Source organism: Pseudomonas sp. J452 (genome assembly GCF_024666525.1).
Lineage (GTDB): Bacteria > Pseudomonadota > Gammaproteobacteria > Pseudomonadales > Pseudomonadaceae > Aquipseudomonas.
Map to the genome: position 1 here is coordinate 227,723 of NZ_CP088294.1, position 56,829 is coordinate 284,551.

The 56,829-nt window shown below is 61.2% G+C and carries 52 protein-coding genes and 1 pseudogene (2 of these 53 only partly in view); 13 read left to right on the plus strand and 40 right to left on the minus strand.

Annotated elements, in window-relative coordinates; genetic code table 11:
• A protein-coding gene (locus tag LRS11_RS01035; RefSeq protein ID WP_260495156.1) for a DUF1302 domain-containing protein crosses the window boundary here: on the minus strand, positions 1–447 show its start. 1,431 nt of this gene lie to the left of the window's left edge; only the first 447 of its 1,878 coding nucleotides appear in the window; it begins with the start codon at positions 445–447; the stop codon falls past the left edge of the window.
• Positions 448–1,295: 848 nt separating this feature from the next.
• Between LRS11_RS01035 and LRS11_RS01040 the strand changes: the two genes are divergently transcribed.
• Together LRS11_RS01040 and LRS11_RS01045 are read left to right on the plus strand one after the other, a co-directional pair.
• The gene (locus LRS11_RS01040; RefSeq protein WP_260495157.1) at positions 1,296–1,967 is read left to right on the plus strand and encodes a TetR/AcrR family transcriptional regulator; all 672 of its coding nucleotides are present in this window, start codon (positions 1,296–1,298) and stop codon (positions 1,965–1,967) included.
• Between the two features lie 395 nt (positions 1,968–2,362).
• Positions 2,363–3,253: a LysR family transcriptional regulator gene (locus LRS11_RS01045; RefSeq protein WP_260495158.1), complete on the plus strand. Its 891-nt coding sequence runs from the start codon at positions 2,363–2,365 to the stop codon at positions 3,251–3,253.
• Between the two features lie 193 nt (positions 3,254–3,446).
• Here the strand turns inward: LRS11_RS01045 and LRS11_RS01050 are convergent, their stop codons facing one another.
• The 3 genes from LRS11_RS01050 to LRS11_RS01060 all read right to left on the minus strand — a co-directional run bounded on the left by LRS11_RS01050 (position 3,447) and on the right by LRS11_RS01060 (position 6,702).
• Positions 3,447–4,196 carry an SDR family oxidoreductase gene (locus LRS11_RS01050; RefSeq protein ID WP_260495159.1) on the minus strand — a complete coding sequence of 250 codons (750 nt, stop codon included), beginning with the start codon at positions 4,194–4,196 and terminating at the stop codon, positions 3,447–3,449.
• 59 nt (positions 4,197–4,255) lie between these two features.
• The gene (locus LRS11_RS01055; RefSeq protein ID WP_260495160.1) at positions 4,256–5,374 is read right to left on the minus strand and encodes a phosphotransferase family protein; all 1,119 of its coding nucleotides are present in this window, start codon (positions 5,372–5,374) and stop codon (positions 4,256–4,258) included.
• A gap of 74 nt (positions 5,375–5,448) precedes the next feature.
• Entirely contained in the window at positions 5,449–6,702 is a 1,254-nt protein-coding gene (locus LRS11_RS01060; RefSeq protein WP_260495161.1) for an acyl-CoA dehydrogenase family protein, read from the minus strand.
• A 78-nt stretch (positions 6,703–6,780) separates the two neighbouring features.
• Here LRS11_RS01060 and LRS11_RS01065 point away from each other — a divergent pair, with 78 nt between their 5' ends.
• Positions 6,781–7,689 (plus strand): LysR family transcriptional regulator, encoded by a 909-nt coding sequence (locus tag LRS11_RS01065; RefSeq protein ID WP_260495162.1) that lies wholly within the window; start codon positions 6,781–6,783, stop codon positions 7,687–7,689.
• A gap of 159 nt (positions 7,690–7,848) precedes the next feature.
• On the opposite strand, the gene LRS11_RS01070 is transcribed toward LRS11_RS01065, so the two are convergent.
• From LRS11_RS01070 to LRS11_RS01110, 9 genes are all read right to left on the minus strand, one after another.
• Positions 7,849–9,828: a relaxase/mobilization nuclease and DUF3363 domain-containing protein gene (locus LRS11_RS01070; protein ID WP_260495163.1), complete on the minus strand. Its 1,980-nt coding sequence runs from the start codon at positions 9,826–9,828 to the stop codon at positions 7,849–7,851.
• Between the two features lie 435 nt (positions 9,829–10,263).
• Entirely contained in the window at positions 10,264–10,812 is a 549-nt protein-coding gene (locus LRS11_RS01075; protein ID WP_260495164.1) for a S26 family signal peptidase, read from the minus strand.
• Positions 10,809–11,312, minus strand: coding sequence for a DUF2840 domain-containing protein (locus LRS11_RS01080; protein ID WP_260496986.1), 504 nt, complete (start codon positions 11,310–11,312; stop codon positions 10,809–10,811). Before LRS11_RS01080 ends, LRS11_RS01075 begins: the two co-directional genes overlap by 4 nt.
• A 26-nt stretch (positions 11,313–11,338) precedes the next feature.
• Positions 11,339–11,590: a chromosome partitioning protein ParB gene (locus tag LRS11_RS01085; RefSeq protein WP_260495165.1), complete on the minus strand. Its 252-nt coding sequence runs from the start codon at positions 11,588–11,590 to the stop codon at positions 11,339–11,341.
• On the minus strand, positions 11,587–12,225 hold the full coding sequence (gene parA, locus LRS11_RS01090) for a ParA family partition ATPase (protein WP_260495166.1): 639 nt from the start codon (positions 12,223–12,225) through the stop codon (positions 11,587–11,589). Before parA ends, LRS11_RS01085 begins: the two co-directional genes overlap by 4 nt.
• A gap of 241 nt (positions 12,226–12,466) precedes the next feature.
• Positions 12,467–13,300, minus strand: coding sequence for a replication initiator protein A (locus LRS11_RS01095; RefSeq protein ID WP_260495167.1), 834 nt, complete (start codon positions 13,298–13,300; stop codon positions 12,467–12,469).
• A gap of 26 nt (positions 13,301–13,326) precedes the next feature.
• A complete protein-coding gene (locus LRS11_RS01100) occupies positions 13,327–13,623 on the minus strand; it encodes a helix-turn-helix domain-containing protein (protein WP_260495168.1) in 297 nt (98 codons plus the stop codon).
• An 84-nt stretch (positions 13,624–13,707) separates the two neighbouring features.
• On the minus strand, positions 13,708–14,505 hold the full coding sequence (locus tag LRS11_RS01105) for a DUF2285 domain-containing protein (protein WP_260495169.1): 798 nt from the start codon (positions 14,503–14,505) through the stop codon (positions 13,708–13,710).
• A gap of 321 nt (positions 14,506–14,826) precedes the next feature.
• On the minus strand, positions 14,827–15,171 hold the full coding sequence (locus LRS11_RS01110; protein ID WP_260495170.1) for a DUF2958 domain-containing protein: 345 nt from the start codon (positions 15,169–15,171) through the stop codon (positions 14,827–14,829).
• Between the two features lie 296 nt (positions 15,172–15,467).
• On the opposite strand from LRS11_RS01110, the gene LRS11_RS01115 reads away from it, so the two are divergent.
• The gene (locus LRS11_RS01115) at positions 15,468–15,764 is read left to right on the plus strand and encodes a helix-turn-helix domain-containing protein (RefSeq protein ID WP_260495171.1); all 297 of its coding nucleotides are present in this window, start codon (positions 15,468–15,470) and stop codon (positions 15,762–15,764) included.
• A 29-nt stretch (positions 15,765–15,793) separates the two neighbouring features.
• Here the strand turns inward: LRS11_RS01115 and LRS11_RS01120 are convergent, their stop codons facing one another.
• Together LRS11_RS01120 and LRS11_RS01130 are read right to left on the minus strand one after the other, a co-directional pair.
• Positions 15,794–17,098: a hypothetical protein gene (locus tag LRS11_RS01120; protein WP_260495172.1), complete on the minus strand. Its 1,305-nt coding sequence runs from the start codon at positions 17,096–17,098 to the stop codon at positions 15,794–15,796.
• A 652-nt stretch (positions 17,099–17,750) separates the two neighbouring features.
• Positions 17,751–18,188 (minus strand): annotated as a pseudogene (locus LRS11_RS01130) (DUF932 domain-containing protein); the annotation flags it as partial.
• 273 nt (positions 18,189–18,461) lie between these two features.
• On the opposite strand from LRS11_RS01130, the gene LRS11_RS01135 reads away from it, so the two are divergent.
• A complete protein-coding gene (locus LRS11_RS01135) occupies positions 18,462–19,271 on the plus strand; it encodes a hypothetical protein (protein WP_260495174.1) in 810 nt (269 codons plus the stop codon).
• A 56-nt stretch (positions 19,272–19,327) separates the two neighbouring features.
• On the opposite strand, the gene radC is transcribed toward LRS11_RS01135, so the two are convergent.
• Positions 19,328–19,837, minus strand: a complete 510-nt coding sequence (gene radC, locus LRS11_RS01140; RefSeq protein WP_260495175.1) for a RadC family protein — start codon at positions 19,835–19,837, stop codon at positions 19,328–19,330.
• A gap of 618 nt (positions 19,838–20,455) precedes the next feature.
• Here radC and LRS11_RS01145 point away from each other — a divergent pair.
• Positions 20,456–21,052 (plus strand): hypothetical protein, encoded by a 597-nt coding sequence (locus LRS11_RS01145; RefSeq protein ID WP_260495176.1) that lies wholly within the window; start codon positions 20,456–20,458, stop codon positions 21,050–21,052.
• 85 nt (positions 21,053–21,137) lie between these two features.
• Here LRS11_RS01145 and LRS11_RS01150 read toward each other — a convergent pair whose 3' ends face one another.
• From LRS11_RS01150 to LRS11_RS01180, 7 genes are all read right to left on the minus strand, one after another.
• Positions 21,138–21,989: a hypothetical protein gene (locus tag LRS11_RS01150; RefSeq protein WP_260495177.1), complete on the minus strand. Its 852-nt coding sequence runs from the start codon at positions 21,987–21,989 to the stop codon at positions 21,138–21,140.
• A gap of 53 nt (positions 21,990–22,042) precedes the next feature.
• A complete protein-coding gene (locus LRS11_RS01155; protein WP_260495178.1) occupies positions 22,043–24,967 on the minus strand; it encodes a hypothetical protein in 2,925 nt (974 codons plus the stop codon).
• A 2-nt stretch (positions 24,968–24,969) separates the two neighbouring features.
• Positions 24,970–25,719 carry a chromosome partition protein MukE gene (locus LRS11_RS01160; protein WP_260495179.1) on the minus strand — a complete coding sequence of 250 codons (750 nt, stop codon included), beginning with the start codon at positions 25,717–25,719 and terminating at the stop codon, positions 24,970–24,972.
• Entirely contained in the window at positions 25,712–27,037 is a 1,326-nt protein-coding gene (locus LRS11_RS01165; protein ID WP_260495180.1) for a hypothetical protein, read from the minus strand. The genes LRS11_RS01160 and LRS11_RS01165 overlap by 8 nt, the downstream gene beginning before the upstream one ends.
• Before the next feature lie 85 nt (positions 27,038–27,122).
• A complete protein-coding gene (locus LRS11_RS01170; protein WP_260495181.1) occupies positions 27,123–28,193 on the minus strand; it encodes a ComEC/Rec2 family competence protein in 1,071 nt (356 codons plus the stop codon).
• 45 nt (positions 28,194–28,238) lie between these two features.
• Positions 28,239–30,494, minus strand: coding sequence for a Mov34/MPN/PAD-1 family protein (locus LRS11_RS01175; protein ID WP_260495182.1), 2,256 nt, complete (start codon positions 30,492–30,494; stop codon positions 28,239–28,241).
• Positions 30,491–31,684: a metallohydrolase gene (locus LRS11_RS01180; RefSeq protein WP_260495183.1), complete on the minus strand. Its 1,194-nt coding sequence runs from the start codon at positions 31,682–31,684 to the stop codon at positions 30,491–30,493. The genes LRS11_RS01175 and LRS11_RS01180 overlap by 4 nt, the downstream gene beginning before the upstream one ends.
• Before the next feature lie 90 nt (positions 31,685–31,774).
• On the opposite strand from LRS11_RS01180, the gene LRS11_RS01185 reads away from it, so the two are divergent.
• The 3 genes from LRS11_RS01185 (at position 31,775) to LRS11_RS01195 (ending at position 34,081) form a co-directional block, all read left to right on the plus strand.
• A complete protein-coding gene (locus tag LRS11_RS01185; RefSeq protein ID WP_260495184.1) occupies positions 31,775–32,677 on the plus strand; it encodes a WYL domain-containing protein in 903 nt (300 codons plus the stop codon).
• A 6-nt stretch (positions 32,678–32,683) separates the two neighbouring features.
• The gene (locus tag LRS11_RS01190; protein WP_236269782.1) at positions 32,684–33,475 is read left to right on the plus strand and encodes a hypothetical protein; all 792 of its coding nucleotides are present in this window, start codon (positions 32,684–32,686) and stop codon (positions 33,473–33,475) included.
• 423 nt (positions 33,476–33,898) lie between these two features.
• Complete coding sequence (locus tag LRS11_RS01195; protein ID WP_260495185.1) at positions 33,899–34,081, plus strand: helix-turn-helix transcriptional regulator; 183 nt, start codon at positions 33,899–33,901, stop codon at positions 34,079–34,081.
• A 14-nt stretch (positions 34,082–34,095) separates the two neighbouring features.
• Here LRS11_RS01195 and LRS11_RS01200 read toward each other — a convergent pair whose 3' ends face one another.
• The 6 genes from LRS11_RS01200 to LRS11_RS01225 all read right to left on the minus strand — a co-directional run bounded on the left by LRS11_RS01200 (position 34,096) and on the right by LRS11_RS01225 (position 40,309).
• On the minus strand, positions 34,096–34,620 hold the full coding sequence (locus tag LRS11_RS01200) for a helix-turn-helix transcriptional regulator (protein ID WP_236269784.1): 525 nt from the start codon (positions 34,618–34,620) through the stop codon (positions 34,096–34,098).
• 4 nt (positions 34,621–34,624) lie between these two features.
• The gene (locus tag LRS11_RS01205; protein ID WP_260495186.1) at positions 34,625–34,900 is read right to left on the minus strand and encodes a hypothetical protein; all 276 of its coding nucleotides are present in this window, start codon (positions 34,898–34,900) and stop codon (positions 34,625–34,627) included.
• A 60-nt stretch (positions 34,901–34,960) separates the two neighbouring features.
• Positions 34,961–36,217, minus strand: coding sequence for an integrase arm-type DNA-binding domain-containing protein (locus tag LRS11_RS01210; RefSeq protein ID WP_260495187.1), 1,257 nt, complete (start codon positions 36,215–36,217; stop codon positions 34,961–34,963).
• A gap of 300 nt (positions 36,218–36,517) precedes the next feature.
• Positions 36,518–38,098 (minus strand): glutamine-hydrolyzing GMP synthase, encoded by a 1,581-nt coding sequence (gene guaA, locus LRS11_RS01215; protein ID WP_260495188.1) that lies wholly within the window; start codon positions 38,096–38,098, stop codon positions 36,518–36,520.
• 82 nt (positions 38,099–38,180) lie between these two features.
• On the minus strand, positions 38,181–39,650 hold the full coding sequence (gene guaB / locus LRS11_RS01220; protein WP_260495189.1) for an IMP dehydrogenase: 1,470 nt from the start codon (positions 39,648–39,650) through the stop codon (positions 38,181–38,183).
• Between the two features lie 107 nt (positions 39,651–39,757).
• On the minus strand, positions 39,758–40,309 hold the full coding sequence (locus tag LRS11_RS01225; RefSeq protein ID WP_260495190.1) for a sugar ABC transporter ATPase: 552 nt from the start codon (positions 40,307–40,309) through the stop codon (positions 39,758–39,760).
• Positions 40,310–40,415: 106 nt separating this feature from the next.
• Between LRS11_RS01225 and xseA the strand changes: the two genes are divergently transcribed.
• The 4 genes from xseA (at position 40,416) to LRS11_RS01245 (ending at position 45,480) form a co-directional block, all read left to right on the plus strand.
• The gene (xseA, locus tag LRS11_RS01230; RefSeq protein ID WP_260496987.1) at positions 40,416–41,795 is read left to right on the plus strand and encodes an exodeoxyribonuclease VII large subunit; all 1,380 of its coding nucleotides are present in this window, start codon (positions 40,416–40,418) and stop codon (positions 41,793–41,795) included.
• A 51-nt stretch (positions 41,796–41,846) separates the two neighbouring features.
• Complete coding sequence (locus tag LRS11_RS01235) at positions 41,847–42,665, plus strand: peptidoglycan DD-metalloendopeptidase family protein (RefSeq protein WP_260495191.1); 819 nt, start codon at positions 41,847–41,849, stop codon at positions 42,663–42,665.
• Between the two features lie 281 nt (positions 42,666–42,946).
• Complete coding sequence (gene leuA / locus LRS11_RS01240; protein ID WP_260495192.1) at positions 42,947–44,617, plus strand: 2-isopropylmalate synthase; 1,671 nt, start codon at positions 42,947–42,949, stop codon at positions 44,615–44,617.
• 107 nt (positions 44,618–44,724) lie between these two features.
• The gene (locus tag LRS11_RS01245) at positions 44,725–45,480 is read left to right on the plus strand and encodes an ABC transporter substrate-binding protein (RefSeq protein ID WP_260495193.1); all 756 of its coding nucleotides are present in this window, start codon (positions 44,725–44,727) and stop codon (positions 45,478–45,480) included.
• Between the two features lie 25 nt (positions 45,481–45,505).
• Here LRS11_RS01245 and LRS11_RS01250 read toward each other — a convergent pair whose 3' ends face one another.
• The 11 genes from LRS11_RS01250 to ndk form a co-directional block, all read right to left on the minus strand.
• Positions 45,506–46,294 (minus strand): amidohydrolase, encoded by a 789-nt coding sequence (locus LRS11_RS01250; RefSeq protein WP_260495194.1) that lies wholly within the window; start codon positions 46,292–46,294, stop codon positions 45,506–45,508.
• Between the two features lie 107 nt (positions 46,295–46,401).
• Positions 46,402–47,550 carry a pyridoxal phosphate-dependent aminotransferase gene (locus LRS11_RS01255; RefSeq protein WP_260495195.1) on the minus strand — a complete coding sequence of 383 codons (1,149 nt, stop codon included), beginning with the start codon at positions 47,548–47,550 and terminating at the stop codon, positions 46,402–46,404.
• A gap of 135 nt (positions 47,551–47,685) precedes the next feature.
• Positions 47,686–49,149 carry a ribosome biogenesis GTPase Der gene (gene der, locus LRS11_RS01260; protein ID WP_260495196.1) on the minus strand — a complete coding sequence of 488 codons (1,464 nt, stop codon included), beginning with the start codon at positions 49,147–49,149 and terminating at the stop codon, positions 47,686–47,688.
• A gap of 79 nt (positions 49,150–49,228) precedes the next feature.
• A complete protein-coding gene (bamB, locus tag LRS11_RS01265; RefSeq protein ID WP_260495197.1) occupies positions 49,229–50,380 on the minus strand; it encodes an outer membrane protein assembly factor BamB in 1,152 nt (383 codons plus the stop codon).
• Entirely contained in the window at positions 50,373–51,014 is a 642-nt protein-coding gene (locus tag LRS11_RS01270; RefSeq protein WP_260495198.1) for a tetratricopeptide repeat protein, read from the minus strand. Before LRS11_RS01270 ends, bamB begins: the two co-directional genes overlap by 8 nt.
• A gap of 29 nt (positions 51,015–51,043) precedes the next feature.
• A complete protein-coding gene (gene hisS, locus LRS11_RS01275) occupies positions 51,044–52,333 on the minus strand; it encodes a histidine--tRNA ligase (RefSeq protein WP_260495199.1) in 1,290 nt (429 codons plus the stop codon).
• Between the two features lie 18 nt (positions 52,334–52,351).
• Positions 52,352–53,464, minus strand: coding sequence for a flavodoxin-dependent (E)-4-hydroxy-3-methylbut-2-enyl-diphosphate synthase (gene ispG, locus LRS11_RS01280; RefSeq protein ID WP_260495200.1), 1,113 nt, complete (start codon positions 53,462–53,464; stop codon positions 52,352–52,354).
• Between the two features lie 2 nt (positions 53,465–53,466).
• Positions 53,467–54,525: a helix-turn-helix domain-containing protein gene (locus LRS11_RS01285; RefSeq protein ID WP_260495201.1), complete on the minus strand. Its 1,059-nt coding sequence runs from the start codon at positions 54,523–54,525 to the stop codon at positions 53,467–53,469.
• The gene (gene pilW / locus LRS11_RS01290) at positions 54,525–55,286 is read right to left on the minus strand and encodes a type IV pilus biogenesis/stability protein PilW (RefSeq protein ID WP_260495202.1); all 762 of its coding nucleotides are present in this window, start codon (positions 55,284–55,286) and stop codon (positions 54,525–54,527) included. Before pilW ends, LRS11_RS01285 begins: the two co-directional genes overlap by 1 nt.
• Before the next feature lie 11 nt (positions 55,287–55,297).
• Positions 55,298–56,446, minus strand: a complete 1,149-nt coding sequence (gene rlmN, locus LRS11_RS01295) for a 23S rRNA (adenine(2503)-C(2))-methyltransferase RlmN (protein ID WP_260495203.1) — start codon at positions 56,444–56,446, stop codon at positions 55,298–55,300.
• 24 nt (positions 56,447–56,470) lie between these two features.
• Positions 56,471–56,829: the 3' portion of a nucleoside-diphosphate kinase gene (ndk, locus tag LRS11_RS01300; protein WP_173209171.1), read on the minus strand. It continues 73 nt past the right edge of the window; only the last 359 of its 432 coding nucleotides appear in the window; its start codon lies beyond the right edge, outside the window — the gene reads right to left on this strand; it ends in the stop codon at positions 56,471–56,473.

The following is a 56,829-nucleotide window of genomic DNA, read 5'->3' on the forward strand; positions in this document are numbered from 1 at the left end:
ATTACTGCCGTGAGGCACACCGCGGCTTTCCAGTGTGTAGTCGTACCACCCCTTGCCTCGGACAAAGAAACCGAAGTTGTCCTTGCTGACGTCGATATCGCCGATGATGTTCAAGGCCGTAGAGTAGGCCTGGTTTCGGTGGAAGTTGAGGTCACCGTTGTCGTTACCGCCGCTGGCGGTGCCGCCATTGCCCACTGAGATCAAGTCCGAGTCGGCATTTCGGGCACGCCAGCTGCTGCCCAGAGATGCTCCCAGGGACCATCGGACGTCGGTACCGCCGTCAGTGGTAAAACTGCCCGCGCACGCGGCATCCATCAGCAACCAGGCAACACCGAACACCGCAATGCCTGCACGACTCTTGCGAGATCCTTTGTCACCGCCAGTTCCATCAACTGCTCTTGTATTTGTTTTCATATTCTCGAACCGCCGTTTGTTATTGTTGGTCAACAGATCGTTTGCCCTGCCAAGTCGAAAACCGTCTCCGGATACCCTCCTATACAAACGTGCCTGATCCTGGATCCCTGCCTGCGACAAACGACCGCCTTGGTCGTCTTCAGAGCTGGACGCCGCCGATAGCGGCCATCTCCTCCGCTACATAGGGACGAGCCCCTCACTGGCCGGGGAAATGACCAGATCGACGCCCTCTGGGAGTTGAGCGATGTAGGCCGCAAGCGCCGAGCTGGCGCCCTCATACCGATCTCTTCGGGTGGCAGAACGATGAGAGAGAGGTCGGTTATTCAAGGAATGCCTCAACTGACCTGGATTCGCACCCAGCGCGTTCCATAGCCATGCATCACCCGACTGATTGCCCCTTACGACCGACATGAATTGCTGGCGATCAGGGAGATGGACGAATGCATTTGCAAGTCGCCGACTTCGCGTCACCTTATCGCCGATACCAGAACTAAGCCTGGCGACCATCGCCAACTCGCCAGCCAACATCTCGCCCATCGAACTGACTCCTGTACTTACCCTTCGGTCGACTTCGCTGTGCCCAGGAACAACAGGCACCATCTAGACAGCCACACAAATACCTTACAGTATCCAAATTCCGATTGGAATCCCAAAATTAACACCATTGGTCGTATTGCTGAATTGCTGCTTGAAGTGGGGAGGGAAAGGCCTATTGGAATGCACAAAGGGAAACAGGCTCATCGATCCAGACCGGGAACGTGGACGCCTCAAGATTCCTCGCGTAATCTAAATACCGATTAGTTTTGAAATACGAGGGGTATCCATTGAGCCGAGTCCGATTGACCCGAGCGCAGCAACAGGCCCAGACCAGAGAGCGGCTGTTGGCGGCCGCCGAGGTGGTTTTTTCCCGACTGGGTTATGGGGGAGCGTCAATCGAGTTGATCGCCAGCGAGGCGGGTTACTCGAAGGGGGCTGTCTATTCCAATTTCCCCAGCAAGGACGCGCTGTTCCTCGAACTCCTACGCGCCCATATGGAGCGTGATTTCCAGGAGCAGGAGCAGATCGTCGGCATGAGCTCTGAGGAAGTGATTCGGGAGTCTTCGCGGTGGCTGAAGTCCATGCACTCCAGAATCAACCTACCGGCCCTTACTATGGAGCTGCAGCTCCACGCACGACGAAGCCCAGAGTTTGCGAAGGATTTCTACGCACTTCAGGAACAGAAGTTCACGATAATCGCCCAGATCCTGACCAAGTACTTCGCAGCCTGCTCTGCCAAGCTGCCAGCGAACGCAATGGATCTTGCCCGCACCATTGATGCCCTATCGCATGGATTGAGCCTGCAACGCCCCCTCCGCGAACCGGGAACCATCAACGAAGCCGGCCGCATGATCGCCGACCTGTTGGAAATCCTCGTTGCCTCTGGCAGAGGTCAGTTCACCGAAGAGCACAAGGAGGCTTCGCACCCACCTCCCTCCACTCATCAGACCAAAGAGGCAAAAAACCTGCTCGAAAAAGCTCGAAGAAAGCTACCTCGGGCACAGCCGGCTAACTGACCACGTATCAATTCCAGATGCCGCAATACCGCCGCCCTCATCGAGGCCGGCGGTATTGCGGCCCAGGCCGGCCCTTCCTCCCAGAGGCAGCGGCCTTCGATAGCGGCAGTAGAGCACGGTGGTGCGGTGTCCCGGGAACTCGGCCAGCAGAGAAACATGTCTGGCAGAAGCACATGGGCTTCCACTCCCAATGCGCCCTCATTGAACTATCCCTCCAGCAGAGGGTCATCACTCGAAACATGCCAGGCCACGACCTAGCAGAAATTAGCCGGCATCGGCTTTGCGCTCACATCGTTAGGTTATTACATCACTCATTCAGACAGCGCGGCTGTCCGGATTGTTGGGGGCGCGCCCCTTCACGCGGCCATTTCGGCTGGCTGTAGAGGAAGGATCACATGGAGTTTCGCCATCTCCGGTACTTCGTTGCTGTGGCCGAAGAGCTGCACTTTGCGAGGGCTGCCGAGCGACTGCATATCGAGCAGTCCCCTCTTTCGCGAGCAATCAAGGAGCTTGAGTCCAGCCTGGGCGTCCAACTGCTTGAGCGGACCACGAGAACCACGCGCCTGACCTGGGCCGGCCAGGTGTTCCTGGATGATGTACGGCACCTGCTCTTGGTTCTGGAACAGGCCAAGGCCAACGTCCACGCCGCCGCATCGGGGTACCGCGGCACACTTCGGGTAGTTCTTTCCGACGGTATCATCCCCCATCGACTAACCACCCTTCTTGCTCGTTGCCGTGAAGAGGAACCGGATGTCGATATCCGGCTTTCAGAGGTACCACTCACCCAACAGCTGAAAGGACTAAGGAACAGTTTGTACGACGTGGGCTTTGCCCGCTCATCGATGGTCGGCGAAGGAGTCCTGGCCAAGCCACTCTGGGAAGATCCGCTGATGATCGCCCTTCCTTCACGCCACCCCTTACTGATCCGAAAGCACCTCCAGTTGGACGAAGTCCTGAAGTACCCGCTGGTGCTTTGCCACCCGGAAATCTGCGAGGGCTTCTATAGCCAGATCACACGTATCCTACGTACCGCAAGCGCGCAGCCGATAGTAGCCGAACACGTTGCCTCTCATGATCTGATGCTGGCGCTGGTCGCCGCAGGGTATGGGCTCGGCTTCGTTTGCAAGGCACAGATCACTGCCTGCCAACTCCCCGGTATCGCCGCCCGCCCCCTGGCCAGGCAAATTCCCAGACTCGCCACCTATCTGCTGCGCCCAGCCGGCAAGGCATCCCCAGAGCTAGAGAGGTTCATGGAGCGAGCGAACCTCGTCCAGGATCCAGACTAATCCCCCAAGGGCTCATGCCATGAAGAAAGCCCTCCTGTTGTTGCTTCCCCTCCCTGAGGTGCCATCGCCAGTTCCAGCGGCATGTCAGTATAGCGAGCTCGGCAGTCAGCCTAGGTCACCACCTACGGCTCTACACGCTGGACCGATGTATGGGATACCGGCCCCAAGTTGCCCGCTGTCACACGAAACGTCCTCAACTGAGCCTGGCAACCCAACGAAGGGGTAGCAGCCGCATCAGTATCGCCATTGGCGACATCGGCCAACTCGGCACGCACGCTGTACCGGGTTCACGCTCTATGGTGTGAACCAGAGCCCTGCAACCAGTTTTCTCAGTGACTTCGAAGGGTAGTTTCTTTGCCCCGGCATTGAGCTCAGTACGGATATAACCTGGAAACAAGGTCGTGACGCGGATGGGAGTGTTCAACAACTCGGCGCGAATACCCTCCCCAAGGTGAGCAATAGCCGCCTTGCTAGCTGCATAGGTGGTGAGGTGCCTAGGCAAACCGCGCTTAGCGCTCATCGAAGACATGATCACCAGATGTCCGACGTTCTGCCGGCGGAAGATTTCTACTGCAGCCTCACATTGCGCCAGACCCGCGATGAAGTTGGTCTCGGCGGTGCGCCGGTTGGTTTCAAAGTGGCCGGTGCCGATACGCCGCCCTTCCCCGATTCCCGCATTGACGATGACCCGCTCCAACGCTCCAAACGTCATCGCGAAGTCGTTAAATACAGAGAACACCTGGGAGTGATCGTTGACGTCCAGCGCCCGAACCTCCACACGGATACCATGGCTGAACTCCAGCTCGGCTTTCAGCGACTCCAGCTGCTCAGTACGCCTGGCGCAGAGAGCCAGGTTATATCCACGCGCAGCAAACTCACGGGCCATGCCCGCTCCAAGGCCGGAACTGGCACCGGTGATCAGGATTGTCTTTCGTTCTTGCATGGTGATTGTCTCTCTGTACCAGACGGGTTCAGTGCACGGCGCGAGCGCCTCGGCTGCGGTTACTCGGATTGAGGTAGATCGGATGCCGCTGGCTGCACACGATTCCGACCGTCTTCGCGAGCGCTTTTTCGAATGAGCTGCAGGCAACGCCAATGCAATGCATGGACGAACAGCCAGATGCGCCGGAATGCCGGGTTATCGGTCTGTCCGTGGTGGTAGCGGAAATAGATCTGTTGCGCGATGCCGGCCAGGCGGAACAGACCGAATACCTCGTAGAAAGTCCAATTCTCAACCCGAATGTCGGTTTTGCTCAGGTAATAAGCCACCACCTGCTGGCGGTCGAGCATGCCCGGTAAATGACTCGGTTGGCGACGGGCCGCGCGCAGCAGGAAGTTGTCGTTCGGCTGTACCCAGTAGGCAAGCATGCTGCCCAGATCCATCAGCGGATCACCCAAGGTTGCCATTTCCCAATCCAGCACCCCGATCACGCGGGTGGGCTCCCGCGCCGACAACACCACATTGTCGAAGCGCCAATCGTTATGGATGATGCAGGTCCGGCTATCGGACGGCGTATGAGCCATCAACCAGACCATCACCTTGCGGAAGCTGGGCACGTTCCAGGTGCGGGACTTCCGGTAGCGCTCGATCCAGCCGTTGACCTGACGCTTGCAGTACCCCTCACCCTTGCCCAGTGACTCAAGGCCTGCAGCGCGGTAGTCCACCTGGTGCAAGGCGATCAACTGGTCGAGAACATTGAGGCACAGTTCCCGGGTCTGTCTGGATGTGAGCTGCAGTTCCCGCGGCAGATTGGCCCGCGGAATGATGCCCGACAGGTGTTCCATGACATAGAAGTCGCAGCCAAGCACACCTGCGTCCTCGCAAAGAGCCACCATCTCAGGCACTGCTGGATAAACGCTCTTGAGCATCTTCTGGATGTTGTGCTCGCGAACCATGTCGTGTGCGCCAGCAGCCTTGGTACCGACGGGTGGACGTCGCAGGATAAGGTCGCGATTGACGTACTGCAGGCGGTAGGTCCAGTTGGACGCGCCACCGGAATATTGAGTGACCTTCGGCGTGCCGACCAGGTCGCTTAGCTGCTGCTTGAGCCAGCGATCCACCGCCACGACGTCCAACTCCTCGCCCTGGCGAACCAAACCGCTCTGGTCCAATACACTCATACCCATACTCCAGCCTTGGAGGGACTTCATTAGGGAATCGGCGTGCGCATGGCACGCCAACGATGACAAAATTTCTACTCGGCCTTGGCGAGAGATCGTTCCGAATAACCCCGCCTGGCCAGCTCGACCTTGGCGATCACCCCTTTGTGTACCTCGTCCGGACCATCGGCGATGCGCAGACTGCGCGCCTGGGCGAAAAAAGCGGTCAGCGGCACGTCTCGGCTCACGCCCGCCCCGCCGTGGATCTGAATCGCCATGTCGGCCACCTGCTGCAGTACGTTGGGCGCCACCACCTTAATCGCGGAAATCTCGGTCATGGAGGCCAGGGCACCGACGTTATCGATCTTCCAGGCGGCGTACAGGGTCAGGAGTCGAGCCTGGTCGATGGCAATGCGTGCCTCGGCTACCCGCTCACGATTTCCGCCCAGACTGAGCAATGGTTTGCCAAAGGCGGAGCGCTGCATGCCTCGGTCGATGGTCAGCTCCAGCGCCTTCTCCGCCGCACCGATACAACGCATGCAATGATGGATGCGTCCCGGACCAAGGCGTCCTTGAGCAATCTCGAAGCCACGCCCTGGCCCGCCAATGAAATGGTCGAGCGGCACACGCACATTGTTAAAGCTCACCTCTCCATGCCCGTGTGGCGCATCGTATTCGCCGAACACCGGCACCATGCGCTCGATGATCACGCCAGGAGCGTCGATCGGCACCAGCACCATGGAATGCTGTTCATGACGCCCCTTACTCGCATCCGGTGTGTGGGCCATGAACACAATCACCTTGGCATGTGGATCGCCCAAGCCACTGGACCACCACTTGCGGCCGCTCAAGACAATCTCGTCACCCTCGACCACGGCGGTGGCCTGCATATTGGTTGCATCCGAGGATGCAACCTCCGGCTCGGTCATGCAGAACACCGAACGAATCTCGCCAGCCAGCAAGGGCATCAGCCAGCGCTCCTTCTGCATCTCGCTGCCATAGCGCCAGAGCACTTCCATGTTGCCCGAGTCGGGAGCGTTACAATTGAACACGCTGGGGGCCAGCAAGCTGCGCCCAGTCGCCTCCGCTATTGGCGCGTACTCCTGAACGGACAACCCGGCACCCAGGGCCTCGTCGGGCAGGAACAGGTTCCACAACCCCTCGGCGCGCGCTTTCGCCTTAAGCTCCTGAAGCACTGCAGGAACCTGCCACTGGCGCCAATCGCCAGCAGGGCAGGTACGGGCCACTTCGGCCCAGAACTGTTCTTCGACAGGCTCGATCTGATTCTGGATGAAGGCATTGACGCGGTTGAGGTAATCACGCCCACGAGGGCTCATATCGAAGTTCATAGCAGTGATCTCCAGTAGGAGTGCCCATGCTATGAAAAGCAGTATAATGAATGAAGCTCTAATTATTCATTGGAAGACATGAACAGATCTAATCACTCATCCAACCTGAACCGACTGGACCTCAACCTGTTCCGGGTGTTTGCCGTGATCTTTCGCGAGCGCAACCTGACCCGTGCGGCGGAGCAACTGTGCATCAGCCAATCAGCAGTCAGCCACGCCTTGGCGCGCATGCGCCAGCAGTTGAACGACCCACTGTTCATCCGCGAAGCCCAGGGTGTAGTACCCACACCAGCGGCCCTGCGCATCTGGCCAGATGTGCAGGCTGGCCTGGAACTCTTTCAGCGGGTGGCCAACAATGGAGAGAGCTTCGAGCCGGCGCGAGATGTCACCAGGATCACTGTGGCGATAATCGACGAAGCCGAGCCCGCATTGCTTCCGACCCTGTCCGCCGCACTGCGCAGCCAAGTACCCGGCGTCCAACTTGCCAGTGTCCGCATCGACCGTTCCACCCTGAAATCCGACCTAGCAACCGGACGCGTCGACTGTGCCATCGACGTTGCCCAGGCCGCCGACGATGAGCTACTGCATTTACCCCTGACCCGGGATGACTTTGTCGTAGTCAGCCGTACAGCCACAACCATAGACGCCACCACCTACATGGCCGCCCAGCACATCACCGTTTCCTCTCGGCGTGCAGGCCGCAGTTTCGAGGATTGGGAGTTGTCTCGCCTCGGCATCACTCGTCAGGTGGCCGCACGCTGCCAGCACTACGAAACGGCCTACCGCCTGGTCGCAAACAGCGACCTGCTCCTGAGCATGCCACGCAGCCTAGCGGTCACCCTAAATGCTCATTCGGACAATCACATCCATCTTCTCCCCGTGCCCGTGCCAGCAGTGGAGTTACACCTTTTCTGGCATCGCGAGCGGGAAAAGGACGTTGCCAATATCTGGCTGCGAGAACTGCTGCTAGGCGTCATTCAGAGTTGAGCAGAACTTGAGCACTGGATTACCCCCGTTTCGGTAGACGTCCCCGGCCCATGACTTCTGCCTATGCGGACCTGGACATGCCTGAACGGGTACTGAGCAACCTGCTGGACATTACGCTTCGTCACACTCCATAGGGCGGACGCTAGGTGAACGTAACAGTCAGATACCAAGCCTCCGCTGTTGCCCTACCTCCCATGACATCCCGTTGCCACGCACAGTCGCAGCGATCTGTTGTCCGAGGCGCTTTTCGATGATGGGCATCCACGGCACTAGACTGAACCCCTTACCGTCATCCAGCACGGCGTAACGTCCGCTAGCGAGCATGACGCTGCGCCGGTAAATGCCGGCTACGCGCTGCCCGTCCTCCACGGACCGATGCGCCAACCCGGTGTCGGCGGCGATGTCCTTAGCGGCCTGGACCAACTCCCGGTTGAGCAACGTCACCAACAGGTTGCGCGCCAGGATCACACGCTGGCCTTGCTTCTCGGCCAGCCCTTGCTCGACCAGGAAATCGGCCCGCTGTTGCATAGCCTGCCCCACCTCACCACCAAACCCGAAGTTACCTGGCCCTCGCCCACCGCAAATCAGTTGCTGGTCGAGCCATGTGGCGCCGATCACACGAGTCTGTCGTTCAATCGGCAGGTGCGATTTCAGCTCCACCGCCACGCCGCCCAGGCGCTGCGCGTCGTACTGGCGGCCACGCTCGGGCAAGTCATCGGGCACTTTCCATAGCCCTTCGGCCACCCGCTCCACGATGCCGGCCCGGCGCAAGGCTTCCAGCCGGCGGACGTGGGCCGCGACAACGTCCCGCGGGTCGCGGCCGTCCTTGGCCTGCCCTTGGGCAATCACCAGGTGATGATCGGTGCGGTACAGGCCGTCGCTCGCCAGCGCGCCGATGGTACGGTCGGCCGCGCGTATCTCGGTCGAGCCGCGCACCTCCACCACTGATCCTGTCGGGTAATTCGCCAGCTCATCGCGGGCATTGAGAGCAACGTAATGGGCCTTGCCATCGGTGCCGTCGATGACCAGATAGCCCCGGTCGCGCAGCTCATCGGCCAGCCCCTTGGCAGCCACCCGGCCGATAACCGCACGCCCCTCCTCGCCAGACTCGAACACCGCCAGCTCACGCGGCTGGCCGCTCATGGCGCGTTGCAGGGTGCGGATGATGTCCCCACGCTCGCCCAGGGTGCGCAAGGTCTTTTCAGCGTCGGCATGGAGGGTCCAGGTGCCTGGCCGAGCTTCGTCGGCCAGGCCCATGCGCTGCAAGCGTTGCAGGCGACCAATCAGTAGCAGACGCTGGCGTTGCAGGCGGGGCTCGTGGAGGCGTTCGACATGCAATAGACCATCGTCACCAGCCTCGCGTCGCAGTGTGCGATCCAAGCTCGTCCACCGCTCCTGCTCCACTTCGCGCTGCAAGGTCCGCTGGATCTCCAGCTCGGTGCGTGGCCCCAACCATTCGGTAGCCAGTTCGGCGGCCCGGTGGCGGAAGCCGTGGGCGATGTAGTCGCCGGCGATGATGAGGTCCTTGCCGGTGTCGTCGCGCCCACGCACGACGATATGGGTGTGCGGGTTATCGGTGTTCCAGTGATCCACCGCCACCCAGTCCAGCCGCGTGCCCAGATCGGCCTCTATGCGCCACATCAGATTCCGGGTGTAGGTGCGCAGGTCGTCCAGCTCTGCGCCGTCCTCTGGCGCGACGATGAAGCGGAAATGGTGGCGATCACCAGCGCAGCGCTCTCTGAAGGCACCGAGGTCGGCATCGTCCGCCGGCGGCCCATAGGCCCGCCCCGGTTCGCCATCGCGGCCGGCGCCGTCGCGCTCGATGTAGCGCAGGTGCTTGGCCAGCGACTTCGGGCTGGCCTGGCGCTGGTTGACCAACAGGGTCTTGATGGCCACCCGGCGCGATAATGACGTGAGCGAGGCACCCGCGAAACGCGCTGCCGTGTGCCCTCGCCCCAGCCGCGAGCCGGGCCGCTGGCCAGCGTGTTGTCCCTTGCCGCCGGCCAGTGCTGGGCTCCGCACAGCCGACTTTCCACCGGCCTTGCCAACCTGCTTGAGCACCTTGGGAACGAAGCCCTTGTCGCGGTTCTTCGACGCACTGGGCCGGATGCGGAAATCGTCGTCGCGGCGGTCGGTCATGGCTGTTACCTCGGCAAACCAGGGCGCGCCCTGGCGTGTGAAGCACGCGGGCATGCCAGCATCGGCGCGCGTTGCGCGCCGTATACGGCACGGCGGTGAAGCCGCGCCGTGCCGCTCCTCCCACACGTGCAGACTGGTGTTGCGGGCGGCCAGGTGCCGCCTCCTTTTGTCTTGCCTTCCGCTATTGCCTGTCGCATGCGCTCCAAGCCCCGACGGCCCGTCGGCGCTGCGCGGCTCGCAGCCAGCCCGCCGGCAAACGCGGTGACGGCCCCAGTCGTGCGCGCTCGAGGCAGGACGCCTGCACGCTGGATGGCTGCTCCGAAGGTTGCGAGAAGCGCAGTGCGAATGCATCCGCGCTGCATGCGCAACGACATGGCGACAGCCAACAGGACGACGCGCCGGATAGCTCGACGCAGTGCAGCGAGTCGACCCCCATCATCGGCCTGTCTCCAACCGGAGCGGATGCGCCACGCCGAGCACGGCGGAGGCACCAACTGACCCGAAATAGCGGCTGTCGAACGACGTCGGATTGGTCGTGCTCAGCAGGAACAGCTCGCCGGACTGAAGTCGGCGGCAGCCCAGCCAGGCCTGCAATGGTCGGCCCAGCCGGTCGGCACGCAGTACGGCGGCCGCAGGCACGCCGTCGATGCGCACGTTCCCGTCAGTGACGCACACCTCCTGCGGCGACACCGCGCCCACGCGCTTGAGCAGTGGGATGCCTATCGGCAGGTAGCCGCGCTGCGCGGCAAACGTGGCAGCGGTATCCGGCAGCCGGATCAGCACGATGCTGCCAACCGGCAGCGAGTCGATCCGCTGCCCCGCTGGATCGACGCGATACCAGCCGACCGGCACGCTGTCCGAAGCGTTGTAGATGACCCGAACATCGGGCTGCACGAAGGACGCCCAGGCGAGCGCAGCAAGGCCACAGGCGGAAAGCGTTGCCAACACGAAGCGCACACGCTGGCGCGAACGAGGGGCCCTCATGGAGACGCCCTCCCCGCCAGCCAGGCGGCATGCCGCTCGGTGGTGTACGCCGACAGCGGCAGGCGCGCGGCGAGCCGGTTGCAAAGCGTGCGCCAGTACGCGGGCGATACGGCAGCCGGAGAGATGCCGAGCGCGTCGATGGCATCGATCTGCGCCAGCACAGCTCGCACGACCAGCTCACCTTCGGCGTGCAGCAACAACAGCGCTCCGGGCAGCACACCGGGGATGCGCTGCACCGCGTCCAGGGGTGTGCAGGCCTGCATCACCATAAGCTGCCAGGAGATCGTGCCGTAGTCGTTGGCTTGCCAGCGAATGCGGCAGAACACAGCACCCGGCAGGAACACCGCGACACGTCGCCAGTGGTCCAGGCGGGTGATACGCGCCGGCTCGCCGAAACGCAGGTAGAGCTTGATGCGCTGCTCCACATAGGTGAGCGACACGCGGGTCAGCTGCGCGGCGTCGGTCTGCCCGACGAGCACCGCGAGCGATGGCGGCGGCATCGGCGTGGCCACCGAGAGCTGTGTGTTCATGGGGATTTCTCCGGGAACTCGCGCTCCAGCAGCGCGCGCAGCAGATCGGCGACCGTCACACCCTGGGTGAACGCCGAGACCTTGATACGGGCGCGCATGGCGAGCGTGATGTCGAGGGTCAGGCGCGCGGTGTACAGGTCGCCCTTCTGCAGGTCGCCGGCGTCACCCTGGCGAACCCACGCCTCGGCGTGCGGGTTCGCCGGCGGGCGGGCACCGATGGCCGTGCGCTTGCCGCGTTCGCTGGTCATGTCGTCCACCGCAGCAGTTCATCGACCAGCGCAGTGATCTCACGCGCAGCGGCGCTGTCCGGCGCTGTCTCGCGGGCAAGCCGGCCAGCGGCCACGCTGTCGGCGAATACGATGCGCTGGCGCACCTCGGCACGCAGCGCCGGAAGTGGTTGGTCGGCCAATGCCTGGCGCGCCTCGCGACCAATGATGGTGGTGCTGACGCGCCGGTTGATGACGAAGGCCGCCGCCAGTTGCGGCCGGAACACCTGCGCCTCGCGGATCAGCGCGACCATCTCGGCGCTGGCCCACAGGTCGTAGGGGCTGGGCTGCACCGGGATGAGCACACGCTCGGCCGCCATCAGTGCGGAGCGCGCCAGGGCGGCGATGCGCGGTGGCCCGTCGATGATCACGTGATCGGCGCGACGTGCCAGTTCGGGCGCTTCCTGGTGCAAGGTTTCGCGGGCAAGGCCCACAGCGCTGAACAACCTTGGCAGGCCCTGCTGGACGCGCCGTTGCGTCCAGTCCAGCGATGAACCCTGCGGGTCGGCATCCAGCAGGACGACATGCGCACCGCGCAGCGCAAACTCGCCCGCGATGTGAGTGGCGAGCGTGGTCTTGCCGACACCGCCCTTCTGGTTGAGCAAGGCGATGATCATGGCGCGGCCCTCCCTGCTGGAAAGCCGGCCTGACCGTGCCGTTTCGCGGTTGTACACCGAAAAGGCGCGCCTCTACAAAAAGTTAGAGCTTTTAAGTTAGAGAAGTTAAGGGAGGCTGAAACCATCGCAGGCTCTGACCTGCAGAGGATTTCGTACGCCTGATAGCACGATAGTGATACGCCCAATAGCACGATACCCCGTACGCCTGATAGCACGAGGCCGTCCACAGTTTTTACCGCAGTTATCCCCGTGCCGTTGGCGACACCGGCCGGAACGTCAGCAGCTCCGAGCTGGCCTCCGGTATGCGCTCGATGCCGAGCACGTAGCCAGGCAGCGACTGCCGCACCACCAGGGCGCGCAGGTCGCAGGCGAAGTCGCAGAACCTCGCCGTGCTGCCCGACTTGCGGTGCAGGTGCCTGAAGTCGAACTGCCAGCCGTCCGGCTGCTTGCCGCCATGCTTGCGCACCAGGCGGTACAGCCAGCGCTCGATGCCGCCAGTGAGCCGGAAGTACGCCGGGTCGATGGTCAGTACCAGGGCGGCATCCAGCACGCCCGCGTAGAACCAGTCCGGAAGGATCAGCTCGATGCCCAGCGGCGCGCCACTGGCGTCGGCCAGCTCCTTCCACTCGTTGATCCAGGAGAAGCGATGCAGACGCCGCCCGGTGGTCTCTCGAATCGACGTAGCTACCGTGGTCGACTGCAGGCGATCCAGAGCAGCCTTGAGGCGCTGGTAGTCGCGCAGCGACACCCCGCGTCCGATGAAACGCAGGATCTCGTAGGGCGTGGCACGCATCAGGCGTGACGGGGACAGGCCCGCATTGCACGCCGCGACGATCTGGCTGGCCGCCCAGATCAGCACGTCCGCATCCCAGATCGTGGCGATGCCGTGCTCCCGCGTGCCCTCCACGCGCACGGTGACGCCGCTGGACCGGAAGTCGATCGGTGTGGTGCGCCGCGACTTCGCCAGCGAGAAGAACGGGTAGGCCATCAGATCCTGGCTGTCGCGCGGTGCCATGTCGCCCGGCAAGGCGCGGAACAGGTCGAACTGCTCCCGCTCCGGCGCAGAGCTGGGCATGGCGATGGCTACCGGCGAGCCGTCGATCAGTGCGCACGGCTGTCGGCCAAGTGCTGCTCGGCGTACTCGGGATCGGACGTGGCCTCGAAGCTGTGCTGGTCGGCCCAAGCATCGAGGTCGACGACGGCGTACATGACGCGCCGGCCGAACTTGCGAAAGCGTGGGCCGCCACCGATCACGCGCTGCTTCTCCAGCGTGCGTGGCGACAAGCGCAGGTAGGTGGCCGCCTCGTCGTTGGTCAGGTAGCGCTGCGGCTGGACAGCGGTAGCAAGCTGCAGGGGCTTGGCGTGGGTTACAGCAGGTCGCACGGGAGCGGGTCGCATGGGGTGAGCCTCCATCGTTCAGGACAGCCCGGCCACACCAGCGCAGCCGGATGGAGGCAGTCTCAGGAATGGTGGGCGGCCTGCTCAGGGCCGTTTTACGGGTTCCGTCGAACGACCCTCCCCCCGCCCGTCGAGCTGTGCCAGGCGGCGATAGCCGCCGTGCATCAGCGTCCGGCCGCGCCGCACCAGGCGACGCACCTTCGAGCGCAGGCCGCTGTCGGTGTGCCAGTCGTCGATCACCGCCGGCGGGCCGAACAGCCCCGCAGCCACTTCGCGCAAGGACGCTCCCGCCAGGGTGGCGTCGAGAGCTTGGAGGGAATGTAGCTCCAGCAGTGCAGCAGGGCTGGGGCGGCAGCGGACCGCCGCGAGTGGCCCGACATCGGCGGCGACAGCCAGCTTGTCCAGCTCGGTTGCGATGGCGCGGAAGCGTCCGCAAGTCCTGGAGCAGGCCCGGACGGCGTGAACATAGGCCATGCCCTGCTCCAGGCCGGGCGCAACGGCCAGGCGCAGGCAGCAGCCCGGCCAGCGTGTCGTCAGCAGCAGACACCGGCCATCATGGACCAGGTCTTTGCTGCCAGGGATGCGCCAGAAGTCGAATGCCACGGAGTCAGGCATTGGATCGACATCGGGATACAGGTGGATCAGTTCCGGATGGTCGGGAAACCATACCGGATGCGCGTCACGCGCGTCCAGGCGCGGGTCTTCCAGCAGGCGCAGCCCCCACCGTTGCGCCGCCTCGGGCCGGCGCTGGCGATCCCGCCAGTCGCGGCGGTACTCGGGGTTACGGCGCAGGTATTCCCAGGCCAGGGCGAGGTTATCCAGGTGCAGTACGTAGAGATAAGCGGCGGTGGGATACCACTGCTCGGTGTCGCGATCAGCCATGAGGCAACCTCCCTTTGCACAGGATCCGTCGCCACGGGCTCGCAACGCGAAGTCAGGACCTCCTCGACACAGCATCATGTTGCATCGAGACCGATTGACTCCGAAGCGTTGCACGGATCGTCCGAGTGCGACAGCGCCACCGTCCTTCAATGGTGCGGTGCCAGTCATATCCTGCAGGCTTGAGCGGTAGCCATCATGACCAATTCAGTCAAGCTTACATCGCCTTATTGCAACAGTGCCGATTGAGACCGGCACTGTCTGGACTCAGACCGAGTCGATCACAGTACGCCCCTGGACGACCTGGCTGGGATAAATGCGCGGTCAGTCCATGATCGAGCCGTTGAGGTGCGCCAGTCGCGTGTACTCCGACAGCGTGCGCGTCGCCCGAAAGTACAGGTCGCGCATGACCGGGCGCTTGAGTGGCCCGACGATAGATGCCAACTCGGACAGTTTCACGGTGCCCAGCGCGGGCATGCCGATACCCACGTCGCACAGACCATAAGCCGTGTCCTCGTCGGCCGGATCGAGTGAGGCCAGCAACCAGATCGCGTGCGCATCAGGGGTGAACAGGCGCACCACCGGCAAAGGGTCGCTGGCTCGCCCCTGCGCCTGGGCCCGGCCGTTCGCGAGCAGCTGCTCGCGCTGCGCGTCGGTGATCAGGGGCATGGCCGCATACCGAGAGACGTCGAGGCACAAGAGCGCTTTTGCACGAAAGCGCCGATCCGCCAAGGCGGATGAGGGCATCTGCCCAAATGTATGGAGGCGCATGCCGACAAGTCCGTAAAAGCGCCAAGAAGTGGAAGCGGCATTAAGAGAATCAGAAAAGACACGGAGTGGCCTCTGCGGTTCTGATGAAATCCGCCCGTACGGGTTTCCGTAAAAGCACGAAAGCGGCAAGAAACTCATGCAATGAGTTAAATATAACGTGGTTTATATCATCCCTCGACGGGACGCTTCTGTCCATGCAGAAGCGATCCGTTCAACCCGGCCGACCGGCCGGCTCTACCACCTTCGATGCCGAGCTGGCGCAAGCTTTCGGCGCGGCAGTGCGCGCGCTGCGTACTGAGCGCGGCATCGCCCAGGAGTCGCTGGCGAACCTCGCTGGAATTGAGCGCTCACACATGGGCAAGGTTGAGCGCGGTGAGCACATGCCCACGCTGGCGATCATCTTCAAGATTGCCGGCGCGCTTGATTGCAGTACGGCGGTACTGATGACGGAGGCGGAAAGCCGAATCCAAAATCAGCCACACCGCTCTTGAGGACACACATCGGAACAGAAAGCCGCATCTCAGCACGACAGCCATCGATCAACTAGTTTCTGTGCTTTCTGCTTATCAACTAATGGAGATGAGTGAGGCCGGGCAGTAATAATGGATCGCAATTCATCTGGCGTTATACAGCTGAATGTATCTTTAACACTCATACCGTATTCTTTCTCAAGTTCCCACTTCATAGATTTGACAACACTGCAACACGCCATGCAAATCTGCCCCACATTCTTCCAAGCTGCGCTGCGCCAGCTTGGTAAATGGGTTTGAAAGCTAACTTTTCCTTTCGCAAACTTTACAACTTCAAATTTCGATCGCTCGCAAATTGGGCACTGCCAAAAATCATCCAACTCGCCCCACATTCGAGCACACCCAGGCAATGACAAAATCATTGCCAAATAATTTGAAGGAGGACAACTTCCTGCAGGTTTACGCTCCGTACGCCAACGACTCCAATTAGATTTATGGGATATACTTTCCTTCAGCATCTCACGGCTGAATACCTCTTCATTCACCAGCCCTAAAAGGCCATATCTATGGTAGCCATTCGAAAGCGTCGGAACTGCCACCACCCCGACAGGATATCTTTCATACCAATAGTCCTGCAGAGCTGCAGCTTTAGCGACTTGATATACCAGGTTCATTCTCGCCACATACGCTGGCCGCACGAGTCGCCACACCTCCATCAACTTCAGCTCATCGATCTCATGCGAAACATGACGATCTATTTTGATAAACTGCTTCATTTGGCCAATAGAGAACGATTGCCACTCAACGCGATAGCCTTTCCCTGATAAAACCTTCTTCGCCGATGCATCAGCGTTATTGCAATCCTCACAAATCAAAATTCGAGCATAAGACGAGAATGCTGGTGCCATTCGCTCAACCATAGCCAGCCCAGTAATCGTTGGAACCTCTACACCGCTTTCAACAAAAACCTTATTAAACGCAGCTTTAAGGGCATCCTCCATATGATCATGATGCTCAACCAGCTTTGCAAGTATTTGCCCTTTGCTTCCGACCCTAGACACGTCAAACTTATTTCTATCGCAGCATGGGCACCTCCAGCACTGGGAAGTCTCCACCCAATTCCGATTCATTTCAAATAGCTCCACCCCATGGTGCGCTTTTATCTCGAAAGACAAAGGTGACCCAACGCCATCAAGACAATCCAACACTCCTTCGTTTATACATTTAACTGCCAAAGTTAACGCATCCGACTTTTCTTTCTCGACGTGCTCATAATATTCCTCGTTCTTTTTTGACCAGACCTCTAGAACACTAGACTGCCCTTCCAAATTGTTATTCTCTCCGATCTCCGCCACACCAACACTCTCCTGACAAGACACCCAACCCAACACACATAAAATCAGTTAAAAATATGCCTAAATACCCCCAGCATTTAAATCATCGATCTGCTCTCGACTATTACAACATTATGAGATAGCCGATAATCACCATTCTCCATGCCGCCATACTTCTCGATGCCAGCATGACTGCCGTAGAATGCAGCCGTCCTCCCCTGCCCGTGAGAAGCCAGTGACCCTCACTGACGCGACGATAGCACTACTGCTCGCTGCCAAAATTCATGGCACAAATGCGGCAGTGCAAGCTACGGCCAAGCGTTGTTCCCAGCGCCTCCCTCGAAGTAAGCGTGATCTCATGTTCACCGTGATGAACACTCGCGACCCGATGAAGCTGATTGAGCACATCGCTCAACACCTGGAGCTGGAATAACGCAGCGGGGCCGCCATGCCTCTGATGGTTTCGGTGCTCTGGCTTGGGCTTGTTTGAAGCAAGCTGCAGCGACTTTTTAGACAGTCCCTGTGTCTCGCGCTTAGGCTGCCGACAGGATTTAAGCCAATGCCACCCCTCGGATCGGACGGGCAAGGTGATAGATCCATTCAAAGGATAACGACTGCGGTTGAAATGGACGGACCAACTGCCTGAAAGCCCCTCCGGGTGGGGTTCAGGCTTTCAACTGGCGCAGGCCATCGGCCATCGGCCATCGGCCAGCAGCCACAGGGCACGGTTCAGGCGCAGATCCTGGTCGATGCCCTGCACGGGGCGGGTACGCTGGCGACGCCCGCTATTGCCACACACGACCAGGCCACCGCGAATGAGGTTTTCCTGGGTGCGGTTGAACACGCTCCACAGATCGGCGCGGTTATCGTCGGAGCGGCGCGAAGCCAACACCTGCCGCTCGCTGATCGGCGCCGGTTTGCCGGGGTCTTCGTACTTGAGGGCGAGTGCAGTACGGGCGAACGCTTCGGCCTCGCCGCCATCCAGCGTGACGGCGCGCATGGCCTCGCGCGACGCCTGCGCCTGCTCGAAGCCGTGCAGTACCTCGTAAGCGCCCTCAATCACCTGGGCGGCCACGTCACCCTTGTGCGGCACGCGCACGTCCGCCACGGTGGGCGACGTCCCCACGCAAGCGCAGCGCCCAGGCCTGGTGAAGCCGGGCCGAAGGCATCAGCCGAGCACAGCGAGGGAACGATGGAAGCCCAAGGGGGCGAGACTCGCGCAGCGAGGCTTGATGCGCAGCACGACAGCGCGCCCGGCCACGGGCCGGGGATGCCCAAACAACAGGAAGTACCTGAGAGCCGGTCGAGCAATGTGGCCTGGGGTACCGACATGCCCGCCTGGGTCAAATAGGCTGCAAAGCACCGTCAACACAAGGGACGACACATGCGCACCGTACAGACCACCAGCCCGCAGCAAGCCTGCGAAAACATCCTGATCGACGAAAAGCGCTACAACACCGAGCGCGACATCCTGCGTAGCGAGAATGCCGTCATCGATCGCCTGCTTACTCGCAGCCTCGAGATGAAACAGGCCTACGGCGAGCTGCACGAAAAGTTGTCCCCGCAGCCACCGGCACTCAGGGTATTTCTAGGCCTTTTGCTGAGTACCGCAGCTTTTTGGAGCCCGGAAAGGATCGCCAAGTCCCGCACCCAACGGGACGAACTCGTCGAAACCAACCGTCAGATCGCGCGAAAAGCAGAGGACTTGGCGCAGCTACTGGAACAGCGCTCCCGACTGCATGAAACCTCCGGTTTCAGCAGCCACACCCACTATCACGTCTGCGATGTGATCGAGGCGGCAGCCGGGAACCACTCGATGTTCAATGCCTACGTGAAAGAACACCTGGACACCCTCTGCGGCCAGTTCGACCTGAAATACTGGCCCTCGCTGGATCAGCTTATCCGCGCCGTAGCTGCGGACGCAGAAAGCGCCACTCTGGAGGCCACAGATCCGCTGACCCTGGCTGCGACGGCCGCGACGCGCCCCTCTCGGGCCGACTTCTTCAAGGCACTGTTCGCCGCCATCGAGGAGAACAGCGTGCACCACCATGGACAGCTTCCCGAAGGCTTCCGGCTCACCGATGGTACGTTGGCCTCATTGGCGAACTGCGCGTTGGATCTGGGGCCGAACGAGCTGGCGGACAGCGCCTATGTGAAACGGCTTCGCCAGCGCGAGCGCAATGGCGACATGTGATGCTGTTCTGGCCGCATTCGGCGGTACAGCAAAAAGGGGGCCGAAGCCCCCTGCAGCTAGAGCAATCCCTGCTCTGCAAATGAAACAGTGGCCTCGCCGCCCACGATGATGTGATCCAGCGCGCGCACCTCCACCAGCGCCAGGGCCTCCTTGAGGCGCTGGGTCAGCACCTTGTCCGCCTGGCTTGGCTCTGGATTTCCGCTCGGATGGTTGTGCGAGAAGATCACCGCAGCTGCGTTGACGCGCAGTGCCTCCTTCACCACTTCGCGCGGATACACCGAAGCCTGGTCGATGGTGCCGCGGAACAACTCCACGTATTCAAGCAGCCGATGCTGACTGTCGAGGAACAGCGCCGCGAACACCTCGTGCTCGAAACCGACCAGCTTGGTGCGCAGGTAGTCCTTGACCAGCTCCGGCGCGGTGAACAGCGCCCCGCGCTGGTATTTTTGGTCGATCGCCTGGCGCGCCACACTCAGGATCTGGTCCACAGACGCGGGCAGGTAGCGCCCCTGCGCGTCACGCACCAGCAGCATGGAATCGAGCGAGGAAAAGGAAAGTTGCGACATGGTCGTGCTCCGGTTGCTCGGGCGGCATTGCCCAGAACCGGCACCAGCACGGCGCAGCGCAGCTGTCAGGGGTCAACGACGGCCGCTAGGACGCCAGCGTGCAACGCACGCGCAGCCCTTGACGGCGAGAACGCCGTGATACGGTGAAGGGAACAGCAAGACCGCCCCCACTCCACCCATGCCACGGATCGGCAAGCGGAGCGCGCAGGCCCACAAGGGCCGGAGGTGTCAGGGATCAAAGCCGAATGGCCGCGACTCGGCACGAGGCACGGGGCGCAGCCCGCGAGCCCGACGGCGAAACGCCGGGACACACTAGCCAATAGTGAACACACGAACTCGCGACTTCAGGTCAAACAGAATGAAGGGAATAAAGTTCATCGGTGAAAGACGAACACTCGTCCAATTGGCACGGTCTATCTGAAGTACAGACAGCACGAAGATATTGATCCGTTATAGGGCCACTGCTAGGATCGAAAACGGTTCTGGTCTCCGCCTTGCTGCCCCGAGGAAAACCAGCTCAAATCGAAGCCCATATCTTTCCCTTGTGGCCCGCCCGGCAAGCAGCATGCTCAGCAAAGCGAAAGCTTTAATGGCTGCATTTTGTCGAGGAAATTTGTGATGTTCGATTTCGAATGTGTAACTAACGCGGTTCGAGCCATGGAGCTGGACAGCGTGCCCGACGACCTTTCCTACTGCCAGCAGTTGGAGCTCAAAGCAAAGCACTTGGGCTACCAAAACTGGAACCATTTGCTCGACACTTTGAAGAACGAGCCCGCAAAAGACCGCCTTCAAAAAAGCACAATGCGCTTGATGCAGCGGGTTTGCCAAGTGCGCTTGCCGCTCCGCAACAAAGCTTACGTGCAACTAACTGTCCTGCCTGGTGGCGGAGTTGGTCATTACAGTTACTGGATAGGCTGGGATAAGGAAGGCAATGAGGTTCGCGTGCCTCGCCCTATTGACGGCAGGGAGCAAGCACGAAAACTTCGCAAATTTCAGCCCTCTCCCGTTTTTGCTATCGAAACAGAAAGAGAGTTAATAGCCTGGCTGCATTTGTGGTTTTCGACTGCAATAGTGCCACCAAAGTTAGCCAGAGAGTTTTTTCCGGCGTTGTTCAACAAGAAGCACCTTGTGGCAAAAAATCCACCCCTTGATGTCATCAAAGACAAGTACGAGGCAATGGGTGATCTCTATGCAAATAACCTCGAAGAAAATTAAATAAAATTTCAGCGGCTCTCCTCGGAGCCGCTGAAACAGCTTACTGAATCGCACCGGACTAACCGGATAAGCCACTGCAATTGAGTCAGTCGGGCGATCGGCCTCTTCTTAGCTCGACGGGTTCCAGTACGGTCGAGGGCACTGCCAGACAATACTCCTGCTCAACACCTCTGCCCTTGCATTTGAGCAGGGCGAACAGGTCCCGCAGAGGCGGTTCCTGCCGCTCTAACCAAGGAAGCAGCGCCGGGACCAGGGCAAAGTTCTCTCGCCAGATGGTTTCGTCTCCATACTGATCGACTATTTCGGGACTCAGAAGCGGTACCAGCATACCCGCGCCGGGCAAGGCCTCGGCTATGCGTCGGGCATTGGCCAGGCCAACTGGGTCAAGGTCGGGCAGCAGCCAGATCTTCGCGCCCTCCCAGCAAACCAACAGCGCCAGCAGCCGATCAGACAGCCAGCCTTCGTAATGGGCCACCAGCGCGCCACTCAATGCTGCCGGCAGGCGTGTCGGCAGATGCAACAAGGTGTCGCGGTTTTCCACTAACACCACATGGCCGGTCGGTCTGGGTGTCGCTTCGGGCCTGCGCTCGTCGTGCCATAGCAGCTTCAGAAACGCAGGGGAAGGCGATTCCCATTGCAGGGCATTGCCCTGCGCATCCACCCAAGTAACAGCCTCACCAGCGCTGCAGCTGATCATGAGCGAGGGCAGTCGCCCCCCGCGCTTGCTCGAGCCGGCGTTGATGATGTTCAAGCCGCGCACCGAACAGCTGTCCAGATCCGTTGGCGGCTGCAGCCGGGCGATGCGCTGTCCTAGCGAATCCGAGTGCTGCACGATCACATGCGGCGACACGCGCCCGGGCACACGGCCCACCGTGACGATGCCGGAGACTCTGAGCTGATCGAGCACCGCTTCGAGTGCCTTCGGCCAACTGCGCACAGGGACAGGTCCTTTGCGCAACCGCTCGAGTATTTCCAGCTCTCTCGACCGATTCATGGCTGCGCTACCGTGTCAGCCTTCGCGGTCTCCACCTGCAGGCTATCACCGAACTGCCCGACGTCTACCTCGTACTTCTCGTCTCTCTCGCTTTGCGGCGGAGCCTGCACCGGCTTGTCGTCTTCGGGATGGTCGAAGTGCTGCCAGTCCGCCTGGGTCACGTAGATACGGTTGTCGGTGTTGATGCACTCACTGATATTGATGCAGTAGCGCACCGTGGTAGTCGGGTCGACGGATGCAAAAACAGGGGTGAAACCAAGGTTCTCGCTGAATGCCAAGATAGTGCGCTGGTTGCTCGGGTCAACCGAAGCAATCTCGTCCAGGTAGAACGGCAGGAAAGGTTCGACCCGGGCACCGCGGTCGGTCAGGTGACGGATCAGCGAGAAGTACAAAAGTGGCTTGAGCGTCATGGTCGAGCCATTAGAGGCCAGCTCGTCGAGTGTGTTGCAGACGATGACCTTGCCGTTGACCTCTTCCACAGTGAATCCGATGTCGAATAGGTCGCCGAGTTCAAGGGTACCGTCACGACCATCTTCAACCAGACGAGACAGCCGATCCATGGCGCGCACCAGCTCGGTCTGGGATGCGCCCCCGCCTTGCTGGCCGAACAGGTCGGTCTCGTTTTCGTCAGCCTGGGCGATGTGTGAGGACAGGGTATTGATGGCGTCGAGTATCGGTTCGTTCCTCTTCAGATCTAACCTGAAGCCACGAAGGTTCGAGACTTTGCGCGCATTGATCCGGCGGTTGAATAGCGAAATCTCGTGTTCCAGCGTCACGTAGTTCTCAGAAAGATCGCGCAGAGCCCCCGAGAGCTGGGCAATGCCCTCCTGATGGTAGCGCTTGAGCATCTCACGCATTTGCGGCAGCGTTTCCAACCGCTCGCGTGCGTGCTGCACCAGATCGCTCAGACTCTCGTGTCGGGCAAGATCAGGTAGGTCGCCAACGATCGAGTGCTGGTAGTTCTTCATGGTCAGGGCTATGCGGTCGAGCGCGTTGCTGATCCACTCCAGCCGGTTCAGCGTGTCACCGAAGTTGTACCCGGTAAGATCGCGTTCGAAGGCCTCGGTCGGCCCGTCAGCAGGAATAAAGGGACTGTTCTGGATCTGGCGGTGCTGCTGCACGTCCTTGAGCTGGCGGGCCTGCTCGAGGGCATCGTTGAGCTTCTGCTCGATAACGTTGATGGTCCGGGTGGCACCCTCGATCCGCTCCTGGTGCCCTTGCAGCCACTCGTCGATCTGAGCGAGGCACATCATCACACCCTCGAGCACCTGACGATCAGCGGTCTCGGTGGCTTCCAAGACCTCGAGCTCGGTCAGCTCCTGCAGGTAGCCCTGCTGGTTGCTCAGCTGCTTTGCCAGCGAATCCAATTCGGTACGCTTGAGCGCCTGGTTCTGGGCAACCTCGAGTTGCCCCTGAAGCTTGGCCAGGTCCTCTTGATACATGGCGATCGACTGTTGCAGCTGCGCCGGGTCATCGCTATGAAAATCCATTGGAGGCAGATCGGTCAGGTCGAGCTCGAAACCCTGTAAATTTAGCAGCCCCTCCTTCGACATGAGTTGGGTGCGTACCCAATGGTTGAAACTGCCCGGGCGGATTTCGGTCAGCGCTGTAGCCTCAAGGCTGAACATGTCGCTGCGAAGCAGCCGCGACAGCTCGGCCTTTTCCGCATCGACAAAGCCCTGGGTATCCAACAGTCCGTCGCCATTGCGGATCTGCTCCAGCCGCTTGTTGAGCTTGCGAATTTCATGTTCAGTGTGGCGCAGCCTGCTGCTGACGGTTGCCACATCGTAGATGTCAGCCTGGCGCAACTGATCGCTGAGCGTGGCGTGCTGGGCTGTCAGTGTTCGAATCGACTTCTCGACCGCCTCGCGGCAGGTCATCGCATTGCGCTCGCGCAACTCGTCGAGGCGGGTCAGCCTGCCGGCCAAGGTGATGCGCTGCTCGACCGTCCGGTCGCGCTCTTGCATGCGGCTATTAAGCTGTTCGTTGAGCTTGGCGCGCTTTTCGATTTCTCCCTTGTGCAGCGCGTTGAGCTGCTCGATGCATAGCGGTGTCCGCTCCACCGCCAGGGTCAGGTTTACCCGCAGCTCGCGCACCAGCCAGCCGCCTTCTTGCGAAAGTTCGGTGTATTCGTCGTATTCCTTGCCTAGGGCCAGGATGTCCTCGCGACGGTACCCCAGGCGCTCGACTTCCCGCTCGGCAAGACGAAAGCGCTGGAAGGCGCGCTCGCGGACCTCTAGGAAGTTCAAATTGGCATTGCTCAGTTTTTCACTGAAGACGTTGAGGATGAGTTCCTTGATCTCGCGGCTCTTGAGTAGCGGCTGAGTGAGCAGGTTGCGATAGATCTGGCGGAACACCTGGTAGCGCCTTTCGTTGGCGTTGGCCAGCGGCACCATGGTCACGTCCCAGTCGCCGCCTTTGACCCGCCCGCTCTCTCCGTAGAGCATTTGGCGCATCTGTTCGCGGGTCAGGTTGCGCACCTCGATGCCCTGTTCGTACCAGTGGCGGAACAGCTCCTTGTAGGGGCGTATGCGGTTGATCGGGTCGACGAAGTCACCCATGTCCAGCTCACCTTTAGCCACGAACAGTTCATATTCGTTGCCGGCGGTAGGTCCCTTGCCGTGAGCACCGACGATGAACACGCCGTCGGGGGTCAGCACCTCCATCAGTAGGTAGCTGTGGTCGCTGGGAAAGAAGAACGCGCGGCTGGTGTTGGCCTGGTGGGCGCCGAAGTGCATGTGTGCTAGGTGGGTGAAGAAGAGAAACTGCATGCTTTGCAGCGCCTGGGTCTTGCCCAAGTTGTTGTGTCCGCAGATGCTCAGTGGCCCGTCCATGGGGAAGACCGACATGATGTGGTTGCCGGAGTTGACCATGGCGTAATGGCGCACGCCCCAGCGGGTCTTGAGTGCTTTGCTGCGCATCGTTACTCCGGGGTCTCGTCGTCTTCGTCGGGTTGGGTATTCAGAAAGTCGTCTGCCAGCTCGTCCACTGAGCGGTCGCTGTAGGAATAGTCTTCCCCACGCTCTTTGGCCTCGAGCTGTTGCTGATGCTGGTCAGCCAGGCGCCGGCAGATGTCGAGGTAGAAGTAGGCCGGCAGGCCCAGGGTGTAGGCGACCTTGTCTTGGGAGAGACGGCGTTCATTCATCACCCCGACGTCGACCAGCCGGCGAATACCGTTGTCGATGAACGACTCCACACTGCCCAGTCCAAGACGGGTGAGCCGGTCGTGGTACTGGTTGAACATCGCTCCCAGGTCGTCGAGGATGATCGGTTCTTCATGGGTGATCATCGATTCGATCGGAAGGCCCTTGTCGCACAAGTGTTCGATCAAGGAGAAGATCGCCGCTGCTGCCATGCGCTCGCGCTGGGGCAGCTGGGCCTGGCTCATCTCGCGCGGCTGCAGGTAGTAGAACCCTGTGGGGTGATGTCGCAGCTCATGCCCCATCATGCGCAACAACACCTCGTAGGTGTCCTGAAAGCGCGACAGCTCGCGATATTCCTTGATCCGGTCAGTGCTGCTGATAAAGCGCCCCGCCTCGAGCGCTTCGACAACCCGGGGGAACAGGCTGAGCTCGCGATCGAGGCGCTGGGCATAGTGTCTGGCATCGCGCACGCGATCTTCGAGCGACAGCTCGAGACCCTCGGCAGATTCGGCCTGAGGCAGATCATCCATCGGCGGGCTCCCGGGTAGGCAAGGGTTCGTAATGTCTGTAGAAGGCGATCGGGGCCGGTCGCCGCGGGGCCGGTTCGGCATTGTATGAGCGCCGGTTCATGCGGATTTCGAGTTCCTCAAATTGGTAGTGCTGCATGTCGTCGTGGCGCTGGATGAAAGGTGCAGTCTTATCTTCCATCGTCAGCCGGGTCAGCACGCGCAGCACCGAGTCGGGCCGGGCCTTGGGGTACTGAGCCATCAGCTTTGCGACAACATCCTCGACAGGCTGCTGCTGCTTCAGCCAGCTGAGCATCTGCGGGGATATCTCCCGGCGCTCGCGGGCCTCGAGCGCCGCGGCCGAGGGGGCGCGCACGAGGATCGCGTCGGGGGCAATCGACTGCAGCTCCTTGAGCTGCGCCCACCAGGCCTGCAGCGAATCCTGGTCAGGCTTGTGGACGCGTCGCTTGCGCGGCGGCAGGGCCAGAGTGTCACTGCGCGTCAATTGGCTGCTGTGGTGGCCAAGGTCCTGAAGTCCCAGCGCCGCTCCCTGGGCGATGCGCGCATTGATCTGCGCCTGGCGCACAAGCGGCGCCAGATGGCTCGCCATGTTCTCGATCGAATGATTGAGGCTCTCGCGAAAATCGAGCATGCGAAACAGGATGCTGTCTATTTCGTAGCGGGCATCATCCATGCTCAGCAGGTGCAGCGCCGGGTCCTGCTGCCACTCCTGCAGGGTGCGTTTGATGCGCATGAGCGAAAGATCGAACGGCCCACCCATGCTCTTCATCTGCAGCGCCGGTGTCACGTACTCGTCCCAGGCCTTGATCACCTGCTCATAGCGCTCGGCCAGCGGCTGGCTCTGATCCGAGCGCTTGGCCTTGTCCACCAGCGCGTAGATAGCACGTCTATTAGATTCAACCATGCGGCGCAACGTCTGAAAGCGCGACTGCATCTCCTGGGACTTGGCAAAAAAGCCCGTGCGCCGACCGCTGAGCAGGGCCGCAGCCAGCTCTTCAAGGTGCCCCTCGAGCCTGTTGGCGTTAGCGCTGATCTCCTCGATCAAGCCCAGACTCTGCTCATCGAGCAAAAACTGCACAAAGGGCACGATCTGCAGGTTCAGCGAATAGCCCCGCCCACCGCGGGAGAACTCCGAAAGGATGCCGATATCGACCATGCGCTTGACTGCCACCTGCTCAGGCTGGTCGGTGCCGACAATGAACGGCCGTACGATATGCAGCAGTTCGCGCTCGGTCAGGGTGCGGGTTTCGTAGCGAGACCAGATGGTACTTACGATGTCCCAGCAGTCACCAAGGGCGCGAATGAATGACCGTGGTTTCATTGAGCCTCAGACCTACTACAGATAAATGGGACATAGACTGCCCATGCTCTGGAGCCTGGAAAGCAGGGCCGCCCCTCTACTAGGCTCAACTTTCTTGCTCTTCGGGATACGCTGCTTGGGGAATTGATACCCATCCATCACGGGTGATGCCTGCCCCGATGCGTATGTTCTGACTTTCGGTTGCTGACCAATGCCCACCCCGGTGCAGTACAGCGCGAATCACCGACTTCCGTGGATGATCCTCATCCGCCTTGGCAGAGCTGCATATGGCATTCCAGGTATGTTTGTCTGGCATGCTGTCCAACCTTGGGCCAACCAACTGATCCAGAATCTCAGTCGAAACATTGTGTCGCCCGCCATGATGCGGCACCTGGAAATACCGAATGCCGGGCAACGTAAGTCCCGCAAAAGGTGCGTAGTCAATCACCTCTTGCAGCGCTTCACGCCCGGCGTCGCCAGTAAGCATGACGCGATGGCCATTCAGGACAGCCGACTGCACTACACTCATTTCATTTTCACGACTAGTTGGCGCAGACGGAAAATACTCGTCGCCCCACAAGGATTTGATGTAGGAGGTCGCAGCCTTAACTGCCCGAAAAATGCTGCTCAGAGCACTATCCATGGCACCTTCTTCAACAGCTTCAGGTGTCTTCGTGGAATCCACGATTAAGTCCATGTAGCGACCTAGCGTCGGTGCCATCACCGTGAAGGGGCCGATGCTCTGCCCCTGAAGCGGGGCATGAATGGGGATTCCCTTCTCAACCGCAATATCCTCAAGAGCTGCAGTGGCATCGTAGACAGAACGTAATTTCCGCCTCAGCGCTTCCACCGACTCATAGGTCTCGAAGCGATCTATCAATTGCTCTGCATATATCCACGGCCTATTGATCCAGAGATTCCTGACCGAGCATTGTTCCAAGACTTTTCGAAGCCCATTGGCGTGATCGCGATCCGGATGCGTGAGGATCACGTGATCGATAACTGTTGTGCCGTAGTAGGTTTTCAGGTGCTCAACGATCTGATCCCCGGTATCCAGATAACCACCGTCAACCACATGTATACCTTCGGTGCCATTTACCGAGTAGCGCAGCGTGATCGCATCCCCGCTCTTCGCTGTTTCGACGCCAAGAAAATCGATCTCAAAGTAGTCAGCCATACATCCCTCTTGCCTAATACCAACGAAGTGCCGGTGGTTTTCCACCTACCAGCGATCCACCGCACATGTGAGTCCTGTCGGAGTCCATACCAACGACACAGCAGGAAGGCCACCAGCATCCTCGGCGATGCCGCGTAACGTATGTCGGTCTATACCCGAATGAGCGCCGCCTTTCGGATGGCTGTGCCAAGTGCCGATAAAGGCGAGATATCCCAAAGAGGCCGAATTCGCAGTACGCAAATTTTGAACAAGCCCATCGGTGCCCAAAACGAAGCGTGCGGCCTCTCGAACGCTGTCTGGCGGTGCGTCAACAAGCCCCGCAATGATGATGGTTCGATTTTCAAACGAGATGCGGCCGACCAAGGCGCCGCCTGTTTCCAACGCGCCCCAGCGCAGCGCATCAGCATGGATCGCTTGCGCGACCGTGTGCAGAATCCGAATGTTCCAGCCACCATCGTCCGCTACATCGAGCACAGTGGTGGTGCCAAGGCTGGCGCGGGTCCATGCTATGCCGAGGCCTTCGGCATCCGAGATCCCAGCGCAAAGCGTCGCTTCCTCCGGAAGCCCGTCAACGAGCCAGCGTTCCAGTTGTAGCCCAGCAAGTGAAGCAGACCGCGAAACGACGGCATCAGACATTGGCATGGTCAGTGAGCGGCAGTTGTCACCCACAAAAATACGCGTCGGCTCGGATGTATCACCGGCAATCGACGCACGCAGTTCCGGCACAAATCGGCAGCACTCGAACAAGAATGCCGTGAGGTCATCAACCCGACCGGCGCGACCAGGTCCTTCGAGCAAAACTGCAACACAGCGGCCCTGACCATACATCGCGATCCGTACCAGCCGGGCAGGTGATTGATCCAGCGCTGTCGATTGTGTTTCTGCGGCCAGCACCTGAAGTGAAGCCGTTGCGTCCACGATGAGCGCTGCATCCTGCGGAACGGTTGTGGCGAACTGTGCCGAATCGACCAGGAGGGTCACTGCGTCGGCGTCGAACGCGCGCGATTGAAGATGCGACAGCTCCTCAAAGGCCGTCTTCATCAGAGCCACCTTCCGAGGTGGAACCAGCACTGATGCCCTCTCAATGAGTGCATGCCGTGCTGCGTTGTGAGGCGACATGGATTCGTTGTCGACGAAAGCCATTGAGCCGAAACCGGCTCGCCCCAGGTGCATCGCGATTTTCGACCCTACGCTTCCGCAGCCGAGCATGACCAGCGGCTGCGATGTGGGCGCCGCTGGAATGCCGGACGTCCTTGCCAGCAGTTCGGGAGATAACGCATGCGCGTGGAAGGCCGGGTGAACCGTGGCATTTCGATCCAGGAGCGATTGAGCGTTGAGCTCATAGCGCACCACGTAGGGCAATACCTCGACACTTCTCCCTGGAGAGCCAACAAGCGACGCAGGCCGCTGTACAGTCAGAATTACAATCGCGTACAAGCCATGCGTCCAGGCACGCGAGTCTTGCCGCATATCCAAGATCGAACGTCCGTAGTAGCCGTCCAGGCCTTGGGCCAAAGCGTCGCGATCAATACCCAGTTCCGCTGCTCGATCGAACAACGTCGCGAGATCGACAACCGTCTCGGGTTGGTAGTGGCCGACCACATGCGGGTGGCCGCCGACCATTGGGGCTCGCGCAATGAAGACCGCGGCATGGCCATTTCCCCATTTACCCAACTTGTCGTTGTGAACATCTTGGGAAAACACAGGATCGACTTGTGCGGTCAGTTCGGCGTTGACGATGGCGTATAGCCCGCCATCAATCGTCACGTATCCGGCGGGGACCACCAAAATAGTGCCGTCAGCGGGAGCCGCGGCCGCGACCTTCTCAGCGCTAAACACAACGGTTGAAGGGCAACTGTCTCGACGCGTCGGCTCCCACCCATGCTCCAGGTCCAGCAGAGTCCCGGCTGCGGCTTTATGCAGCCAATCAATCAACTGATCGACAATGGCATCCAGGCCAAATCGATGCAGTAGCTCGTCCAAAGATCCCTCGAACAGGCAAGGTGAGACCAGCTCACCTTCGCGGTGGGGGTTGATGTGTGGCAACTTGAGCGGGAAGTCCGTACGCAAGAAAGGCTTGGGCGCGGATAGGGGCCAGTCACTGCCGAATACCAGAACGCATGTCTCGACCGAGCGCACGCCGGTCTCGGATACGCCATTGCGCCGAGACCGGCTCGGCAGTTCAACAGCAACATCGACTTCAATCTGCGTCGATTCCCCGCTTATCCTTGGCTCCTTAACGCGGACAAGGCCTCGATGCCGCTGAAGTTGATGCAGTGCGTCCGCGATGCTGTCCGTCATGATGCACCGTGCGGCATGGGAGTGCGCGCTGAGGTGATCACGGCTGCGGCCTTCGATCCAGCCTCCTTCTTCGAGGGAGGCTGCACACCCTGAGCGGTGACGATAAACACTAGAGGCTCGACAGATTTTTCGCTCGGGTATTCGCCCGTGCAGTAAAACTCGCCTTTTGCTTCGTCCACGATTGCTACGTACTCTCGCTTTGCACGGATGCAGGGCGGATCACTGGCGTCGTCTGCAATCGGCTTACAACTGGCGACAATGACAGCACCGTCACGCGTCTGCGAAAGCGCCTTACGAGCGTCGGCGTCGAGTTTGGCCTTCTCGCCGTAGTCGGACCAGCTGTCATAGGACAGCGAATGCCAGGAACAGTGATGCGGTACCTGCATGATGTCGTACTCAAGCACATCGGTTTCGGTCTTGTGGCGCTGCCACTGGCGGTTCCAGATGAATACCTCAGCATCGCCGCCAGTAAGGAATTTCGCACCATCTGGCGTCTGCGCATCAGCAGCCAATGTGATGTTCAGGATCACGCTCGACTGGTTCTTGACCAGGCACTCTTCCTCTTCTTCGTCGTCCTGGGCATCCAGGGGCGCCAGAAGAAACGCGGAGAAGAATGCGGAACTCTTGCCATTGATCGTCGAGAAGCGCGTGTCCACCCTCCGCACAATCGGAGTGAGATCATCAGTCTTTCCGTCGATGTCCTCGCCCATGATCTGAATACGGTCACCGTTCCCGACGGCAAAATTCTTGTCGCGGTTCAGCTGTACCCGCCGACGCGCCTCCGTGTTGAATGCCTTGGCGTCGTCGCTCAATGTGTGCGTCTTGCTGGCGCGTCGAAACACGATCGGGGACGACCACATCTCGCGGATCACGATCTTTTTGTCCTTGTCGTCCTTCTTGTCATCTGGGTACGTGTCCAGCGGCCCCAGGTGGAAGTGCCGAGTCAGGCCTCGACAATGGTCTTGGTCTGGGTGGCTCAGCAAGAACGCATCGACATAAGGCCTACCGTTTTCATCCCTCTTCAAACGGTCGCGCAGATCCGTGGCGACATCGCGCGCCTCCCCATCAGGGTCGTCGGCATCCTGCCTGATGTTTACGTCGATCAGGAGGGTGGTTACGTCGATATCGCCGAACTTGATAAGGGCCATATCCCCGTTGTCTACGGGGAAAAACGTGATGGTTGTGGGCATCTGGGTCTCCAGGTAGACGACCTAAGGAGTAGTCGCGTATATTTAATGTACGGATATTATTTATATCCGTCTACTTTTTAGGCGGTCACCATGAAAGAAACCTCGATTACTACTGCCGAACCCTCTGAGTCCAAGGGCTTGAGCTGGGGCTTGGAGAGCAGACTCCAGTTCATCGATTTTCGTCTGCGCTGGGAGCGGCGCATCAATCGGATGGATCTCACCGAGCACTTTGGCATATCGGTTCCTCAGGCATCACTGGACATTGCCAAATACACTGAGTTGGCACCGAGCAATCTGACTTATGACCGCAGCTCCAAGACCTACACAGCCACTCTGCATTTTCAGCCGCTTTACCAACGAAGCTCGGCGCAACGCTATCTAGCGGAACTGCTGGCGACCAAGATGGGAATTGTCGAACCGAGAGCCACCTTTATCGGCTCAGCGCCCGAGACCGATTGGGCACCTTCCCCCTGGCGCACGATCAATGAGCAGACCGTAGAAGCAGTGGTCCGAGCCATTCGGCAGCAGGAAGCTATTCGAGTGAGCTACCAGTCCATGACGTCTCTGGACGAATCAATCCGGTTACTTTCGCCGCACGCTCTTGGCAATGACGGTTTCCGCTGGCATGTGCGCGCGTATTGCCACAAGCGTCAGCGCTTCAGCGATTTTGTTCTCGCCCGAATTTTGCGCATCGAAGATTTCGAGCCGAGCCATGTGGACTCCAGCCAGGATGCGCATTGGCACACCGTGCTGACGCTAGTGCTTGCGCCGCATCCCGATTTGCCTGCAACCAAGAAACGAGTCTTGGAACTGGACTACGGCATGGAAGACGGGCAGGTCAAACTTCCCTGTCGTCAAGCATTTCTGTACTACACGCTAAGGCGTTTGGGCTTGCATACCAAGGAAGCGCCAGATCCTCTCGCGCAACAGATCACGCTGAGAAATCGCGATGAAATCCAACCCTACATCGATGCTTTGACAGCTCAGGCCTGACATCCCATGACAACAATTTTCGAACTAGTTAAAGACCCGTACGAGCGCAAGGCTCGCGTAGTTCCAGGTCTTCTCGTGGCATTGCCATTGCTCGTCCCTTTGATATGCGTATACGGAGCAAAGCACCCTGTGCTCACAGGTGTTATCGGTTTACTTGGCGGCTGCGGTGCCATTTACGCGCTTGCGAGCGTGGCACGCGGGCGCGGCAAAAAGCTTGAAGAGCTTTTAGTTAAAAAATGGGGAGGCATGCCTACAACCATAGCTCTGCGGCATCGCGACAATTTTCTCGATAATGTCAGCAAGCAGAGGTACCACTCCGCGATCACTACCAAACTGGGTATTGATATACCAACGGCAGAAGAAGAATCAGCGAACCCTGACAAAGCAGACGATACCTACATTGGAGCAACCAAGCGACTTCGCGAACTCACGCGCACCAATAAGCAACTTCTGCTGAAAGAGAATATTGCCTACGGATTTCACCGCAATATGCTGGCAATGAAGCCCGTCGGCATCGTGTCGAGCCTCTTGGGAGTCCTCTACGGATTGCTGATTGCAAAGGTTCTGCAGATAACGCCTCCCCATTTTTTCCCCGTACACTTTGCCGACCCGGGGCTCGCCGCTGGCTTGACGTTACTTATTTCGATGGCGCTACTTGCGGCCTGGCTGCTGTATTTCGATCAGAGTGCCGTCAGACGTATGGGATTCGTGTATGCGGAACGCCTATTTGAGTGTTTACCGTCACTGACTTCTTCAGCATCACGAAAGAAAGCGCCAAAATCGACACCTACAGAATGACACCCCACCCTCCGACTGCACTCTTCACGTGCAGCCGGTTGGGCTGCGGGGATAAGGGAGCTGGATCGAACTAACTGGAGAGCTGCCACGACATCAGCGATGAAATAACATCACTGAAAGATATCAAGCAGCCAATAATCGCACCAAGCCTGCCCCTGTACGCCGCAGCAGGTTGTCCCGATAAGCACTGAATCGCACGATACCCCCATCCAGCCAGACTCATGGAGTCCGAGATGGAACATCTATCGCCTACGCCCGGTGCTTCAATCTCCGAGACCGCCCAGTCTCTTCCGATGCCTGGCACGGATGCCTACGAGGCACTGCCGCAGTTTCCGAAACGCAGCCCCCTACCCTTCCGGCGCACCATTCGGCGGCAAGAGCTGAGACAGATCATCCCCCCTGTCCGAAACGACGATCTACGAAATGGAACGCCGTGGAGAGTTCCCCCGGCGCTTCAACCTGACACCGCGTTGCGTAGTGTGGGACTTGGCCGAGGTCGAAGCGTGGATTGAGGAACGCAAGCAGGCACCTCGCACGAACATCAGCAGGCCGGATGTCCGCCTAAGAAAAACCCGCCCTGTTCGGGCGGGCGCAGACCAAGAATGAGGCCAGTGACGGCCTCAACCAACAAGGGCTTCCAACTCCCCGGAAGTCGAGCGCGATAATCGTCGACCTTCCTTGGCCACGTTAACCTGCAAAGCCACGCGCGCCACGTCCTGAACCTCCCTGGCCAGCTCGTAGCTGCCCTTGGCCTGCAGCCAGGCCAATACGTCCGCTAGGTGCCAGATCGACGCACTGCCCTCATGCACAGGTGCTGGGAAGCTGCTTGGGTGGGCCAGCATGAGCTTGCGCATGTTCTGCCGCGACACGCCGACCATCTCCGCCACGTCGGTCAGACCGACCAAATCCGGGGCTACCTCGATCAATTTGGCCGACGGTACGGCTCTGCGCACGTCAGCCAGTGCGCTGCGCACAGCCGCATCTGCGCTGTCCGCTTCGCGGGTGAACTCCAGCGCCAACCGCCCCGGCTGGCCGATGCCGACCAAAGAATCATCGCAACCGGCCTCTCCAAGGCGCTCGACCAGCGCATCCGGGTCACGATCATCGTCGGCAAGTTGGTACTTCAGAGTAAAGGTATATTCCATCGTATTACTCCTCAGCACCGTCCGCGGCTTCTTGCTGCTTACGGTGCGTGGTGCAGTTGTCCACGACACGCCCCAAGGCGCGTGCGTGATTGCCAGGGCTCTTCGGCGTGCTCCATACGCTGGTGATGCAGAACTCGCCGCAGCGACACTCCTCATCGTTGTAAGGGCAGTAGATCCGCCCCCAGGCATGGCTTCCACCTACTTCCACGCGCCAGCCCTGCTCTTCGGCGTACCTCAGTACTTCCTCGACCTCTTTCTTCGGATGAGAGGGACGGGCCATCAGTGATCTCCAGTATTGGCATAACCAGCAAGGTTGTCAACTGACAACCTTGCCATTCCTTTAAACCGCAGCACTCAGCACCGGCACGACCACATTGTCCGGCAACAGTTTCGGCACATGAGTGCGACCTTCGATCCAGGCATCGACCATATCCGCCCACTCCTGCAGCATGTGGCGCCGCTGCTCGGCGTACTCGGCCTTGTTGTAGACCGATCGCGAAGAACGTCCATCCTCGTGCGCCAGGCACTTCTCGATCCAGTCGCCATTGAAGCCTACTTCGTTAAGCAACGTAGAGCCCGTCCGGCGCAAGTCGTGAACCGTGAATGGCTCCAACGGCAGTCCAGCCTCCTTGGCACGCGATGCGATAAGTTGCGTGATCCGGTTCAACGTTGCGTGCGACATGCAGCGATAAATCTCATAGCGCGATGGCAGCACGAACTTGGAGCCACCAGCACAGGTGTGCAGTGCCACGAAAATGTCCAGGCACTGGCGTGATAGGTAGACCACATGCGGATTACGCCCCTTCATCCGTTGCTTTGAGATCGTCCAGGTGGCGCTTTCAAAGTCCACCTCATCCCAGGTCGCCTCGATTAACTCGCTCTTGCGCACCAGGGTCAGCAGCACCAGTCGCAAGGCCAGCCTGATGGTGGGGTACGCCGCGATGGATTCCAACTGATGGAAAGCCAGGCGTATCTCCGTCGGAGTCAACGCTCGGTCCTTCGGCACAAAGGTGGCAATCGAGGCCGCCTTCACATCGTTGGCCGGATTGTCGATTTTCTCCCCATGCAGGGCCGCGAACGCATACACCTGCTTCACGATGTCACGAATGTGGACGGCCGTGGCCGGGGCACCGCGAGCTTTTACCTTGGCACAGAGTGCCCGCAGGTCGTCAGGAGTGACTTCAGTCAGGAGCCGGTTCTCGAAGACCGGCAGAATGTCGCGGTCGATGATGCTCTTGCGCATTGCCCGCGTACTGTCGGCCATGCGCGCATCGGCCAGCCAGCTCTTCAGCATCTCGCCGAACGTCTTGGCGGCTGTCAGGCGTCGCTTGGCCCTCTGCTTCTCCAGGGAGGGTGAGTTTCCCTGGGCGACCATGCGCTTGGCATCGAGCAACTTTTCGCGAGCCATGGCCAACGAAATGCCCACTGGGCCATACCGCCCAATGGTCAGAGTTTCCCTGCGTCCATTGAGACGGTAATCGTAGCGAAAGGTGACGGTACCGCTAGGCGATACCGTCACGTACATGCCATCGCGGTCGGAAGCCTTGTACGGCTTGGCCTTGGGTTTGAGATTGCGCAGTGCGGTGTCGGTAAGCATCGAGGTTTTTCTCCTGTTCATGACGGCTTTTACCGTCAAGGGTCAGGAGACCTGCTGATGCCGGGAAAGCCGCGTAACAGAAGCTTTCCCAAGGAGAGATTTACCGTCAAAGACCGGTTTGGTCTCGATAGTAAACGGGAGGGTCTTAATCCGACCTCCGGTTCCTACCGTCACCGCTACCGCCAAACCATTCTGCTGCCTGGCGATAGTCACCGATAGATACCGTGACGTGTTTTCTTTCAAATCAACACGTTACAGCATCTTATCGATAGGTACCGATAGTCCCCGAAGGACCTGATTTCACTCCCACTCGATGGTCGCTGGCGGCTTGCTCGACACGTCGTAGGTGACGCGGGAGATGCCTTCGATCTCGTTGATGATGCGGTTGGAGACCTTCTCCAGCAGCTCGTAGGGCAGGTGCGCCCAACGTGCGGTCATGAAGTCGATGGTTTCCACGGCGCGCAGGGCGACGACCCAGGCGTAGCGACGGCCGTCACCGACCACGCCGACCGACTTCACCGGCTGGAACACCACGAAGGCCTGGCTGGTCTTGTGGTACCAGTCGAAGTTGTGCAGTTCTTCGAGGAAGATGTGGTCGGCGCGACGCAGGATGTCGGCGTACTCCTTCTTCACTTCGCCGAGGATGCGCACGCCCAGGCCCGGGCCTGGGAACGGGTGGCGGTAGACCATGTCGTACGGCAGGCCCAGCTCCAGGCCGATCTTGCGCACTTCGTCCTTGAACAGTTCGCGCAGCGGCTCGACCAGCTTGAACTGCATGTCTTCCGGCAGGCCACCAACGTTGTGGTGGCTCTTGATCACATGGGCCTTGCCGGTCTTGGCGCCGGCCGACTCGATCACGTCCGGGTAGATGGTGCCTTGGGCGAGGAACTTCACGTCCTGCAGCTTGGTGGCTTCCTGATCGAACACTTCGATGAAGCTGCCGCCGATGATCTTGCGCTTCTGCTCCGGGTCGCTGACGCCAGCCAGACGGCCAAGGAACAGCTCTTCGGCGTTGGCACGGATGACCTTGACGCCCATGTTCTCGGCGAACATGGCCATCACCTGATCACCCTCGTGCAGGCGCAGCAGGCCGTTGTCGACGAACACGCAGGTCAGCTGGTCGCCGATGGCCTTGTGCAGCAGCGCCGCGACCACCGAGGAGTCGACGCCGCCGGACAGGCCCAGCAGCACCTTGGACGAACCGACCTGGGCACGCACGGTGGCGATGGCGTCTTCGACGATATTGGCCGGGGTCCACAGGGCCGCGCAGCCGCAGATGTCGAGGATGAAGCGCGAGAGGATGCGCCCGCCCTGCTTGGTGTGGGTCACTTCCGGGTGGAACTGCACACCGTAGTAGCCGCGCACATCGTCGGCCATGGCGGCGATCGGGCAGCTCGGGGTGCTGGCGAGGATGTGGAAGCCGGCCGGGATCTCGGTGACCTTGTCGCCGTGGCTCATCCACACATCGAGGCCGAATACGCCGTCGGTGTCGACGTGGTCTTCGATGCCATCGAGCAGGCGGCTCTTGCCGACCACGTCGACGCGGGCGTAGCCGAACTCACGCAGGTCGGAACCCTGCACACGACCACCGAGCTGCTCGGACATGGTCTGCATGCCGTAGCAGATGCCGAAGATCGGCACATTCAGGTCGAACACCGCCTGCGGCGCGCGCGGGCTGTTGGCCTCGTGCACAGACTCCGGACCGCCGGCGAGGATGATGCCCTTCGGCGCGTAGGCGCGGATGGCGTCGTTCTCCATGTCGAACGGGTGGATTTCGCAATACACACCGATCTCGCGCACGCGGCGGGCGATCAGCTGGGTGTACTGGGAACCGAAGTCCAGAATCAGGATGCGGTGGGCGTGAATGTCAGGGTGAGCCATGGCCGTCTCTCGTAGCGGAATTCACAAATGACACGGGGCTGATTGGAACAGCCCCGTGTCTCTTCATCTCAACTGCCGGGAATTACCCAACGCGATAGTTGGGTGCTTCTTTGGTGATCTGCACATCATGCACGTGCGACTCGGCCATGCCGGCGCCGGTGATGCGCACGAACTCCGGCTTGGTGCGCATTTCCTCGACGGTGGCGCAGCCGGTGTAGCCCATGGAGGCACGCAGGCCGCCCATCAGCTGGTGGACGATGGCGCTCATCGCGCCCTTGTACGGCACGCGACCTTCGATACCTTCCGGCACCAGCTTCTCGGCACCGGCCGAGGAGTCCTGGAAGTAGCGGTCGGACGAGCCCTGCGCCTGCGCCATGGCGCCCAGCGAGCCCATGCCGCGGTAGGCCTTGTAGGAACGACCCTGGAACAGCTCGACTTCGCCCGGAGCTTCTTCGGTACCGGCCAGCATCGAGCCGATCATCACGGCGGAGGCGCCAGCAACGATGGCCTTGGACAGGTCACCGGAGAAACGGATGCCACCGTCGGCGATCAACGGCACACCGGTGCCAGCCAATGCAGCGGCGACGTTGGCCACGGCGGAGATTTGCGGCACGCCGACACCGGCGACGATGCGCGTGGTGCAGATCGAGCCCGGACCGATACCGACCTTGACGCCATCGGCACCGGCTTCGACCAGCGCCTTGGCGGCGTCACCGGTGGCGATGTTGCCACCGATCACCTGGACTTCCGGGAAGTTCTGCTTGACCCAGCGCACGCGGTCGATCACGCCCTTGGAGTGGCCGTGGGCGGTATCAACGATGATCACGTCGACGCCAGCGGCAACCAGTGCAGCAACCCGGTCGGCAGTATCGGCGCCGGTGCCGACGGCAGCGCCGACGCGCAGGCGGGCCTGATCGTCCTTGCTGGCCAGCGGGTAGGCCTTGGCTTTTTCGATGTCCTTGACGGTCATCATGCCCTTCAGGGTGAAGGCGTCATCGACGATCAGGACTTTTTCGATACGGTGCTTGTGCAGCAGGTCGCGCACGACTTCCTTGGTGGCGCCTTCCTTGACCGTGACCAGACGCTCTTTCGGCGTCATCACTTCACGCACGCTGACGTCCAGGCGGTTCTCGAAGCGCACGTCACGGGAGGTGACGATACCGACCAGGTCGCCATTGCTCAGCACCGGCACGCCGGAGATGTTGTGCTGGCGGGTCAGCTCGAACAGATCACGCACAGTGGCGTCGGCTTCGATGGTGATCGGGTCCTTGACCACACCGGCCTCGAACTTCTTGACCTTGCGCACTTCGGCAGCCTGCTGCTCGACGGTCATGTTCTTGTGGATGATGCCGATGCCGCCTTCCTGAGCCATGGCGATAGCCAGGCGCGCTTCGGTGACGGTGTCCATGGCTGCTGACAACAGCGGGATATTCAGCTCGATGCCACGGGTCAGGCGGGTCTTGAGACTCACATCCTTGGGCAGAACTTCGGAATAACCTGGAATAAGAAGAACGTCGTCGAAGGTCAGGGCTTCTTGACTGATACGCAGCATGGCGGGGGCTCCCGGGAGGGAAAATTGGAAGCGCGCCATTATACCCAGCAGGCCCCACTCACTCAATGCAAAGAATGACTTAGCCGCGCACGCTCATCGCCCGACGCTCAAAGCACAACCCGCACCAGCGCCACGGGATAACCCAGGCGCTCGGCAAACTCCTCGAGAAAGCCCTCCTTGAAAGTTGCCGGGCCCCAGTTATTGAAGATGAAACCCAGGTTGGAGAAGGCGCAGGGCTGCAGGAACAGGAAGCCGTTGATGTCGTCCTCATGGCCGCATTGTGGACAACGGAAGTTGTCGGTGTGCCCGGGCATCCACTCTTCCAGGCTGTCGAACAGCGCCTCGCCTATCTCCTGACGACACTCGGGGCAACCCGCTTCCTCGGCGAAATCCTCGGTCGGGGTATAGATGCAGCGCTTGCTCACCACCTCCAGGCCGTTGATCGGTTGGCCGAAAGGCAGCAGCTGCGGCTGCTCGACCACCCGTCGCGCGCCGGGGGCGATGGCATAGGCCATGCGATTGAAACTGCGCCCGCAGGTGCTCGGCTGCTCCTCGATGACATTCAGCTGCGCCAGCCAGCGCAGGATCACCCGCGCCCGCCCCTCATGACCGGGAAAGCTGGAAATGCGCGGCACGATAATCGCCTGGTTCTCGCTCATGGCAGGCTTCGCCTCTCACTCAAAGGCGCGCAGCTTAGCGACTGCTGCGCGGCGGTCAACGCCGTCGACCTATGGCCGGCCCGGCAAAGCCTTTATCATGCCGACCATGATCAACGACCCGTTCCAACGCCTCGGCCTCGACCGCGATGTGCTTAGCGTCAGCCAGCTCAACAACCGCGCGCGGCTGTTGCTGGAGGACGTGTTCGCCCAGATCTGGGTCGAAGGCGAAATCTCCAACCTGGCCAAGCCGGCGTCCGGGCATCTCTATTTCACCCTTAAAGATAGCCAGGCTCAGGTGCGCTGCGCGCTGTTCCGGCAGAACGCCAGCCGCGTGCGCCAGGCCCTGCGCGACGGCCTGGCGGTCAAGGTACGCGGCAAGGTCTCGCTGTTCGAGGGCCGCGGCGACTACCAGCTGATCCTCGATAGCGTCGAGCCGGCCGGCGACGGCGCCCTGCGCCTGGCCTTCGAGGCGCTGAAGGAAAAACTCGCCGGCGAAGGCCTGTTCAGCACCGAGAACAAGATCGCTCTGCCCGCCCACCCGCAACGCATCGGCATCATCAGTTCGCCGACCGGCGCAGTGATCCGCGACATCATCAGCGTGTTCCGCCGCCGTGCGCCGCAGGTGGCGCTGACCCTGATTCCCACTGCCGTACAGGGCCGCGAAGCCACCGCGCAAATCGTCCGCGCCCTGCAGCTGGCCGACACCCAGGGTTTCGACGCGCTGATCCTGGCCCGTGGCGGCGGCTCGCTGGAAGACCTCTGGTGCTTTAACGAGGAAGCCGTGGCGCGCGCCGTGGCCGCCTGCAAGACGCCTATCGTCAGCGCCGTCGGCCACGAGACCGATGTATCGATCAGCGACTTCGTTGCCGACGTACGCGCGCCAACGCCCTCCGCCGCCGCCGAACTGCTAGCCCCGGACAGCAGCGACTTGCGCCACCGCCTGGACAACCTCAAGCGCCGCCTGCTGCTGCGCATGCAGGGCCGCCTTGCCCACGAACGCCTGCGCCTGGACGGCATGGCCCGGCGTCTGCGCCACCCCGGCGAACGTCTGCGCCAACAGGCTCAGCGCCTCGACGACCTGGACATGCGCCTGCGCCGCGCCTTTGCCCAGCAACTGCACAGCCGCGGCGAACGCCTGGCGCGCCTGGACACACGTCTGGCCGCCCAGCATCCAGGGCGCAGCCTGGCCCTACTGCGCCAGCGCCTGGACAGCCTGGCCGAACGCCTGCCACGCGCCGCACTCGGCCAACTGCGCGAGCGCCGGCAAAAACTCGCCAGCCTGATGCAGAACCTGCACATCGTCAGCCCGCTGGCGACCCTCGGCCGCGGCTACAGCATCCTCCTCGACGAACGCGGCCAGGCCATCCGTAGTGCTGCGCAGACCCGACCCGGCCAGCGCCTCAAGGCCAGGCTCGGTGAAGGCGAGTTGGTGGTACGGGTGGAAGACAACCACCTGACGCCGGTGACCCTATCGCTGCTCGACTAACCCCACGGGGGATGGGTAACGCGCCCTCCACCCTACGCTGGACTGCCATTCATGCGCCTGCTTACCTTCCTGCTGCTCTGCCTCGCCCTGCCCGTCCACGCCGAAGGCTTCATCAGCCGCCTGTTGCACAAGCCAGTACCGGGCGGTGTCGCCGTACTCCAGCTCGGCAGCAGCGCCAGTGCGCCGCAAGTGCGCTTCCAGGGCAAACCGGTGCTGACGGTCAAGGAAGACGGCCAGCAGTGGATCGCCATCATCGGCCTGCCACTGACCAGCCAGCCCGGCCCGGCGCAAGCGCTGGTCGACGGTCTGGCGATCGAGTTCCAGATCGGCAGCAAGCACTACCGCGAGCAGCGCATCACCCTGAAGAACCCGGAGCAGGTCAACCCCAACCCGACCAACCTCAAGCGCATCGAGCGCGAGCTGGCCGAGCAGACCAGCGCTTACCAGCAATTCAGCCCACGCCAGCCGAGCAACCTGCTGTTCGACAAGCCAGTCGCCGGCCCGCTTTCCAGCCCCTTTGGCCTGCGCCGCTTCTTCAATGGCGAGGAACGCAACCCGCACTCCGGCCTGGACTTCGCCGCCAAGGCCGGTACACCGATCAAGGCGCCGGCGGCCGGCAAGGTGATCCTGATCGGCGACTACTTCTTCAACGGCAAGACTGTGTTCATCGACCACGGCCAGGGCCTGATCAGCATGTTCTGTCACTTGTCAGCGGTAGATGTACAACTCGGCCAGGAGCTGGCGCGCGGCGGCCTGCTTGGCAAAGTCGGCAGCACCGGCCGCGCCACCGGCCCGCACTTGCACTGGAACGTCAGCCTCAACGATGCGCGGGTCGACCCGGCGATTTTCATCGGCGCGTTCAAACCCTGAGAAAGGCAAAGTCTGCCGCGCAACCCAACCAAAGCCGCAGACCTAATTGAGCAATATTATTTTCATATTCGTCTTTATCAGCATTAAATCAGCGTTTTTCCGGCAAGCCTTGCCAGCTTTAACCTCTGCCGGTAGGGTTTACCCATGAACAGCTCTCACACCCTCATTCTGTTGCGCCAACACGCCTGCCTGCGCCTGGTCAGTCCACGACTGCGCGGCTAACTCCCTGCGTTCGCCAACACCTCGTATCTCCGGCCTGCCGCCGACCAAGGATTAGCCCCATGACCATGCTCAAAGACCCATCGAAGAAGTATCGCCCCTTCACTCCGATCAACATTCCGGACCGCACCTGGCCGGATCAGATCATCGACCAGGCACCGATCTGGCTGTCCACCGACCTGCGTGACGGCAACCAGTCGCTGATCGAGCCGATGGATGCCGAGAAGAAGATGCGCTTCTTCAAGACCCTGCTGAAGGTCGGCATCAAGGAAATCGAAGTGGGCTTCCCGTCCGCCTCGCAGACCGACTTCGACTTCGTCCGCGAGCTGATCGAAGGCGGCCACATCCCTGATGACGTGACCATCCAGGTGCTGACCCAGGCCCGTGAAGACCTGATCACCCGCACCTTCGAGTCGCTCAAGGGCGCCAAGAAAGCCATCGTCCACTACTACAACGCCACCGCGCCGAGCTTCCGCCGCATCGTCTTCAACCAGGACAAGGCCGGCGTGGTCGAGATTGCCGTGGAAGCGGCGAAGATCGTCAAGCGCCTGGCCGCCGCCCAGCCGGAAACCCAGTGGGGCTTCGAGTACTCGCCGGAAGTGTTCAGCTCCACCGAGATCGATTTCGCCGTTGAGGTGTGCAACGCGGTGATCGGCGTATTCCAGCCGACCCCGGCGAACAAGCTGATCCTCAACCTGCCGGCCACCATCGAGGGCGCCACGCCGAACAACTACGCCGACCAGATCGAGTGGTTCGGCCGCCATGTCGACCGTCGCGATAGCGTGCTGCTCAGCCTGCACACCCACAACGACCGCGGCACCGGCGTGGCCGCCACCGAGCTGGGCCTGATGGCTGGCGCCGACCGCGTGGAAGGCTGCCTGTTTGGCAACGGCGAGCGTACCGGCAACGTCTGCCTGGTGACCGTGGCGCTCAACCTCTACACCCAGGGCGTCGACCCGCAGCTGGATTTCTCCGACATCGACACCGTGCGCAAGGTGGTCGAGGAGTGCAACCAGCTGCCGGTACACCCGCGTCACCCCTACGTCGGCGACCTGGTACACACCGCGTTCTCCGGCTCGCACCAGGATGCGATCCGCAAGGGCTTCGCCCAGCAGGACCCGGACGGTATCTGGGAAGTGCCGTACCTGCCGATCGATCCGGCCGACATCGGCCGCGACTACGAGGCGGTCATTCGCGTCAACAGCCAGTCCGGCAAGGGTGGCATCACCTTCCTCCTCGAGCAGGAATACGGCATCAGCCTGCCGCGCCGCATGCAGATCGAGTTCAGCCAGGTGGTGCAGAAGGAAACCGATCGCCTCGGCCTGGAAATGACCGCCGCGCAGATCTACGGCCTGCTGGAAAACGAGTACCTCAAGGCCAACAGCCCCTACGTGCTGAAGAGCCATCGCCTGCAGGAAGAGAACGGCATCTGCAACGTCGACATCGACGTTACCGTAGGCGGCGAGCTGCGCCGCAAGCACGGCACCGGCAAAGGCCCGCTGGAGGCGCTGGTCGCCGCCCTGCCGCTGAGCGTGGAGATCATGGATTACCATGAGCACGCCATCAGCTCTGGCACCAATGCCCAGGCCGCGGCGTATATCGAGGTCCGCGTCAACGGCGGGCGTCCACTGCACGGCATCGGCATCGACGAGAACCTGACCACGGCGACCTTCCGTGCCCTGTTCAGCGCGCTCAACCGCGCCATGAGCCAGGCCGAAGTGCAAGCTGCCTGATTCATACAGTTGTTAGTAAAAAGGGGAGCTCAGGCTCCCCCTTTTTTCCGTGCGCATCAACCGTCCTAACTAGACTGCAGGTTGTTGTCTGCTGGTGGAGACCGCTGATGCGCAAATCTGGATTGCTACCCCGCTGCCTGTTGCTCGGCCTGCTGCTGGCTGGCACCAGCCTGAGCAACGCCGCCGACGTAGTGATGGCCTTCGGCGAGAAGATTCCGCCGTTCTGCTTCCCCGAAAGCGACAGCGGCATCGAACTGGAAATCATCGGCGAAGCCCTGGCCTTCAAGGGCCATCAGCTCAAACCGCGCTACTACCCACTGGCCCGCGTACCGCTGACCTTTCGCCAGGGCGAAGTGGATGCGGCGATGACCGACCTGGGCCAGGATCTCAGCGAAATCGGCGCCCACTACGGTAATCCGGCGGTCATCTACCAGAACGTATTCGTCACCCTCAAAGGCCGCAAGCTCAGCATCAAGCAACCGGAAGACCTCAAGGGCCTGAGCGTGGTGGCATTCCAGGGTGCGGCCAAACGCTACCCGGAATGGCTGGCCGCCAGCGAACAGGCCGGCCTGTACTTCGAGCAGAACAATCAGGAGCTGCAGGTGCTCGGTCTGAACAAGGCCCGCTACGACGTGGTACTCAGCGACCGCAGCATCTTCCGTTATTTTGAGCTGCTGCTGGAGCGCACCACCCTGTTCAAGGCCAAGTCGGTGCAGATGCACGAGTTCACCGAAATCGATCCCGATGACTACCGCCCGGTGTTCCGCGACCCGCAGATCCGTGACGACTTCAATGCCGGTCTGGAAAACCTCAAGGCCACGGGCCGCTACCAGGAAATCTACGACCACTACCTGCAGCAGTAACGCCCGTAGCCTGTTGCTGCGTCAGTCAGGGTTCGCCCAGGTTGAAAGCATCGGCATCCAGATGCGCGGGGAAACGTTCGCGATAGGTCGCCAGGTTGGCCGCACTGAGGCGGACACGGAACACCCCAGCCGTCTCGCCCGGCGCCAGCAGCGCCTCGCCCTGGAAGTCCAGCACCTGGCTGTCGCCACTGTAGGGATGGCCATTGCCGTCACTGCCGATGCGATTGACCGCCGCCACGTAACACAGGTTCTCGATCGCCCGCGCCGGTAGCAGGCGATTCCAGTGCTGACGCCGCGCCGCTGGCCAGTTGGCGGTGTACAGCAGCAGGTCGGTGCCGCCGGCATCGCGGCTCCACACCGGGAAGCGCAGGTCGTAGCAAATCAGCGGGCGCACCCGCCAGCCATTCAACTCCAGCAGCACCTGCTGCTCGCCGGCGGCATAGTGCTTATGCTCGCCCGCCATGCGGAACAGGTGGCGCTTGTCGTAATGCGCCAGCGTGCCATCCGGGCGCGCCCACAGCAGGCGATTGCGGTAGCTGCCATCGGCGGCCTGGATGATCAGGCTGCCGCAGATCACCGAGCCGATACGCTCGGCCTGCTCCAGCAGCCAGGCGGTAGTCGGCCCATCCTCCGGTTCGGCCAGGGCCGAGGAGTGCATGGAGAAACCGGTGCTGAACATTTCCGGCAGGATAACCAGATCGGCAGCACGCGCCTCGGCCAGCAGATCGGCAAAGTGCGCGCGGTTGGCCGCCGGGTCTTGCCAGGCCAGTTCGCTCTGAATCAGGGCCAGTTCGAGATCGGGTTTATGGCTCATCGCAACGCCTCCAGATGACTTTTTGTAGGAGCCAGCTTGCTGGCGATCCACTCCACCGCAACAGCATCGCCAGCAAGCTGGCTCCTACATGCGCGCTTAATCTGCCACTACACCGCACAGAGCTTCTCGGCGGCCTGGCGCAAGGTGTCTTCGCGCTTGGCGAAGCAGAAGCGTACCAGGCGCAGTTCGGCCGGCGGCTGCTGGTAGAACACCGACACCGGAATGGCCGCCACGCCGTGCTCGCGGGTCAACCATTCGGCCATGGCCACGTCGTCCAGATCGGGGCGGATCGCCGAATAATCGACCAGCTGGAAATAGGTACCGGTGGTGCGGCGGAAGCGAAAACGCGAGCTCGCCAGCAGGTCGCAGAACAGATCGCGCTTGCTCTGGTAGAACGCCGGCAGCTCCTCGACATGTTCGGGATGCTCACTCATGAAGTCGGCCAGCGCCCACTGCAGCGGGGTCACCCCGCAGAAACTGACGTACTGGTGGACCTTGCGCAGTTCCGCAGTCAGCGCCGGCGGTGCCACCACGTAGCCGGTCTTCCAGCCGGTGACGTGATAGGTCTTGCCGAACGAACTGACCACGAAGGCACGCTGGTACAGCTCCTCATGGGCCAGCACGCTGGCGTGCGATACGCCGTCGAATACCAGGTGCTCATAGACCTCGTCGCTGATCAGGTAGATGTCGTGTTCTCGGATCAATGCCGCCAGGCGATCCAGCTCGGCGCGGGCAATCAGCGCGCCGCTGGGGTTATGCGGGCTGTTGAGGATGATCAGGCGGGTGCGCGGGCTCAGCGCATCCTGCAGGCGCTGCCAGTCGATGGCGAAGTCCGGGAGAGCCAGCGGCACATGCACGCAGCGCCCACCGGCCAGCTCCACCGAGGGTTCGTAGCTGTCGTAGCTGGGGTCGAAGACGATCACCTCGTCGCCGGGATGGATCAGCGCCTGGATCGCGCAGAAGATCGCCTGGGTGGCACCGGGGGTGATGATCACCTCCGTCTCGGCACTGACGCTGCGTCCGTAGCAGCGGGAAATCTTCGCTGCCACCTGCTCGCGCAGGGCCGGCAGGCCGGTCATCGCCGCGTACTGGTTGTGGCCGGCGGCAATATGCCGGCCGACGGCATCACGCAGGGCCTGCGGCCCGTCGAAGTCGGGAAAGCCCTGGGACAGGTTGAGCGCGCCGGTTTCCGCGGCGAGCTGGGACATGCGGGTGAAGATGGTGGTGCCGACATGCGGCAACTTGCTGGTGAGCATCTGGCCTATTCCTGCAGACGGGCGCGAGCCGCGAGGATAGCCGATGGCTGTAGCCGGATGCAGCAGGCACGTCTATGAAAAAGGCGCAGAGGCTGATGCCTTCTGCGCCTTTTTAACCAGCGGCTGATGCGACCCTTACTTCTTGTCGCGCCGCTTCTTCTCGGCCTTCTTGTGGTGGCTCATCAGGCGACGCTTCTTGTTCACCTGACGGTCGGTGAGGGTGTTCTTCTTGCCCTCGTAGGGGTTCTCGCCACCCTTGTATTCGATACGGATTGGCGTACCGACCAGCTTGAGCACGCGGCGGAAGGTGTTTTCCAGGTAGCGCGAGTAGGACTTCGGCACCGCATCGACCTGGTTGCCGTGGATCACGATCAGCGGCGGGTTGGCACCACCGAGGTGGGCATAGCGCAGCTTGATGCGCCGACCACTGACCATCGGCGGCTGGTGCTCGCGCACCGCGTCCTCGAGGATCTGCGTCAGGCGGTTGGTCGGCCAGCGGGTGATCGCCGACTTGAACGAGGCCTGTACCGACTTGTAGAGGTTACCCACGCCAGTGCCGTGCAGGGCGGAGATGAAGTGGATATCGGCATAGTCGACGAAGAACAGCCGGCGCTCCAGCTCGGTCTTCACGTAGTCGCGCTCGCCCGGCTCCATGCCGTCCCACTTGTTCAGCGCGATGACCAGCGCCCGGCCGGACTCGATGGCGAAGCCGAGCAGGTTGAGGTCGTGGTCGACCACCCCTTCGCGGGCATCCATGACGAAGATCACCACGTTGGCGTCTTTGATCGCCTGGAGGGTCTTCACCACCGAGAACTTTTCCACTTCCTCGTGGATCTTGCCGCGCTTGCGCACGCCGGCGGTGTCGATCAGCGTGTACTTCTCGTCATTGCGCTCGAACGGGATGTAGATACTGTCGCGGGTGGTACCGGGCTGGTCATAGACCACCACGCGCTCTTCACCGAGCATGCGGTTGACCAGGGTCGACTTGCCGACGTTAGGCCGGCCGATGATGGCGATCTTGATGCCATCCTTCTCGCTCGGGCCGGGGATGCGCTTGGCCTCCTCGCCTTCGGCAACCTCTTCGTCGAGGGCGTCCTCTTCCGCGTCTTGCGGGAACTCACCGAGTGCCGCTTCAAGCATCTGGGTGATGCCACGGCCATGGGCGCCGGCGATCGGCAGGGCTTCGCCCAAGCCCATCGGGCTGAATTCGGCACGGGCGATGTCCGGATCGATGTTGTCGATCTTGTTCACCACCAGGTAGCTGCGTTTGTTGCGCTTGCGCAGGTGCTCGCCGATCATCTGGTCGCCAGCGGTCATGCCGGCACGGGCGTCGACCAGGAACAGCACCACATCGGCTTCCTCGATGGCCAGCAGCGACTGCTCGGCCATCTTCTCGTCGATGCCCTCTTCGTCGCCGGAGATGCCGCCGGTGTCGACCAGGATGTAGCTACGACCTTCCCACTTGGCCTCGCCATACTGGCGGTCACGGGTCAGGCCCGACAGGTCACCGACGATGGCATCGCGGCTGCGGGTCAGGCGGTTGAACAGGGTCGACTTGCCCACATTGGGACGGCCCACCAGGGCGATTACCGGAACCATTGGGCTCCTCCACAACTAAATCCAGAAAACACAAAGGCCGCTGCCGTAGAACGGCAGCGGCCGGACATTGCAAAACAGCTTAGCGGATGGTCAGCGCGACCAGCTTACCGCTGTTGCCGTAGGCGTAAATCCAGTCACCCACTACCAGCGGACGGGCACGCAGGCCGTCGCCGTCGATCTTCTTGCGACCGACGAAGTGGCCATCCACCTGGCTCAGCAGGTGCAGGTAACCTTCCAGGTCGCCGACTGCGACGTAGCTGGAAAACACTTCGGGCGCCGACAGCTGGCGACGGGCCAGGGCATCGTTGTTCCACAGCGCCGAAGTGGAGCGCTCGTCGATACTCTCGACGCTGCCACCGGCCTGGCTGACGTAGACGTTGCCGAAGCCCTGGGCCAGGCCCACGTAGCTGGAGGCCTCACGTTGCCACAGCTGGCGGCCACTTTCGATGTCGATGGCGGCCACTTTGCCCTGGTAGGTCACCACGTACAGGGTGCCACCGGACAGCAGCAGGCTGCCGTCGATGTCGACCACGCGCTCCAGCTCGGAACGGCCTTGCGGCACGGCCACGCGCTGTTCCCACACCGGGATGCCACGCTGGATATCCAGGGCAATCACCTTGCCGGTGGACAGGCCGGCGATGGCCAGACGGTTGGTCACTACCGGACTGCTGGTACCACGCAGGGTCAGTACGGCCGGGCTGTTCTCGAAGATCCAGCGTTGCTCGCCGGTGCTGGCATCCAGGCCGATCAGGCGGTCATCCTGGGTCTGTACCACCACCACGTCACCGTTGGTGGCCGGAGCGGACAGCACTTCGCTGGTCACTCGGGCGCGCCAGCGCTCTTCACCGGAGCTGGAGTCGAGGGCCACGACTTCACCCTTGAGGGTGCCGACCAGCACCAGGCCGTAGCCGGCGCCCACACCGCCGGATACCGGCAGCTCCAGGTCGACTTTCCAGAACACGTCGCCACTCAGGCGGTCGAGCGCCATCACCACGCCTTCGGCATCGGCGGCGAACAGGCGCTCGCCATCCACGGCCGGGGTCAGCAGGTTATACAGCTCGCCCTGGCCGTCACCGACGGAGCGGCTCCATTGCTTCTCCAGCTGCACTTCTTCCTGAATATCAGGCAACTCGGCAGGCGGCAGTTCCTTCTTGCTGTTGCTGCTGCAACCCACGGCCAGAACGGCCAGGGCCAGCACGGCGGCATTCTTCCAGCGCATCACGTCACGCATCCCCTTTTGCCAGGTCGTCGAGCTTCATTTGCAGGCCACCTACGGCAGCATCGTCGGCCAGTGCTTCCTTGGCTTTCTGATAGGCCGCATGGGCATCGTCAGTTCGGCCGAGCTGCACCAGCAGATCGCCCTTGAGTTCTTCACGGCTGGCCAGCCAGGCTTTGCCCGCTTCGCCATCCAGCAGCTTGAGGCCATCTTCGACCTTGCCCTGGGCGGCCAGCACGCGAGCCAGGCGCTGGCGAGCCAGCTCGGCCACAGTCGCATCGACCGGCTTGTCGATCAGCGCCTTCAGTTCGGCCGCCGCATCGTCCAGCTTGCCACTTTCCACCGCTACCTTGGCCACGAACAGGGCCGCGTACTGGGCATAGTGGCTACCGGCATGCTCGCTCTTGAGCTTGCCCGCCAGCTCGGCAACCTTAGCAATATCCGGCTTGCCCTCGGCAGTCAGGCTGGTTTCCAGCAGTTGCTGATAGGTCAGCGAAGCCGTTTGCGCCTGGGTGCTCTGGTATTCCTGCCAGCCTTTCCAGCCGAATACCAGTGCCAGCGCCAGCACGCCACCGGTCAGCAGGGGTTTGCCATTGCGCTGCCACCAGTCTTTGATCTGCGCAATCTGTTCGTCTTCGGTCATGCTCACCCCGGTAACTCCTTAATTCTCGATCTGCTTCAAGCCTGCGCCAGGCAGGTGGCAAGGTGCTGCGCAAGCGCATCCCAGGCAATGGTTTGTTGTTCGCTGTCGTCGCGCAAAGGTTTGCAACCTACCACGCGGGTGGCCAGTTCGTCCTCACCCAGAATCAGGGCGAAGCGTGCGCCGCTCTTGTCGGCCTTCTTGAACTGGCTCTTGAAACTGCCGGCACCGGCGTTGACCACCAGGCGCAAGCCCGGCATGGCATCACGCAGACGCTCGGCCAAGGTCAGGGCAGCCAACTCGGCCGGCTCGCCAAACGCACACAGGTAAAGGTCGGCCGGGCTATGCAGTTCTGCAGGCACCAACTCCAGGGTTTCCAGCAGCAGCACCAGGCGCTCGACACCCATGGCAAAGCCAACGCCGGGCGTCGGCTTGCCGCCGAACTGGCTGATCAGCCCGTCGTAACGGCCGCCAGCACACACGGTGCCTTGCGAACCGAGCTTGTCGGTAACCCACTCGAACACGGTACGGCCGTAGTAATCCAGGCCACGCACCAGCTTCGGATTGATTTCGTAGCCAATGCCGAGCGCATCCAGACGGGCCTTGAGCCCCTCGAAGTGCGCACGCGACTCCTCGTCGAGGTAGTCGTGCAGGGTCGGTGCGCCGACCAGCAAGGCCTGGGTCTGGGCGTTCTTGCTGTCGAGAATGCGCAGCGGGTTGGTGGTCAGGCGGCGCTGGCTGTCCTCGTCGAGCTGCTCGAAGCGCTCCTGCAGATAGGCCACCAGGGCGTCACGATACACCGCACGGGCTTCACTGGAGCCCAGGCTGTTGAGCTGCAGGGTCACCGAGCCGGCCAGCCCGAGCTGCTGCCACAGGCGTGCGGTGAGCACGATCAGCTCGGCATCGATATCCGGCCCTGGCAGGTTGAAGACTTCCACGCCGACCTGGTGAAACTGGCGGTAGCGGCCTTTCTGCGGCTTTTCGTAGCGGTACATCGGGCCGGCGTACCAGAGTTTCTGCACCTGGCCGCCACCGGTCAGGCCATGCTCCAGCACCGCCCGCACGCAGCCCGCAGTGCCTTCCGGACGCAGGGTCAGCGACTCTGCGTTGCGGTCGAGGAAGGTGTACATCTCCTTGTCGACCACATCGGTGCCTTCGCCGATGCCGCGGGCGAACAGCTCGGTGAATTCGAGCACCGGCAGGCGGATTTCCTTGTAACCGTAGCCATCCAACAGGGTGGCCAGGGTGTTCTCCAGATAGCGCCAGGTCGGCGTCTGCTCCGGCAGGATATCGTTCATGCCGCGAATGGCTTGTAGGGTCTTGCTCACAAATAATCCTTAGTGCGGTCAGCCGCGGGCGATAACGGCCGCTTCGGCCTCGACCTTCTCAGCCGCTTTCTGGCGGATCAGCTTTTCCAGCTGGTCCACCAGGTTTTCATTGGTCAGTTTGTGCGCCGGCTTGCCGTCGATATAGATCAGGTTGTTCGGCGAGCCACCGGTCAGGCCGATATGCGCTTCCTTGGCTTCGCCGGGACCATTGACCACGCAGCCGATCACCGCCACATCGAGCGGCACCAGCAGGTCTTCGACGCGGGTCTCCAGCTCGTTCATGGTCTTCACCACATCGAAGTTCTGCCGCGAGCAGCTCGGGCAGGCGATGAAGTTAATGCCACGCGAGCGCAGGCGCAGGGACTTGAGGATGTCGTAGCCGACCTTGATCTCTTCCACCGGATCGGCGGCCAGGGAGATGCGAATGGTGTCGCCGATGCCGTCCATCAGCAGCATGCCCAGGCCCACGGCGGACTTCACCGTACCGGAGCGCAGGCCACCGGCCTCGGTGATGCCCAGGTGCAGCGGCTGCTCGATCTGCTTGGCCAGCAGGCGATAGGCCTCGACGGCCATGAACACGTCGGAGGCCTTCACGCTGACCTTGAAGTCAGGGAAGTTCAGGCGATCCAGGTGCTCGACATGACGCAGCGCCGACTCGACCAGTGCAGCCGGGGTCGGTTCGCCGTATTTCTTCTGCAGGTCTTTTTCCAGCGACCCGGCATTGACCCCGATGCGGATCGGGATGCCTTTGTCGCGCGCCGCCTCAACCACCGCACGCACGCGGTCTTCGCGACCGATATTGCCGGGGTTGATGCGCAGGCAGTCAACGCCCAGCTCCGCCACACGCAGGGCGATCTGGTAATCAAAGTGAATGTCGGCGACCAGCGGCACATTCACCTGCTGCTTGATCTTGCCGAAGGCTTCGGCGGCCTGCATGTCCGGCACGGACACCCGAACGATATCGGCGCCGGCCTCTTCCAGGCGCCGAATCTGCCCGACGGTGGCAGCCACGTCGCAGGTATCGGTGTTGGTCATGCTCTGCACGGCAATCGGCGCATCGCCGCCGACTGGAACCGAGCCAACCCAGATTTTACGGGACAGACGACGCTTGATCGGGGATTCGCAATGCATGCTTATTGCCCCAGCTTCAGGCGCGCGGTTTCACCATGGGTGAAGGCGGCCACGTCGACTGGCTGGCCATCCAGGCGCACCTGGGCGCCGCTGGCAAAGCCAAGACGCAGCTCCAGCGGGGCCTTGCCGACCAGCTCGATACTTTCACCGCGACGTTTCAGGGCGCTGAGTAGAACCTTGCCATTGGCATCGGTCAGCTGCGTCCAGCAGTCCGCCGTGAACTGCAGGTGAACCTTGGACTCACCGGCAGCCGGCGCTACCGCTACAACCGGCTCGCTGACCACCGGCGCAGCAGGTTCAGGAGCCGGCGGGGTGACAGGAGCAGGCTGTACAGGCGAAGCAGCAGGGGCAGGAGCAGCAGGTACGGCCGACGGTTGAATTTCCGGCTGCGGCACGAGCGGAGCCTGACTGCCAACCTCGACCGGTGCAGCTACTGCTGGCGGCATGACCGCCTCGCTGGCGCCAGGCACTTCAGGCTGTGCAGCAAGTTCTGCAGTCAATACCGGCGCCTCTGGCTCGACAGCGCCTTGCGCGTCGACAACGGCCTGGTCTTCCGGCTCGTCCAGGGGGTGAATTTCCGTGGTGCCATCCGCACCTTCGACCTCGACATGTTCCAGTCCGAGATCGGCCGGCAAGGTCGGTACATTGCCCGCACCGGCCTGCCACCAGAAAAACGCACCCGCACCCAGCGCCAGCAACAGGCACAGGCTGACCATCTTCAGGATGCTTTGCGAAAGCCGCACAGGCTCTTCGATGCGCCCCAGGCTGTGCACGCGGCTACCGCTGGCGTCACTACCGGTGAATTGGTCAAACTCACTGACCAGGCGATTCTGGTCCATGCCCAGCAACTTGGCATAGGCGCGTACATAGCCACGGGCAAAGGTGTGCCCAGGCAGTTTATCGAACGCGCCAGACTCCAGTTGCTGCAGGGCCATGGGGGTCAAATGCAGTTGCGCAGCCACGTCGGCCAAGACCCAGCTCTTGCTCTCACGAGCCTTGCGCAGGGTTTCGCCCGGATTCACACGACTCGCCGCGACTGCTTCGGGATGCGACGTTTTCATCACTGCTCCGACAGATATTGCTGGTATTCCGGAGTGCCCGGATAAAGTCTCTTCAGCTGCAGGGCGAGGCTCGCAACCTGATCACGATCCTCGAACACCCTGGCCAGGCGGATGCCCAGCAACAGGCTTGTAGCGGTCTGTTCGGACTGCTGGCTGAAGCGTTCATAGAAACCACGGGCCGGCACGTACTGCTTGTCCTCGAGGGATAGCTGCGCCATCTGCAACAACGCCAGCGTGCGCCGGCTATTGAGGCGCAGGGCGCGCTCGAAAAAGCCCTTCGCCTCATCGCGACGACCAAGCTGCACGGCGGTCATGCCGAGGTTTTCGAACACCCGGGAACGTTCGGAATACAGGGTATCCTCGGAGGCCTTGAGATAGACGTCGAACGCTTCCTGATAGCGTTTCTGCTCGTAGAGAAAGCCGCCATAGTTGTTGAGGATGCGGGCTTCGCTGGAGCTCAGGGACAGCGCCTTGCGATAATGCTGTTCTGCCAGTTTGTTTTCCATCTCGCGCTGGAATACCACCGCCAGGGTGGCATGCGCCTCGGCACTCGATGGATCGAGCTCCAGCGCCGATTTCAGGGGTGCCTTGGCCTTCTCCGTAGCGCCCTGCACCAGGTAACCAAGCCCCAACTGAATGTAGGCATCACGCGCCTGATCACGCCCTTCTTCCGTACTCAGCGGGTCCTTGGCCCCACCATCAGTGATGCAACCCGCCAACAGGCCGGCAAGCGACAGGAAAAGCGCAGCGCGCAAGGTCATGAACATCCCCTTCAGGTTCTATTTTCGCTATTGCGAGGTTCTTCGGCCTCGTTACCCAGCTGGCGCACGGCGATGTAGCGCTCACTACGCCGCGTGCGGTCCTGCACCTGGCCAACCAGCTGGCCACAGGCAGCATCGATGTCATCGCCACGCGTGGTGCGCACGGTGACATTGTGCCCAGCCTTGTACAACAGGTCCTGGAAGCGACGAATGGCGTTATTGCTCGGCCGTTCGTAACCGGAGAAGGGGAATGGATTAAACGGAATCAAATTGATCTTGCAAGGAAAATCCTTGAGAAGTGCGATCATCTGCTCAGCGTGCTCAGGCTGGTCGTTGACGTCCTTGAGCAGGGTGTACTCGATGGTCAGGAAGCGCTTCTCGCCCAGGCCTTCGATATAACGACGGCAGGCCGGCAGCAGCACATCCAGCGGGTATTTCTTGTTGATCGGCACCAGCTCGCTACGCAGCGCGTCGTTCGGCGCATGCAGCGACAGGGCCAGCGACACGTCGATGACTTCACCCAGCTTGTCGATCATCGGTACCACGCCGGAGGTGGACAGGGTCACCTTGCGCTTGGAGATGCCGTAGCCGAGGTCGTCCATCATGATGCGCATGGCGGCAACGACATTGTCGAAGTTCAGCAGGGGCTCGCCCATGCCCATCATCACCACGTTGGTGACGGCACGGTCGATCTTGGCCGGCACGGTGCCGAAGGATTTATTGGCAATCCACACCTGGCCGATGATTTCCGCGGCAGTCAGGTCGCTGTTGAAGCCCTGCTTGCCGGTGGAACAGAAGCTGCAATCCAGCGCACAGCCGGCCTGGGACGACACACACAGGGTGCCACGGCCGCCTTGCGGGATGTACACGGTCTCGACGCAGCTGCCGGACGCCACACGAACCACCCATTTGCGGGTGCCATCGGTGGAGATGTCCTGGCTGACGACCTCGGGACCACGAATTTCGGCACAGGCCTTGAGCTTTTCGCGCAAGGCCTTGCCCAGATTGCTCATGGCGTCGAAATCATCGACGCCAAAGTGGTGAATCCATTTCATCACCTGGCCGGCACGGAAGCGCTTGTCTCCGATGGACTCGAAGAAGCTTTCCATTTCAGTCTGGGTCAGACCCAGCAGATTGATTTTACCGGCAGTTGCAGTCATGGAATCACCCTCGCCTGTTCGCGATTAGCGAATGCGAGCGCACACCTCGGTGGCGGCGAAGAAGTAAGCGATTTCGCGAGCGGCGGAAGCCTCGGAATCGGAACCGTGTACGGCGTTTTCGTCGATGGAAACGGCGAAGTCAGCACGGATGGTGCCGGCAGCAGCTTCTTTCGGGTTGGTAGCGCCCATCAGTTCGCGGTTTTTGGCGATAGCGTCTTCACCTTCCAGAACCTGAACGATGACCGGACCGGAAACCATGAAGGCAACCAGATCTTTGAAGAAGCCACGCTCGCTGTGCTCGGCGTAGAAACCGCCAGCTTCGCGCTCGGACAGCTGAACCATTTTCGAAGCAACGACGCGCAGGCCGGCTTTTTCGAAACGGC

Excerpts from the sequence above, each read along its gene's own strand:
- LRS11_RS01190 (WP_236269782.1), top strand. The coding sequence starts at position 32,684 with ATGACAACAATTTTCGAACTAGTTAAAGACCCGTACGAGCGCAAGGCT.
- LRS11_RS01070 (WP_260495163.1), bottom strand. The coding sequence starts at position 9,828 with ATGACCGACCGCCGCGACGACGATTTCCGCATCCGGCCCAGTGCGTCG.
- radC (WP_260495175.1), bottom strand. The coding sequence starts at position 19,837 with ATGTCGCAACTTTCCTTTTCCTCGCTCGATTCCATGCTGCTGGTGCGT.
- LRS11_RS01205 (WP_260495186.1), bottom strand. The coding sequence starts at position 34,900 with ATGGCCCGTCCCTCTCATCCGAAGAAAGAGGTCGAGGAAGTACTGAGG.
- LRS11_RS01180 (WP_260495183.1), bottom strand. The coding sequence starts at position 31,684 with ATGCCCACAACCATCACGTTTTTCCCCGTAGACAACGGGGATATGGCC.
- rlmN (WP_260495203.1), bottom strand. The coding sequence starts at position 56,446 with ATGACTGCAACTGCCGGTAAAATCAATCTGCTGGGTCTGACCCAGACT.
- LRS11_RS01250 (WP_260495194.1), bottom strand. The coding sequence starts at position 46,294 with ATGAGCCATAAACCCGATCTCGAACTGGCCCTGATTCAGAGCGAACTG.
- LRS11_RS01185 (WP_260495184.1), top strand. The coding sequence starts at position 31,775 with ATGAAAGAAACCTCGATTACTACTGCCGAACCCTCTGAGTCCAAGGGC.
- bamB (WP_260495197.1), bottom strand. The coding sequence starts at position 50,380 with ATGCGTGACGTGATGCGCTGGAAGAATGCCGCCGTGCTGGCCCTGGCC.
- LRS11_RS01170 (WP_260495181.1), bottom strand. The coding sequence starts at position 28,193 with ATGGCTGACTACTTTGAGATCGATTTTCTTGGCGTCGAAACAGCGAAG.
- LRS11_RS01285 (WP_260495201.1), bottom strand. The coding sequence starts at position 54,525 with ATGAAAACGTCGCATCCCGAAGCAGTCGCGGCGAGTCGTGTGAATCCG.
- LRS11_RS01085 (WP_260495165.1), bottom strand. The coding sequence starts at position 11,590 with ATGACCAGCGAACGCGGCAAGCGCACGGCCATCGGTGCCCGCCCGCCG.
- LRS11_RS01175 (WP_260495182.1), bottom strand. The coding sequence starts at position 30,494 with ATGACGGACAGCATCGCGGACGCACTGCATCAACTTCAGCGGCATCGA.
- LRS11_RS01200 (WP_236269784.1), bottom strand. The coding sequence starts at position 34,620 with ATGGAATATACCTTTACTCTGAAGTACCAACTTGCCGACGATGATCGT.
- LRS11_RS01145 (WP_260495176.1), top strand. The coding sequence starts at position 20,456 with ATGTTCGATTTCGAATGTGTAACTAACGCGGTTCGAGCCATGGAGCTG.
- xseA (WP_260496987.1), top strand. The coding sequence starts at position 40,416 with ATGATCAACGACCCGTTCCAACGCCTCGGCCTCGACCGCGATGTGCTT.
- LRS11_RS01060 (WP_260495161.1), bottom strand. The coding sequence starts at position 6,702 with ATGAACTTCGATATGAGCCCTCGTGGGCGTGATTACCTCAACCGCGTC.
- LRS11_RS01100 (WP_260495168.1), bottom strand. The coding sequence starts at position 13,623 with ATGCGACCCGCTCCCGTGCGACCTGCTGTAACCCACGCCAAGCCCCTG.
- LRS11_RS01080 (WP_260496986.1), bottom strand. The coding sequence starts at position 11,312 with ATGCCGCCGCCATCGCTCGCGGTGCTCGTCGGGCAGACCGACGCCGCG.
- guaA (WP_260495188.1), bottom strand. The coding sequence starts at position 38,098 with ATGGCTCACCCTGACATTCACGCCCACCGCATCCTGATTCTGGACTTC.
- LRS11_RS01155 (WP_260495178.1), bottom strand. The coding sequence starts at position 24,967 with ATGCGCAGCAAAGCACTCAAGACCCGCTGGGGCGTGCGCCATTACGCC.
- parA (WP_260495166.1), bottom strand. The coding sequence starts at position 12,225 with ATGATCATCGCCTTGCTCAACCAGAAGGGCGGTGTCGGCAAGACCACG.
- pilW (WP_260495202.1), bottom strand. The coding sequence starts at position 55,286 with ATGACCTTGCGCGCTGCGCTTTTCCTGTCGCTTGCCGGCCTGTTGGCG.
- LRS11_RS01075 (WP_260495164.1), bottom strand. The coding sequence starts at position 10,812 with ATGAGGGCCCCTCGTTCGCGCCAGCGTGTGCGCTTCGTGTTGGCAACG.
- LRS11_RS01135 (WP_260495174.1), top strand. The coding sequence starts at position 18,462 with ATGCGCACCGTACAGACCACCAGCCCGCAGCAAGCCTGCGAAAACATC.
- LRS11_RS01095 (WP_260495167.1), bottom strand. The coding sequence starts at position 13,300 with ATGCCCAGCTCTGCGCCGGAGCGGGAGCAGTTCGACCTGTTCCGCGCC.
- leuA (WP_260495192.1), top strand. The coding sequence starts at position 42,947 with ATGACCATGCTCAAAGACCCATCGAAGAAGTATCGCCCCTTCACTCCG.
- LRS11_RS01115 (WP_260495171.1), top strand. The coding sequence starts at position 15,468 with ATGCAGAAGCGATCCGTTCAACCCGGCCGACCGGCCGGCTCTACCACC.
- LRS11_RS01235 (WP_260495191.1), top strand. The coding sequence starts at position 41,847 with ATGCGCCTGCTTACCTTCCTGCTGCTCTGCCTCGCCCTGCCCGTCCAC.
- LRS11_RS01255 (WP_260495195.1), bottom strand. The coding sequence starts at position 47,550 with ATGCTCACCAGCAAGTTGCCGCATGTCGGCACCACCATCTTCACCCGC.
- LRS11_RS01160 (WP_260495179.1), bottom strand. The coding sequence starts at position 25,719 with ATGGATGATCTGCCTCAGGCCGAATCTGCCGAGGGTCTCGAGCTGTCG.
- LRS11_RS01225 (WP_260495190.1), bottom strand. The coding sequence starts at position 40,309 with ATGAGCGAGAACCAGGCGATTATCGTGCCGCGCATTTCCAGCTTTCCC.
- LRS11_RS01050 (WP_260495159.1), bottom strand. The coding sequence starts at position 4,196 with ATGCAAGAACGAAAGACAATCCTGATCACCGGTGCCAGTTCCGGCCTT.
- LRS11_RS01245 (WP_260495193.1), top strand. The coding sequence starts at position 44,725 with ATGCGCAAATCTGGATTGCTACCCCGCTGCCTGTTGCTCGGCCTGCTG.
- LRS11_RS01045 (WP_260495158.1), top strand. The coding sequence starts at position 2,363 with ATGGAGTTTCGCCATCTCCGGTACTTCGTTGCTGTGGCCGAAGAGCTG.
- ispG (WP_260495200.1), bottom strand. The coding sequence starts at position 53,464 with ATGCATTGCGAATCCCCGATCAAGCGTCGTCTGTCCCGTAAAATCTGG.
- LRS11_RS01195 (WP_260495185.1), top strand. The coding sequence starts at position 33,899 with ATGGAACGCCGTGGAGAGTTCCCCCGGCGCTTCAACCTGACACCGCGT.
- der (WP_260495196.1), bottom strand. The coding sequence starts at position 49,149 with ATGGTTCCGGTAATCGCCCTGGTGGGCCGTCCCAATGTGGGCAAGTCG.
- LRS11_RS01110 (WP_260495170.1), bottom strand. The coding sequence starts at position 15,171 with ATGCCCCTGATCACCGACGCGCAGCGCGAGCAGCTGCTCGCGAACGGC.
- LRS11_RS01065 (WP_260495162.1), top strand. The coding sequence starts at position 6,781 with ATGAACAGATCTAATCACTCATCCAACCTGAACCGACTGGACCTCAAC.
- guaB (WP_260495189.1), bottom strand. The coding sequence starts at position 39,650 with ATGCTGCGTATCAGTCAAGAAGCCCTGACCTTCGACGACGTTCTTCTT.
- LRS11_RS01055 (WP_260495160.1), bottom strand. The coding sequence starts at position 5,374 with ATGAGTGTATTGGACCAGAGCGGTTTGGTTCGCCAGGGCGAGGAGTTG.
- LRS11_RS01165 (WP_260495180.1), bottom strand. The coding sequence starts at position 27,037 with ATGAAACCACGGTCATTCATTCGCGCCCTTGGTGACTGCTGGGACATC.
- LRS11_RS01210 (WP_260495187.1), bottom strand. The coding sequence starts at position 36,217 with ATGCTTACCGACACCGCACTGCGCAATCTCAAACCCAAGGCCAAGCCG.
- LRS11_RS01105 (WP_260495169.1), bottom strand. The coding sequence starts at position 14,505 with ATGGCTGATCGCGACACCGAGCAGTGGTATCCCACCGCCGCTTATCTC.